The organism is Blastococcus sp. SYSU D00669 (assembly GCF_054050715.1).
The window spans coordinates 1-53,405 of sequence record NZ_JBJGZV010000021.1 but is presented as its reverse complement, the minus strand read 5'-3'; the positions used below and the strand labels follow the sequence as shown (position 1 = coordinate 53,405).

Genomic DNA, 53,405 nt, shown 5'->3' with positions numbered 1-53,405 from the left:
ATCTCCTCCGTGGCGGCGGCGCTCGCGATGTGCGCCTTCGCCAGCTCGTAGCTGTGCTGGATCGCCGCCAGCTGGGGCTCCTCGCCGTCCTGGGTGCTGCCCCACGTCTGATCCGGCATGCGTGCCCTCCCTGAGTCGGTCAGCTCTCCTCCGGTCATCCCCTCCGAGCGCCTCAGGGGTCCGCCGGTCGTCACTCCCGCACCGCTGGACCCACACGTCCCGGGGTGGAGCTGTCACCCTGGCGGGGTGACGCCTGCCGAGACCGTGCAGGACAGGGTCGGCGCCGTGGCCGCACACGGAGCCGTCCCGCACCGCCCACGCGTCGCCGTGGCGCTCGGCGGCGGTGGCGCCCGGGGGTTCGCCCACGTCGGGGTGCTCCAGGTGCTGGAGGACCGCGGCTACGACGTCGTCAGCGTCGCCGGCAGCTCCATGGGCGCCCTCGTCGGGGGCGTCTACGCCGCCGGCACCCTCGACGGGTTCGCGGCCTGGGTACGGGGCCTGACGCACCGCGACGTGCTGCGCCTCTACGACCTCGCCCCCGGGGCGCCGGGTGCCATCCGGGCCGGGCGGCTCTTCGCCAAGCTGGGCGACTTCACCGGCGACGCGCGGATCGAGGACCTGCCGGTCGCGTTCACCGCGGTCGCGACCGACCTCCGGACCGGCGAGGAGCGCTGGTTCCGGGACGGCCCGCTCGACGCCGCCCTGCGTGCCTCCGTCGCGCTCCCGGGGTTCATGACCCCGGTGGTCGTGGACGGCCGGGTGCTGGCGGACGGCGGCCTGGTGAACCCGCTGCCCATCGCGCCCACCCTCGCGGCCCGGGCGGACCTCACCGTGGCGGTCGCGGTGACCGGCGCGCACCGCACCCCCGCGGAGGTGCCGCACGCGGCCACCCGGCGCCGGAACGGCTCCCGCCGGGACGTCGTCCGCCCGTGGCGCACGCCCCCGCCCGACCGGGCCGCGAGCGAGGCGACGGGCCCCGTCGCCGACGCGCTGCCTCCCGGGCTGCGGACGCTCGACGTGATCGAGCTCTCCCTGAACGCCCTGCGGACGACGGTGCTGCGGCACACGCTCGCCGCCCACCCGCCGGACGTCCTGGTCAGCGTCCCCCGGTCCGCCTGCCGGACCCTCGACTTCCACAAGGCCGGGGAGCTGATCCGGCTCGGTGCCCACCTCGCCGCCGAGGCCCTCGACCGCCTCGAGGGCCGATCGGTCACCTACGCCGCGGGTGAGGGGTCCTGACGTTCCCGGCATCCGCTCGCACCCTGCACCTCGTCAGGCGACCAGCAGGCCGATCCCGAGGGTGATCGCCCCGACCGCGAGCACGGCACCGCCTGCGTACACGAGCGCGATCGCACCGTTCGGGCGCTGCGCATCGGGGGAGGTGACCGAGAGGAAGAAGCCGAGCGGCATCAGGATGGGGGCGGCCGCGAAGCAGATCCGCACCACCCAGGCCAGTCCTGACGCGAGGTCTGCCCGGTCGACGTAGAGCATCGCCACCAGCGCCAGCACGATCCACACCCCGGCGTGCGCGTGCCCGGCGCGGAACATCCCCTGCCGCAGCGGGTTGCCCACGAAGCCGGGATCGCGGCGCGTGAGCATGGCCAGCAGCGCCAGACCGCCGAGCTCGACGGTGGGGACGGCGATCAGGAGGACCGCAGCGAGGATCCGTGACTCGGTGGACAGCATGGGCGTCCCTCCCGGAAATCGGCCCCCGCGGTTCCGCATGATGCCGCCGCAACCGCCGGTGCGACACCCTGATGAGCCCGACCCGACTGGACGGCGTGCGATGGCTGATGCGGCCGCGGCAGCGACCCGGGCCGTGGCGCGTGTCCGGGACGAGCCGGCCGGCCGGTACGAGGTCGCCGCGCGGTTCTACCGGGACGCCTCCGGGCCGCGGAGACGGTACGCCGCGGCCGAGCTCGGTTTCCTGCGGTGGGAGCTGAGCAGGGGCGTGCTCGCGCCGGTTGCCGGCCGGCGGCCCGGCAGCCCCTGGTGGCGGGCGGTCAACGACCGGTTGCTGCGGGACAAGGTGGAGGCCGACCTGCTGACCGCCGGCGCGCCCGGGACACCGAGCGCGGGCAGCGTCGAGCTGTGGGGACGGTTCCTCCGTGCCCCTGGTCCCGCCGCCTGGTACCGCGCCCACAACGCCAGCATCGTGGGCGCCTACCTGGCGCACGAGGACCTCGCGGCGGCCGAGCTCCCGGCGGAACGCTTCATGATGAACGTGGCCCTCCTGCGCGTCCTCTTCACCCACGCGCTCGTGGCCCGACCACGTCTCGCCCTGGGGCCCCTGGCTGCGCTGGGTCCGGTGCTGGCCGACCCGCGCGGGCCCACCGTGTGCCTGTTCCTCGACCTGCGCCGCTCCTTCCCGAGCTCCTACCCGCTGCAGGTGCCGCTGACGGAGGCGATCGCCCGCGAGCAGCCCCTGGCCCGGGCGCTGGACTACGGGGCGATCGCGCCCCGGCTCCCGGACCTCTACGAGTTCTCGGCCGCCGCGTTGGGGGAACCGGGACTGACCGACCTGCTGGACGACGGGGCGCCGGCATACGCCTGGCCGCACGCCGAGCGGGGGATCTGGAACGAGGGCGTCACCGGGCGGCACCTCCGGGTGGTCGCCGCTGTGACCGGGGTCCGCGAGGCGTTCGACCGGCAGTTCGGCTGAGGCCGAGCGGTTCACGACGCGACGGAGAACAGCTCCCACTCCTGCGGCACGCCCTTCAGCGCATGCCGGCCCCGTTCGTCGAGGGGGATGCCGGATCCGACGAGCACGTCGCGCACGGTCCGCGAGACCAGGATCTCGCCGGCCCCGGCCGCCTGCATGACACGTGCCGCGATGTGCACGGCGATCCCGCCGATGCCGGGACCCCGCAGCTCCACCTCGCCCGTGTGCACGCCGATGCGGACGTCCAGGCGCAACCTGCGCCAGGCGTCCCGGAGGGCGAGGGCGGCCTCGATCGCCCGACCGGGACCCGGGAAGGTGGCCAGCACACCGTCGCCGGCGGTCTCGACGAGCCGGCCGCCGAACGCCGTCACCACCTGCCGGGCGGTGTCGTCGTGCCGGTCGAGCAGCTCGCGCCACCTCTGGTCCCCGAGGCGGTCCGCGATCCCCGTCGAGCCGACGACGTCGGTGAACACGATGGTCAGGAGGGCCCTCTCCGCCGAGGTGCTGCTGCGTGCGCCGGTGAGGAACTCCTCGATCGCGTCCACCGCCGCCTCGGGGTGCTCCCAGGCCAGGGGACCGTCGCGGCCCGGGAGCTCGACGAAGGTCGCACCGGCGATGGCGTCGGCCAGGTACCGGCCATGCTCGATCCGGTACATCGCGTAGTCCCTGCGGTGCATCACGAGGGTCGGCACGCGGACGCTGCCCAGCGCGGGGCGCGCGTCCACCTCCAGCATCGCGGTCAGGTACGCGCGGACGGCGCCGGGGCTGGCGATGCTGCGGGTGTAGCGGGCGAACCACCGGCGGAACCGCTCGTCGGAGGACCGGCTGGGCACCTGGAGGTGCACCTGCTCCTCGGACCCCCACGTGGCGGCCATCTGGTCGACCACGGCGGCGGCGCGCTGCGGATCGGTGCCGATGGGGTAGTCGTCGGAACGCAGGATCCGTGCGGCGGTGTTCACGAGCACGAGCGCGACCGTCCGGCCGGGATGCGTGGCGGCGAACAGGGCCGCCATCGGGCCGGCGTCGAACACGCCCATCACGGCCGCCCGGCGTGCGCCGACGGCGTCCATGACCGCGAGGACCTCCTCCGTGTACGACTCCCAGGGCGGCAGGGAACGCAGCGGCAGCGGGTCCGAGGCACCCGAGCCGCGGCGGTCGAACCGGATCAGCCGGCAGAACCGGCTCATCCGGTGGTACATGGCGGCCAGCGCCGCGTCCTCCCAGTCCAGGTCGATGCTGGTGAAGGTCCCTGCCGACAGGACCAGGTCGGGCGGTCCGCTGCCCACCACCTGGTACGCGATGCGTTCGGCGCCGAGGCGCGCGTACCGCGTGTCGGGTTCCTCGGGGACGCTCACGGGTGGACGACCGACGGCCGGTCGGTCAGCTCTGCTCGAGGACGTGCAGGTGGCGCACCCTCAGGTCGTCGATCTCAAGCGAGCCCACCCTCATCCGCTCGATCGCGAGCCTGCGGATCGCCAGGTGCCAGATCGCCACGGCGCCGAAGGCCGAGGCCCCCGAGGCGAGGGCGAGCACGGAGGCGAAGGCGATGCTCCGTGCTCCTGTCGCCGATGCCCCGGTCGCGGTGGCTCCCGTGGCTGCCGGCCGGACGGCTCGAGACCTCATGGCGTCCCTCCTGGAGAGGTGCCCGCGCCCCTGCCGGATCGGGGGCCGAGGGAGGTCCATGATGCCTCCGCAGCGGTTGCTCGGGCACTCCCTCCGACGCCGGCGCGGCGGTCCACGCCCCGTGGTGTGGCTGGACCGCCGGGCGGCCCCTGCTCAGCCGTCGCCCTCCCCGCCGTCGGTGCCCTCCTCGACCTCCCGCTCGGCGTCCTCGACCGTGTCCTCGACGTTCTGCTCGACGCCGTCGTCGACGACGTCCGATCCGCAGGCGACCGTCGTGAGCGACGCGGCGGCGATGGCGAAGGCGGCCGCGGTGGCGCGCAGCGGGCGGACGCGGGTGGACCGGGTCATGGCATCTCCTGGATCGACGAGCTGGGTCGCCAGGAGTTCTGCCCGCAGAGCGCGCCGGCCAACCGGGACAGGGCCTTAGCGCCCTGCCCCGGGGTGCGCCGGCTGCGCTTGGGTGGCCGTGCAGGGAGAGGCGGGAGGGGGGCCGCAGCCGCGACGACCGGGAAGGGACGGACCCATGGCCACCACACTGCCGGCGTTCACGCCGCTCGAGGACAGCTTGTTCGTGACGCTCTGCTGCCGGGCGCTGGACAACCGCTCGCCGAACCCGGTGCTCGGCGACGCGATGGCCGACGAGATCGTCCGCACGCTCGGCTACGACTACGAGCGGCTGCACATCGACACCAACCTGCGGCTCAACGCCGCCCTCCGGGCGAAGAAGATGGACGAGGTCGTCTCGGCGTTCCTCGCCCGGCACCCGGACGCCGTGGGCCTCGACCTCGGCGCGGGCTTCGACACCCGTGCCGTCCGGCTCGACCCGCCGTCCACCGTGGACTGGTACGACGTCGACCTCCCTGCGGTGGTCGAGGCCCGGGCGGGCCTGGTATCGGACCGCCCGAACGCCCACGCGATCAGCGCCGACGTCACCACGGCGGGGTGGCTGGACGCCGTCCCGACCGGCCGCCCGGCCGTGGTCGTCGCCGACGGCCTGATCGGGTTCCTGGACCGGGAGCAGGTCGTCACCCTGCTCGACCGGCTGATCGACCACTTCCCCAGCGGGGAGGTCGTCTTCAACAGCTACCCGAAGTTCGCCATCTGGGCGACCAGGCACACCCCCGGCACCAAGGGGGTCTCCGGTCTGCTCCGGTTCCCCGGCCTCGACGACCCCAGCGAGCTCGAGGGCTGGAACCCCCGGCTGCGGCTGGTCAGGGAGATCCTGCTCAGCCGCGAACCCGAGATCGCGCAGTTCCCGCCCGTGCTGCGCCTGTACTACCGGCTGTCGGCGCACAGCACGGCCTGGTCGCGCAAGGGCACCATCGTCCTGCACTACCGCTTCTAGCGTGCGAGGAAGTGCACGCCGAGCCAGAGCCAGCCGGCCAGCACCGCCAGCCGCCCGGGAGCCGTCCGCATGGCGGCGCCCACAGCCTGACCGGCCGTCGCCGTCCGCCCGGGCCGGCGACGGCCCGCGACCTCCAGCGCGACGGCTGCCGCCAGCAGCACGGCGAACCCCGTGAGGCTGACGGCGGATCCGCTCACGGCCGGTCCTCGTGGCCCGGCCGGAGGAGCAGCCACGAGCCGAGCACCAGCCAGCCGACCGTGGCCGGTCCCCGGACGACGGGGTGCGCGAGGACCGGGTCCAGCAGGTCGCTCAGCGTCGGGACCCCGTCGACCCCCAGCAGCACGAGTTCCCAGCCGACCGCCGCCACGAGCAGGACCAGCCACGGGACGCCGCGCCGACCGACCGGCGGGGCAGCCCGGCCGGCCCGCTGCGCCAGCCCGACGGCCGCCAGCGCGAGGCCGGCACCGGCCACCGCGATCAGCGCGCCCGCCGACAGCTCGCCGTGGACGGCGACCGCCGCCGTGCACGGCACGCCGAGCAGCGCGGTGAGCCGACGCGTGCCGCGGGAAGACACCACCGGTGCATGCTCGCGCACGAGGCCGACGCCGGGTCCTCGGTCTGGCCGGCGGGCTCGCCGTCGTCCTGACCGCGTGGAACAACCTGGTCGTCCCGCGGCTGCCCGGGTCGTACGTGGTCGCCAACGTGGCGGCGGCGACCGCGGCGGGAACGGCGGCCCGGGCGGCCGGGCTGACCTGGCCCGAGCTGGGGTTGTCCCGGCGACGGCTGCGCGCCGGGCTCCGCGGAGGTGGACCCCCCGCCGCCGCCGTCGCGGCGGGGTACGCGACCGCGCTGGCCGTGCCGGCGCTGCGCCCGCTGCTCACCGACGCGCGGGTCGGCGCGCTCGACGGCGCGCAGGTGGCCCACCAGACGCTCGTCCGCGTCCCGCTCGGCACCGTCCTGTGGGAGGAGGTGGCCTTCCGCGGGGTGCTGCTGGCCGCGCTCGAGCGCCTGCTGCCGCAGCGCGCGGCCGTCGCCGCGGACTCCGCGCTCTTCGGGGTCTGGCACGTCCGCCCGACGTACGAGGCGCTGGCCGCCAACGACGTCGTCCGCGGGCCGGTCCGCACGACCGGCGCGGTGCTGCTGGGCTGCTCCGGGACGGCGGCCGCCGGCCTCCTCTTCTGCCGGCTGCGGCTGCGCACCGGCAGCCTGCTCGCCCCCGTGCTGCTGCACCTGGCCACCAACTCGCTGGGCACGCTGGCGGCCGCGGCGGCCGTCCGCCTCAGCCGACGCCGTCGAGGAACCGGGCCAGCACGGCGGCCCAGCGCTCCCGGGCCTCGTCGTCGAGCTCGAGCGTCTGCAGCCCGGTCTGGGTGGCGATGATCGAGGCGGTGCCGTGCTTCTTCGGCTCGCTGGTGACCGTGACCGCCGAGCCGTCCGCGGCCTTGGCCCGCCAGGTGATCCGCCGGTCGGTGCCGCTCACCCGCAGCGTCCCGTCGACGATCACGCCCTGCACGGTGTCGTCGGCCGCCGCGAAGGCCGTCCAGCGGTCCATCAGCTCGTCCATCCCGAGCGGGGTCGCCCTGCTCACGCTCATCTGGAACGTGCCGTCCGGGCGCTGGCCCGGGATCCGCCGGCCGATGTGCTGCTCGTACGCCACCGTGACGGCCTGGGTCCACCAGCCGAGCTGCTCGATGGTGCCCTCGAGCTCCGCGTAGACCTTCAGCGCGATCTCGTGGTGGTCGAGGTCCCGGGCGCCGATGCCGTCCATGAACGCCAGCCAGTCGTCCCACGACCGGTTCGTCGCCCGCTCGACCGGCCCGATCCGCGCGTTCGCCGCCATGCGTCCTGGCACCCCTCCGTCGACACGGTCGCGGCGCCGGACGTTACCCGCAGCTCAGCTGCCCGGGGGAGTTCCGGGAGGTCCGTCGAGGGGGTCGGGCGGCAGCAGGGGCTCGACCGGGGTGACCACGGCGATGCCGTCGTCGGCCAGCGGTGGCCCGCCGACGACGTCGACGGTGGTGGCGCCGGCTGCCGGCCGCGGCCCCCTCCCGACCCTGCCCAGCACCTGCTGGACCTCCGGGCGTTCCGCGAGGCCGACGGCGGCCTGCTTGATCTGCTCGAACCGTTCCCGACCGGCGCGGGCGCCGAGCACGTACCCCGTGCCGAGGCCCAGCCCCAGCGAGACCTGGCGGGTCAGCTTGCGGCCCCCCTTCTGCAGCCGCTCACCCGTCTCGGCCACCGCCTCGGGGACCACGTCAACGGTGCGGCCCAGCCGCTGGACGGCGTCCACGCCCGCGTGGCCCACCGCGGCCGCGCGCGCGGCCACCACGGGCGCGACCGCCCCGGCGAGCCGGGTGGTCGCACCGGCGGCCTGCGCCACGCCGGCCGCCCCGGCGCCGGCGCCCCGGGCGAGGAGCCGGCCGGTGGCCGACAGCAGCGGCAGGGTCGCCGTCCCGAGCACCTGGCCCAGCGCCACGGCCGACGCCGCGGCGGTGACGGCCCCCCGGCCGGTCGCCCCGGCGGCACGGCCGAGGGCCGTCGCCACCGGCAGCGCGAGGGCCCGCACGTCCGGCCGGCCGGCCGACGGCCGGGGCCGCCGGCGCAGCCGGAGCACGACGGCGACCAGGGCGGCGAGGCCGGCGAGGCCCGCGAGGCCGGCCAGCGCGGCCGCCACCGCCCCGCCGCGCCGGGCGCCGCCGGGACCGGCGGGCCCGCCGGCGGGTTCGCCGGTGGGTTCGTCAGCGGGCTCGTCGGCGGGCAGCAGGGTCTCGGAGACCTCTTCGGAGTACTCGATGCCGTAGTGCCGGTAGAGCGCCGCTTCCTCGCCGGCGGAGAGGTGCTCGGTGTCGCCGGTGGGCGGCGGCGCCTCGCGGACGACGTTCCCGCTGAACGCCACCCGGACCCGGTCGCCGTCCTCGGTCGCGTCCACCAGCGGGACCACCACGGTGGCCTCGCCGACCTCGGCGTAGAGCCACTCCGGCAGGCCGGTGGCGTCGTCGGTCAGCAGCGCCCGGCACACGCCGAGCTCGGCGCCGTCCTGGTCGACCACCGTCCTGCCGACCCACTTCGGGACCACGTCGGGTCCGGGCAGTGCCATCGTCGTCCCCCTCGGCATAGGGCGTGCCGGGCCGCCGGTGGGCGGTCCGTCCCCGTGCCAGGCCCCGTACCCCGCGACCCGGCTGCCAACCGAGGAGTCGCGCGTGGTCAGCGGATGCCGCGGGCCCGCTGCTCGCGCAGCTCGGCGAAGACGCGGCGGCGGATGACGTCCTCCCGCCGCTCGTCCAGCTCGGCGAACCGGACGGAGAGCTCGAGGCGCTCGCCCTCGCCCTCGCGCCGCCGGATGACCACGCCCTCGCACTCGACGGCGGACTCGCCCAGCCGCAGCGTCATCGCGATCGCGGCCCGCTCGGCCGGCACGGGCCCGGTCTGCCCGGGCTCGCCCGCGTCGGCGGGGCGGGTGGGAAGCGACGCCAGCGGCAGCCAGCAGCGCACGCCGGCCTCGCTGAGGTCCACCCCGGTCGCCTCGACGAACGCGCCGTCGAACCGCAGGGTCAGCGGGAAGGTGAACGGGGCCCGGACGGCCGACCGGCGCTGCCCGCTCGCGGCCGGGCCGGTCGGGCGGACCTCCCAGGTGGGCCGGGTGCCCATGCGCACCGCGACCAGCTCGGCGGGGACGACGCGCATCCCGCTCGGCCCCCGCCAGAGCAGTTCCAGCGACTCGCCGGGCTCCAGCCGGACGCGCAGGCGGTCGCGGTCCTCGCCGACGGTGAGGACGAGGCTGTCGTCGCCCACCTGGTCGACGAAGCTCTGCACGAGGTCGTCGCGGCTGCCTGCAGCCACGTCGACGCTCTCGCGCTCGGCGGGGTAGTCGACCCCCGGGTTCCCCTTCACGTCCTTCCCCTCGGCCGGCAGCCGCCCCCGCTGATCGTCGAAGCGCCCTGCCACCACCCGAACGGGTGACGGGGACCGGTGACCGGGTCAGCGCAGCTCGCGGGCCCGGGACTCGCGCAGCTCGGCGAACACCCGGCGGCGGACGGCGTCCGCGAGGCGGTCGTCGAGGTCGACGAACTTTAGGGACAGCTCCAGGCGGTCGCCCTCACCGGTGCGCTGTCGGACGACGGCGGCGTCGGCGGGGACCTCGTGCGAGCCCAGGTGCACGGTGGCAACGACGGCGGTCCCCTCGGCGGGTCCGGCTGCGGCGGTGCTCCCGCCGTCCTCGCCCGAGGCGCCCGCGAGCGACGCGAGGGGCAGCCAGCAGCGCAGACCGGTCTCGCTCAGGTCCACGCCGGTGGCCTCGACCTCCACCTGCCCGATGCGCAGGGCCACCGCGAAGGTGAACGCGGCACGGACGGCGGACCGGCGTTGGCCGGTGCCGGCCGGCCCGGTCGGCCGCACCTCCCAGGTGGGGCGGCTCCCCGACGGCTGCACGCCGACCAGCTCGGTCGGCAGGACCCGCATCTCGCCCGGGCCGCGCCAGATCAGCTCCAGCTGCTCGCCGGGCTCCAGACGGACGCGCCGCCGCGTGCGGTCCTCGCCGACGGTCAGCACGAGCACCCGCTCGTCCACCCGCTCCACGAAGCTCTGCACGAGGTCGTCGCGGCCCGCTGCCTGGACGTCGACCGCCTCCCGCTCCTCCGGGTAGTCGATCCCTGCTTGGCCCTTCACGTCCCACCTCCGCCGTCAGCTGGTCTCGCTGCGGGGCCAGAGAGTGGGCCACGGGGGCCGCGGCGTCGAGCACTTCGCGCGGGAGCGTCGCCACCGGTGTCACGGGAGCACCACCGGTCCGAGGGGCGAGCACCCGTTCGGGACCTAGGTCCCGCAGAAGGTCCGGTAGGTGGCGGCGAAGTTCTCCGGCCCGGGGACGGCGTAGCGCTCGAGGCCGGGGCGCTCGTCGAACGGCCGGGTGACCGCCTCCAGCAGCTCCCGCAGCGGCGTCAGGTCGCCGTCGGTCGCCGCGGTCAGCGCCTCCTCGACCAGGTGGTTGCGCGGGATGTAGACGGGGTTGACCCGGTCCATCGCTTCCGCGTCCGGGCCGAGCGCGCGCCACCGGGCGGCCCACGCGTCGAACCCGGCCAGGTCGAGGAACAGGTTGCGCGCCGGGTCGGCGTCGCCCCGGGCGGCTGCCCCCAGCGACCGGAAGAACGACGTGTGGTCGACGTGGCCGGCCCGCAGCAGACCGGTCAGCTCGTCGACCAGCCCGTCGGCGACCTCGTCGGCCAGCCCCTCGGGCAGTCCCAGCTTCGCCCGCATGCCGGCCGACCAGGCCGCGCTGTACTGCGGCCGGAACCCGCCCAGCGCCGCCACGGCCAGCTCGATCGCCCGCGACGGGTCCTCGTCGATCAGCGGCAGCAGCGACTCGGCGAACCGCGCCAGGTTCCACTCCGCCACCACCGGCTGGTTGCCGTACGCGTACCGGCCGGTCTCGTCGATGGAGCTGTAGACCGTCGCCGGGTCGAACGCCTCCAGGAACGCGCAGGGCCCGTAGTCGATGGTCTCGCCGGAGATCGTCATGTTGTCGGTGTTCATCACGCCGTGGATGAAGCCGACGAGCATCCACCGCGCCACCAGCGACGCCTGCGCCGTCACCACGGCCTCGTACAGCGCGAGGTACGGGTTGGCGGCGGAGGCGGCGGCGGGGTGGTGCCGCGCGATCGCGTGGTCGGCCAGCCGGCGCAGCAGGTCGACGTCCCCCGTCGCCCGCGCGTACTGGAAGGAGCCCACCCGCAGGTGGCTGCTCGCCACCCGTGCCAGCACCGCGCCCGGCAGCGCCGTCTCCCGCAGCACCGGCCGGCCGGTGGCCACCACCGCGAGCGACCGTGTCGTCGGGATGCCGAGCGCGTGCATCGCCGTGCTGACCACGTGCTCGCGCAGCATCGGGCCGACGGCGGCCAGCCCGTCGCCGCCACGGGAGAACGGCGTCCGCCCCGAGCCCTTGAGGTGCAGGTCGCGGCCGCCGATCTCCCCGAGCAGCAGCGCCCGTCCGTCGCCCAGCCGCGGCGAGTAGAAGCCGAACTGGTGCCCCGCGTAGGCCTGCGCCACCGGGGTCGCGCCCTCCGGCACCTCGTTTCCGACCAGGAACCGGACGCCGGCCGGGCTGCGCAGCCAGTCGGGGGAGAGGCCCAGTTCCGCCGCCAGCTCCTCGTCGAGCACCAGCAGCTGCGGGTCGGGCGCCTCGTCGGCCTGCCACCGCAGCGCCAGTTCGGGCAGCTCCCGGGCGAAGCGGTCGTCGAGGGGCACGGTGGACGGCGGTGCGGCGGTCACGCCCTGTGTAGTGCCCGCGGAGTGGCCGCGCATTCCGTCCAGCCGTCTGCAAGACGAGTGCAAACCGGGTGGACGACGGTCTGCGCAGGTAATCCCGACGCACCGAGGAGACCGCGATGACCGCCACCACCGCCCCGATCGACACCAGCGAGATGAACACCGTCCACACGCTCTTCCGCCGCGAGTTCCGGCTCGCCGGCGGCGTCGTCCGCCGCGTGGCCGACGGCGACGTGGCGCGCGCCCGGGTCGTCGACGCGCACCTCGACCTCATCGGGCGGGGCCTGCACCAGCACCACACCAGCGAGGACGAGCTGCTCTGGCCGGTGCTGCTGGAGCGGGTGCCCGAGGAGCTGGCGCCGATCGTGCGGCTCATGGAGGCGCAGCACGAGAAGGTCGACGCCCTGCTCGCGCGGATCGACGAGCTCCGCCCCCGCTGGGTGGCCACCGCCGCGGCGGCCGACCGCGACCGGCTCGCCGCCCTGTTCGACGAGCTCTACGTGCTCCTCGCGGAGCACCTCGACGCCGAGGAGGAGCGGCTGCTGCCCATCGTCGCCCGCACCCTGACCGCGGCCGAGTGGGCCGAGATGGGTGTGCGCGCCCGCGCCAGCACGCCCCGGGCGGAGATGTCGCTGGTCATGGGCATGATCCAGTACGAGGGCGACCCCGCCGTCATCGCGCACATGCTCTCCGCGGCGCCGCCGCCGGTGCGCTGGCTGGTCCCGAAGCTGGCCCGCCGCGCGTTCCGCAGGCACGCCCTGGTCGTCCACGGCACGGCGACGCCCTGACTCATGCCAGCCGGGCCAGCAGCTTCTCCGTCCGGTCCGCCCACTCCGGGAGCCCCGCGGCGCGGTGCCGCCGCAACGCCAGCTCCCCGAACTCCCGCGCCGCGGCGACGTCGCCCTCGGCGGCGGCCAGCTCGGCCAGGGTGTGCGCGACGCTGCCGGAGAACAGCGCCGACATCCCGCCCACGGCGAACACGTCGGCGAACGGGGTCAGCGCCCGGCGCAGGTCGCGGACGGCGTCGCCGTCGCCCAGCGCCAGCCACACCCGCGCGCGCAGCACGGTGAGGCTGGTCCACAGGTAGTCGTCGAGGATCGGCGGCTGTTCCGCCCACGGGCCGAGCAGCCGCCGCACCTCGTCCTCCCGACCGGCCGCGAGCAGGGCCAGCGCGTGCAGGTCGCGCAGCGGGCTCAGCGGGTGCGCGGTCACCTGCCGGAGCGTCGGCTCCATCTCGGCGAGGCGGCCCTGGGCCTCCCGGATGGTGGCGAGCTGCCCCTCGGCGATCCCGCCGCCGGGCATGGCCAGCGTCTGCTCCAGCCGCGCCAGCCGCGCGAGGTCCTGCTCGGCACCGGCCAGGTCGCCGTGCACCTGCCGCAGCAGCGCCAGCGCCCAGCCGGCGATGAGCAGCACCTGGGGCAGGCTGTGCCGCTCGGCCAGCTGCTCGGCGCGCAGCAGGTCCGCCCGCGCCTCGGCCAGCCGGCCGCCCTCCCCGCGCGCGACCGCGCGCTGGGTCAGCGCCACGGCCAGACCCGGTCCCTCCCCGGTGCGCGTGAGCAGCTCGACGAGCTCGTCGACGACGGCGGTCCGCCGGTGCACCAGGCCGGGCCGGGACAGCGGCGCGGTCACGAGGTGCAGGACGGCGATCCGGTCCGCCGTGCCGACGTCGTCGCGGCGCGCCCGCGCGAGCGCCGCGTCGGCCAGCGCCGTCCCGGCGGCCGCGCCGTCGGGGGCGTAGAGGTGCTCCAGCGCCAGCGCCGCCTCCACCCGCGCCCGCAGCGCCGGCGGCAGGTCGCCGTCCAGCACCGCACGCCACAGCTCGATCGCCGACCGGTCCACGTCGGCCCGCATCCGCCAGCCCCACACCGCGCCGTCGGTGATCTCCAGCAGCACCTCCGCGGCGCGGCGCGGCTCGCCGCGGCGCAGCCGCAGCTCCCCGGCGGCCGCCAGCGGCGGCCACGCCTCCAGCGGCCGGCCGAGCCGGCGCAGTGCCCGCGACAACCCGAGGGTCACGGTCTCCCGCTCGGCGTCGGTGACCGCGCCGTCCTGCTCCTGCAGCTGCGCGGCCGAGGCGAACAGCCGTCGCGCCTCCTCGTGCGCCGACCGGGCCGCCGCCGCCTCGGCCGCGCGGCGGGCGAAGGTCCAGGCCGAACGGGCGTGCGCCGGACCGGCCAGCCGGTAGTGCTCGGCCAGCTCCGCGGCGTGCGCGGCGACCCGGCTGGCGTGCCGGTCCTCCAGGGCAGCCGCCACCTGGGCGTGCGCCCGGGCGCGGGCCGGCGCGCGCAGCGTCTCGTAGACCGCGTCGCGCACCAGGGCGTGGGTGAACCGGTAGCGGCCGGGGTCGGACTCCTCGACCAGGCCCAGCACGAGCGCGGTCTCCACCGCCTCGTCGACCTCGGCCCCCGACCGCCCGGTCGCCTGCTCCACCACGGTCACGTCGAAGGCGCGGCCGGCCACCGCGGCGACCGCGAGGACCTCGGCGGTGGCCGGCGGCGTCTGCGCCAGCCGCTGCCGGACGACGTCCCGCACCCCCCGCGGCACCGACCGCCAGGCCGGCGCGTCCGGTCGGGAGAGCGCGCCCTCCGCGGCCAGCAGCCGCACCACCTCGGTGACGAAGAACGGGTTGCCGCTGGTCCGCGCGACGAGCTCGGCGGCCACCTCGTCGGAGACCTCGACCCCGGTGGTCGCCCCCACGTGCGCCACGACGGCGCCGGCGTCGATGCCGGCCAGCTCCACCCGCAGCGGGTCGAGCCGGGCCAGCGAGCCGAGCAGGTCGGCGACGGCGGCGGGGGTGTCGGCGGTCGTCGTCCGCAGCGCGACCACCAGCACGGCCGGCACGGTGGCCAGCCGGGCAGCCACCCGGCGGACCAGCCGGAGGCTGTCGGAGTCGGCCCAGTGCACGTCGTCCAGGACCAGCAGCGCCGGCGGACCGGCGGCCACCGCGTCGACCAGCGACTCGGCGAGCCGGTAGCTCTCGGCGGCGGCGTCGCGCTCCGCGCCGCGGGTGGGGGAGAGGACGTCGTCGCGGCCGAAGGCGCCGCGCGCGGCCGCGGTCCAGCCCTGCAGCGGCGGGCCGCCGTCGGGCTCCCAGGTGCCCCGGCCGACGCGGAAGCCCGCGGCGGCGCCGCGGGTCAGCAGCTCCTCGGTGAAGCGCGTCTTGCCGATGCCGGGCTCACCGCTGACCAGGACGACGCGGCCGCGCCCGCGGGCCGCGCCGGCCAGCGCCTGCCCGGCGGCGGCGAGCTCGGCGTCGCGGCCGACCAGGCCGGGGCCGTCGACCGGCTCGTCCGGCACGCGCTCCGGGGCCGGCGCCGGGCGGGGCGCCAGCTGGGGGTCCTGCCGGAGGACCGCCGCCTCGAGGTCGCGCAGCGCGGGGCCGGGGTCGATGCCCAGCTCGTCGGCCAGGTGCGCCCGCGCCCGCCGCAGCGTCTCCAGCGCGTCGGCCTGCCGGGCGGCCCGGTACTGGGCGAGGGCCAGCAGGCCCCAGAGGCGTTCCCGGGAGGGGTGCAGGCGCACCAGCTGCTCGAGCTCGGCCGCGGCGGTGCGGTCGTCGCGGCCCAGGCGCAGCTCCCACAGCTCCTCGAGCGCGGTGAGGCGCAGCTCGGTGAGCCGGACCGCCTCGGCGGCCAGCGACGGGGAGCTCTCGGCGAGCCCGGCGTAAGGCTCGCCCCGCCACAGCGCGAGCGCCTCGTCGAACAGCGCCTCGGCTGCCGCGCCGGTGGCCCCGCGGGCGCGGCGCACCAGGTCGGCGAAGCGCCGCGCGTCGACGTCCTCGACCCCGAGCGCCAGCGAGTAGCCACCGGGGTGGGTGCGCAGCCGGTCGGCCGTGGCGCGGGCGCGCCGCGCGGGCTCGAGCACCCGGCGCAGCCGGGCGACGTAGGACTGCAGCGACGCCTCCACGCGGGCGGGCGGGTCCTCGCCCCAGATCTGGTCGACCAGGTGCGCCACCGAGACCGGCCGGCCCTCCGCGGCGACCAGCAGCGCCAGCATCGCCCGCGGCTTGGGCCCGCCCAGGTCGGGCGCCGACCCGTCCAGCGCGACGTCGAGCCCCCCGAGCACCCGGACCTGCACGGCGCGGATGCTAGGGGCACGACGACGGCGCCGGACCCAAGTCCGGCGCCGTCGCCCCCGGTCAGCCGACCGGCTCGAGCTCCCGCACGGGCGTCGGCGCCCGGCGCCCGGCGCCGACCAGGCCGGTCGCGATCGCCCAGACCGCCATGAGCACACCGGCAGCGGCGAAGACCGGCGTGAACTCCGTGTCGGGCAGGAGCAGGGTGAGGGGCACCGACGCCGCGTGCGCCAGTCCGGCGACGACGCCCGGGACGGCGGCGAACCGGGCCGCGCCGCCGAGGGCCCGACCCAGCGTGACGGCCAGGACGACCAGCGCGGCGCCGCTCAGCGGGTAGAGGACGGCGGCCAGGCCGATGTGCGTGAAGGCGACCGGCGCGGCGTCCCCGTGGTGCAGCGCGTGCGCGTCGGCGGCCGCGGCCAGGTGGACGACCGTCTCGACGGCGTACAGGGCGAAGGCGACGACCGCGACCACGAGCGCGCGGTCGGTCGTGCGCGGCCAGACCCGCTGCCGGTACGCCGTCCAGAGGCCGGTGAGCACCAGCACGATGCCGACCACGAGCAGCGCGTGCCCGGGCACCCACGCCGGGTCGGCGGTCATGGTCGCGAGCTCCTCGCGCAGGGAGTCGCGGGCGTCGGCGTCGGGGTGCAGGGCGCCGCCGGCCAGCAGGGCGACGCCACCGGCCACCAGGGCGAGCCGCCAGCCGAGGGTCCGGGTCGGGGGGTTCGTCGTGTTCGTCATGGCGCCACGCTGGGGCGGCGCTCTTGCAACCGGGTGGACGACGACTGGACACGGCGGGCGCCGCTAGCGTGGCCGGCGTGGAGATCCTGATCGTCGGCACGATCCAGGTGGAGCCCGCGCGGCGGGAGGAGCTGCTGGCCGCGATCCGGCCGCTGGTGCGCCGCACCCGCACGGAGGAGCCGGGCTGCCTGGCCTACGCCTTCACCGCCGACACCGTCGACGACGACGTCGTCCAGGTGGTCGAGCGGTGGCAGGACGAGGCGTCGCTCGCCGCCCACTTCGAGCACCCGAACTTCGCCGCGACCAAGGAGACGCTGCACGCGCACGGGTCGGGCGCGTCGTCGGTGGAGAAGTTCCGGGTGGACCTGCGCGAGCCGGTCCGCGACGAGCAGCGCCGCTACCGCGCCGACTTCTCCACCGGCTGATCCCCCGCGTCGCCCGGCGGGGGCTCGACCCGCCAGCGGAGCTGGCGGAGCAGGGCCGCCGCGGCCGCGGGGTTCTCGTGCACCGCCCGCCGCAGCGCCGGCGTCCCGGGACCGAGCTTCTCGCAGCGGCCGCGCCGGTCGCGCAGCTGCGCCGGCCACAGCGCCTGGACCGAGGCGTTGAGGTGCGCGCCCAGGATGATCGCGAAGGCGATGAAGAAGGTCACCAGCAGGAAGGCGATCGGGGCACCCAGCGCGCCGTACGTGTACCCGGTGGAGGCGATCCAGTCGAGGTAGAGGCGCAGCCCGGTCGTCCCGGCGAGGAACACCAGCGCGGCCAGCAGCGCGCCGGGCAGCCCGCGGTACCACGGCGGCTTGAGCGGCAGCGCGACCTTGTAGAGCGTCGTGAGCGCGAGCAGCAGGACCAGGCCGGTCAGCGGTGAGTAGAGCGCGTTGCCGACGGCCTTGACCGGGCCCTCCCAGGAGTCGGGGAGCACGGGCACCAGCCGCTCCGGGCCGAGGGTGAGCACGGGGATCGCGATGATGCCGGTCAGGAGGCTGACCAGGTACATGACCGCCGCCAGCACCCGCTGCCAGACCAGGTTGCGGATCTCGTACTGGTCCCAGGCCCGGGTGATGGCGTCGACGAACGCGGCCATCGCCGACGAGCCGAACCAGAACGAGAGCACGAAGCCGACCGAGACCACACCCGCCTGGGTCGTGTTGAGGATGTCGGCGACGGTGGGGACGACGATCTCGTCGAGCGCCTCGCGGCTGAAGAATCCGCCGGTCAGCTGGATGATCCAGCGCTGCACCGCCTCGACGGCGTCCGGCCCGAAGATCCCGCCGACGAAGCCGAGCGTGCCGAACATCCCCAGCAGGAGGGGCGGCACCGACAGCGTCTGCCAGAACGCCGCGGCCGCCGACTCGCTGAAGATGTCGTCGTTCCACGCGCCGTTCAGCGTGCGCCCGAGCAGCCGCCGCGCCGCGCCCGGCCGGGACGGCGCTGCTTCCGGGGCCGGCTCCTGCGCCGCCGTCCCCGGCGCTGCCGGCCCGGCCGCGGGCGCCGGCGCCCTGGGCGCCTCCGGGGCGGCGGTCTCGGCGCCGGTCGTCTCCCGGTCGCTGCGCATCTTCGGCACCGGCACAGCATGCGCCGCCCGGGGCCGCGGTGTTCACCGAGCACGCGCGGGCGCGGCGATCGTCAGGGTCGCCAGTCGGCCTGGTAGTCGGGGTGGGCGGCGTAGCCGAGCCCGATCAGCCGCAGGGTCGGGCAGGGCTCGGCCGGGGGACGGGCGGCAGCCGAGACGCAGCACTGCTGCGCGGCCGAACCGTGGATCTGCACGAGCTGGCGGCGGATCGAGTTCTCCAGGCGGACGCGTTCGGTGCCCCAGCGCACCGCGTGGGCGAGCCGGGCGTCGGTCGTCGAGCCGGCGAAGTTACCGAGCGGGCCGTACTCCTCCTCGACCATCGCGGCGGTGAGCGCGATGAGCTCGTCCTCCGCGATGCGCGCGAGCAGGAAGTCGGCCAGGTCCACGAGCGACGTTCCTACTGGCTTGAGGGTGTGAAGCCAAGCAGGATCCGCCCGATGCCGTTCCTCATTACCCGGTTCAGGGACGGGTGGCGATCCCGTCGAGCCAGAGGGTGTTCGTCGGGTCGCGGTGCGTGCCGGTCGTGCCGACGTGCCGGTCGCCGATCCGCGGGCCGTTCCTGATCACGTGAACCAGCGCCATCGCGTGCCCGAGGCCGAGGCCGAGGCCGTGCTCCTCCTTCAGCCAGTCGACGATCGGGGTGGCCCTGGTGGTCGAATCGGACCCGCGCTCGTGCGCCTGGGTGACGAGCTGGCGCGGGGTCGGCCCGGTCTTCACCTCGATGGTGTCGAGGTACGCCTGGAAGCTCACGGGGACTCCTCCGGTCGGTCTCGCCGGGTGGACCGGCGCCGCGCGCCGGACTCGTCGGTGTCCGGAAATCGTTCGGCCGGAAGGGGCCCGCGTCGCTACGCTCCTGCGGCTCGTGACCAGCAGCCGGGTGGCGTCGCCACTGCGGGTCCTGCGCGTCGGTCGCGAGCGCTGCCATCAGAAGGCAAGCGTCTTCGGAACGCCCGGGTTCGACTCCCGAGGTCGTCCGGCGCGTGGTCAGCCCGGTGCCGGCGGCCTGCAGCGCCTCGCGCGCTCCCCGCCGGTGCCCGACCGCGCGCCGGGCGGCCGCCGCGTTCCCCGGGCGTCGTGACGGAGCGGGAGGAGGCGGACGTGCGGATCGTCGTGCACGAGTGGGAACGGGTCCTGGTCTACAAGGACGGTCGGTTCGAGCGGGAGCTCGGTCCCGGCCGCCACCGGGTGGTGCGCCGGCACCGGCGGCACGTGCGCACCGGCGTCCGCCCGCGGCTGTCCGTCGTCCCGAGCCAGGAGGTGCTGACGGCCGACGGGCTGTCGGTCAAGGTCAGCCTCACGGTGACCTCCCGTGTCGCGGATCCGCGACGGTGGTACGAGGCCGTCGAGGACGCCGACGCCGTCGTGTACGCGGCGCTGCAGATCGCGCTGCGCGAGACCGTCGGCGCCCGGACGCTCGAGGAGCTGCTGGCGTCGCGCACGTCGCTCTCGGAGGACCTGCTCCAGCGGGTCAGGGACGCGGCCGGTGCGGTCGGCGTCGCGGTGGAGGGCGTGTCCGTCCGCGACGTCGTCGTCCCCGCCGAGCTCCGGCGGGCCGCCGCCGAGGTCGCGACGGCGCGGGCGCTCGGGCAGGCGGCGCTCGAGCGGGCGCGGTCGGAGGTGGCGGCGACCCGTGCGCTGGCCAACGCCGCGCGGATGGTCACCGAGCAGCCCGGGCTGCTGCAGCTGCGCACCCTGCAGGCGGTGGAGGCCGGCGGCGCCACCGTCGTGCTGAAGGCCGAGGGCTGACGCTGCCGTGATCATGGCGCCGCGACCACGCCGGGAACCGATCCGGTGGTGGCGGCGCCATGATCACGGGTGGGGGGTCAGTCGACGAGCGGGTTGTCGCGGGCCGGCAGGGCGGAGGCCGAGGCGACCACCCGGTCGATCAGCCCGTACGCCAGCGCCTCCTCGGGCGTGAACCAGCGGTCGCGGTCGGAGTCCTGCTCGATCCGCTCGACCGGCTGGCCCGAGTGCCGGCTCTGCAGCTCGTTGACCTCGCGCTTGAGCCGCCCGAACAGCTCCGCCTGGATCGCGATGTCGGACTGCGTGCCGCCGACCCCGGCCGAGGGCTGGTGCATCATCACGCGGGTGTGCGGCAGGGCGTAGCGCTTGCCCGGCGTGCCGGCGGTCAGCAGGAACTGGCCCATCGAGGCGGCCATGCCCATCCCGTACGTCGCGACGTCGCAGTCGACGAACCGCATCGTGTCGTAGAGGGCCATGCCGGCGCTGACCGAGCCGCCGGGCGAGTTGATGTACAGGTGGATGTCGCGCTTCGGGTCCTCCGCCGACAGCAGCAGCATCTGCGCGGCCAGCTGGTTGGCGATGTCGTCGTCGACCTGCCTGCCGAGGAAGATGATCCGTTCCTGCAGCAATCGGTCGTAGATCGCGTCCGACAGGCTCGAGCGCCCACCCCCCTCCAGCATGCGCGCGGGAACGGTGCTGCTCAGGACGGTGCTGTGCATCTTCCGGAACCTCCGGTCGATCGGGTTGCCGATGCCCCGGAGTCTGGCGGAAATGGCTGCGGAAAACGCGCCGGAATGGCACTTTCAGCCGACTGCTGAAATGTTGCGCTCTCCGTGAAAGGGGATTGACGAAATGGCTCCCGTCACCCGCCGAAGGTGACCTCCTGCGTGCCGGTGACGGCGGCCGTGCGACCGGGTGCCGACTGGAACCGCCAGTAGAGGTTCGTGTGCGCGATGACCAGGTCGGGCGCGGGCGCGCCGTAGGCGCTGAGGTCCTCGGTGGTGTGCGCGTCGGCGACGAGGGTGACGTCGTAGCCGCGCGTGAAGGCGCCGTGGATCGTCGACCGGATGCACGCGTCGGACTGCGCGCCGCTGACCACCAGGTGCCCGACACCCGCCGCGGCCAGGACCTCCTCGAGGTCGGTGCCCTCGAACGAGTCCCCGAACGTCTTGTGCACCAGCGGCTCGGACTCCCGGCGCGGCAGCTCGCGCACGTACTCCCACGCCTCGCTGCCCTGCGGCAGGTCGTCGGCGGAGTGCTGCACCCAGACGACCGGGACGTCGGCCTCCCGCGCCCGCTCGACGAGCGTGCCGATGTTCGCCACGACGGCGTCGCGGTCGTGGGCGCCGCCCACCACCCCGTTCTGCACGTCGATGACCACCAGCGCGGTGCGGGGACGGTCCGGCAGCGTCGTCACGCGGGTCTCCTCGGTCGGTGGACGTCGGCCCACGGTAGGGCCGACCACCGACAGGAACCGCAGGTCGCCGGCGCTATCGGTCGCCGCGCGCCGCCTGCGCTGCATCGGCCGCCTGCTCGGGGAGGGGCGGGGCGGTCTCCTCGGGTGCAGCGGCCCGCTCGGGCAGCTCGTGGACGACCGGAGCGGTGACCTCCTCGGCCACCTCGGCCGCCTGCTCGGGCAGGTCGGGCACCACCCGCGGGGACACCTCGCCCGCCTCCGGCGCGGCCGGCTCGGGGGCCGGCTCCGGGTCGGGAACCGGTGCCGGCTCGGGGACGACCTCCGGTTCGGGCACCGCCTCCGGGGCGGACGGCGCCGGCGCGAGGGTGGGCTCGGCGGCCGGCTCCGGCAGGGTCGCGACGGCCGGGGCGGCGCGCCGGTCGACGCTTGGCGCCTCCTGCGCCGCGGACGCGACGACGGGCACCTCCACCTCCGGCCGGGTCCCCGCGGTGGCCGGCGCGGCGGCCGCGACGACCGGTGGGGGAGCGGGGGCGACCGCCGCCGGCGACGCGGCGACCACGGGCGCGGCGGCCACGGGCGCGGCGCTGGGCACCGGCGTGGTCGCCGGCGCGCTCACCGGCGCGCTCACCGTCGCCGTCGCCGGCGGGATCCCCGGCAGCTGCACCCGGAACACCGCCGGCAGCTGCGCCACCTCCACCGGCTCCTCGACCACCGACGCCACCGGGGCGGGCAGCAGCGCGGTGACCGCGGGGGAGGAGGGGGACGGGCCACCGCCGGAGGAGCAGCCGGTGCACGCCGTCCCGCCGTCCTGGGGGAGCAGCAGGTCCAGCAGCGGCGGCGCCTCGGACGGCGCCGGGAGGTCGCCCGGCGCGGTCACCCCCGGGCGCGCGGCGAGCGCACCGTCGTCGTCCGGTGCGTCCGACGGGGCGTCGGTCCCGGCCAGGACGGCGGCGGTGAGCGCGGCGGCCGCGAGCGTCCCGCCCGCACCGAGCACGACCGGTGCGACCACGCGCGACCGATGTCGTCCGGTGCCCGCCCGGTGGCGCCCCTGGTTCTGCCGCATCTGTGCTCCCGAGTCGCTGAGCCGTCACTCCCCCGTGACGTGCGGCGTGGTGGTGTCGCCGGTGCGGGGTTACCGGCCTGCGCGTTCCCGGAACACCCCCAGGTCAGGGCGCGTGTCCGCAGGTCACCAGTACCCCTTGGTGCCGTCGAGCTGCTCGCGCAGCAGGTCCAGGTGGCCGACGTGCCGGCCGGTCTCCTCCAGCATGTGGTGCAGGATCCACCGCAGCGTCTCCCCGCCGTGCTCACCGTGAGCCGCCACGTCGTCGAACGACGCCGCGGCCACGATCTCGTCCGACCGCGCGCACTCCCGCGCGTACGCGTCGAGCAGCTGCGCCAGCGGCACGCCGGCCGCCCCCGCGAAGTCGGCGCCGGGTACCTCGCCGAACTGCGGGTTCACGTCCGACGGGCCGCCGGCGAAGATCACCTCGAACCAGCAGTGCTCGGTCCACCGCAGGTGCGCCACCAGCCCCGCCACCGTCATCAGCGGCGACGTCGGCAGCAGGGCGCGGTGCGCGGCGTCGTCCGACAGCCCCTCGCACTTGTAGTGGACGATCGCCCGCTGCAGGTCCAGCCAGCCGAGCAGCTGGGTGCGCTCGTCGGCGACGACCGGTGGGCGGCGGCGGGGCGGCGTCATGCCGGCGGACGCTAGCCACCGACCGCCGGATCGTCCGCCGTTTCCGGCCCGAACCGCTACCGGCGCCCGGCGCGCGGGTCTACCTTCGACCGCCTATCTATCGGAAAGCCCCGGTGCCGGTGAGGGGGCAGGGGTCATGGACGAGGCCGCGGTGCGCGCCACCCTGCAGCACTACATCGACTGCAGCCGCGTCGGCGACGAGGACCGGGCGCACGAGATCTACGTCGAGGACGCCGTCCTGGAGTTCCCGCAGTCCGGCGAGCGCTTCGACGGCGTCCCCAACTTCCTGGAGTGGCGGCGCGCCTACCCGGCGGAGAGCGTCGACATCGTCCCGCGCCGGCTGCGGGGCCGGGACGACGTCTGGGCCGCCGAGCTCGGCATCCGCTACGACGACGGTCCCTGGGACTTCGGCATCGACATCGTGGAGTTCCGCGGCGGGCTGGTCTCCCGCGAGACCATCTACTGGGCCGAGGCGTGGGAGGCCCCCGACTGGCGGATCCACTGGCGCGCGCCCGACGGCATGCCCGTCCCGACCTCCGCGCCGGCCGGCGAGCTGGACGCCGCGACCGTCCGGGCCACCCTGCAGCGCTACGCCGACCTCGCCGCCACCGATCCCGCCGCCGCGCACGCGGTCTACACCGAGGACGCCGTGCTGGAGTTCCCGCAGTCCGGCGAGCGGTTCGTGGGCCTCGAGAACTTCCGCGAGTGGCGGCGCCAGCACGCCGCGCGGGTCGACGTCGCGATCGACCGGGTCCGCGGCGGCGGCGCGGTGTGGTTCGTCGAGCTCCGGCGGCGCTCGGCCGGCGGGCCGTGGCGGTTCGCCGTCGACATCGCGGAGTTCCGCGACGGCCGGGTCTGCCGCGAGACCGACTACTCGATGGCGCCGTGGGACGCCCCCGGGTGGCGCGCCCGGTGGCGGACCCCCGACCCGACGGCGGAGATCGCCGACCTCAGGCGGCCGGGCTGAGCGCCGGCGGGTCCACCACCAGCCGCAGGCCGGTGCAGCGCCCGCCGTTGCACGGGCCCATGTCGGCCGCGCAGGCCGAGACGCCGACGACCAGGTCGGTCAGCGCCCGGAGCTCCACGAAATCGCCGGCCGCGGTGAGCGGCGCGGCGATCACCGGCCGGCCGTCGCCGCCGACCACGGTGTTCATGAACAGGTTGAACGGGTCGGTGACGACGTCGAAGGGCACGCCGAGGGGCTCGAGCGCCGCGGCCAGGTGCTCCCGGCACCCGGTCTTGCCGGCCAGCCCGTGCACCTCGCGGTAGTACAGCTCGTTGCACGGCGGGTAGAGCAGGTCGTGCACGCCGAGGGGGTCGGTCACGATCTCCAGCAGCGGCCGGCCGAGGTCGGAGTACAGCCGGGCGCCCGGGCCGCCGACCCGCGTCGACCCGTGCAGCATGCGGGTGAAACCCTGCGAGAGCCGCTCACCGAGACCGGGGCCGGCGTAGGCGACGAGGTCGGCCACCTGCTGCCCCTCGACGTCCACCACGCGCAGCACGTCGCCCTCGGCGAGCCGGACGGCGCGACCGGACATGGCGGGGACGTCGACGACCTGCGGCTCGCTCACCCGGGGCACGGTAGGGCCGGCAGGTTGCGGGCGCGTGAACGCTCCCGGATGCCCGGCGGGACGCCCCGGTCGGCACTACGCTCGCCGCCACCGGAAGCCCCGAGGGGAGCCCGCCATGGACGCCGGCGTCGACACGCTGCAGAAGGCGCTGCAGATCAACCTCGACCCCCGCTGGTACGGGACGATCGCCGAGATCGGGGCCGGCCAGGAGGTCGCCCGCTGGTTCTTCCGGGCCGGCGGCGCCGCCGGCACCGTGGCGAAGACGATGTCGGCCTACGACATGGCGGTGAGCGACGCCATCTACGGCAAGTCCGACCGGTACGTCTCCAAGGGCCGGCTGCAGGCCATGCTCGACCGCGAGTTCGAGCTCGACGTCGACCGCCTCGGCGACGAGCGCGGGGACGACACGGCGTTCTTCGCCTTCGCCGACACGGTGGTGGCCCGCAGCTACCGCGGCGGCAACGAGTGCCACGGCTGGATGGGCGTGAAGTTCCAGTCCCACCCGCGGGACGAGCCGAGCCAGATCGTCCTGCACGTGCGCATGCTCGACGCCGAGGCGGCCATGCAGCAGGAGGCGCTGGGCATCGTCGGCGTGAACCTCCTGCACGCCGCCTTCTTCCACCACCACGAGCCCGACCGGCTGGTCGAGAGCCTGCTGGACCGGCTCACCACCGGGCGCATCGAGATCGACATGATCGAGATGAGCGGCATCGAGTTCCGCGCCGTCGACAACCGGCTCATGGCCCTCAAGCTCGTCCAGCTCGGTCTGTCCGGCGCGGCCATGTTCGGGCCCGACCGGCGGGTCCTGCAGCCCAGCGAGGTGCTGCGCAAGAAGGCCATCCTGGTCGAGCGCGGCAGCTTCCGGCCGCCGACCGTCGTCAACATCGACATGCTCGAGTCCGCCCGGACCGCCTTCGCGGCCGACCCCGCCGTCGCCGGCCGCGAGATCCTCACCCTCACCGAGCTGACCATGGCCAACCTGCGGGCCGGCGGGGACGTCGTGGACCGCAAGGACTTCCTGGCCCGCGCCGACCTGCTCGCCGCCTGCGGCATGACGGTGCTCATCTCCGACTTCCTGGCCTACCACCGGCTCGCGGCCTACCTGGCGTGGCGCACCGACGGGCGGATCGGGATGGTCATGGGCGTCCCGAGCCTCGTCGACCTGTTCGACGAGAGCCACTACGTGGAGCTGCCGGGCGGCATCCTCGAGAGCTTCGGGCGGCTGTTCAAGAACGACCTGCGGCTGTTCGTCTACCCGATGCTCGCCGACGGCGAGGTGGTCACGGTCGACACCGTCCGGGTGGCCGAGGAGCTGCGGCCGCTCTACGAGTACCTCAACGCCCGCGGCAGCTTCGTGGCGCTGCAGGACTACAAGCCCGACTACCTGCCGATCCTCAGCCGCGACGTCCTCCGGCGGATCCCCACCGAGGACACGACCTGGGAGTCGCAGGTCCCCGTCGAGGTGGCCGAGCTGATCAAGAAGCGCGGCTTCTTCGGCTTCCCGCGCGAGCGGGGGCTGCCCTGACGCCTCAGCGGGCCTCGGGTGGGTCGTCCGACGCGTCGGTGCGGTCCACGGTCGCCTGCCGGAACGGGTGCACCCAGCGCGGCAGCCCCCGGCCCGCCGGCCGGCGCCGCGCCGACGGGAGGCAGACGACCGGACGCCGCGTGCAGGCACGGATGTGCACCGTCGTCCTCCTTGACGTCGTCCTCGTCGCCGCAGCCTGCGGCGACGAACGATGATGCGGTCGGGGTCCCCGGACGGCGGCGGAGCCACACGTCCACGATCTGACGAACTGGCCGCGACGCCTTCTCGCGGCGTTCGGGTTGAGTCCGGGAGCCGCCTGCCGAGTCGCCCGGACAGGTGGTGACCGAGGGACCTCGGGTAGTGATATCGGAACCGTTCTGACAAGGTGGTGGATCAGCCGACATCACGGGGGAGAAGGCGAGAGGGTGATGTCGATATACGAGCGACTGGGCGAGGAGCAGGGCATCCGCGCGGCCGTCGACGACTTCTACGAACGGGTCGTCGGGGACCCGCAGCTGGCGCCGTACTTCGACGGCGTCGACCTGCGCAAGCTCCGCGGGCACCAGACGGCGCTGCTCGTCCAGGTCACCGGTGGGCCGGCCGCCTACTCCGGGCGCGACCTCGCCTCCGCGCACGCCCGTCTCGGCATCACGCCCGAGGACTTCGACAAGGTCGTCGAGCACCTGGTCGCCACGCTGACCTCCTTCGGCGTATCGGCCGAGGACATCGGCACGGTCGGCGAGGTCCTGGGCGCCCACCGGGACGAGATCGTCACCGCACCCGCGCCGGCCTGAGCCCGGAGGAACCAGCAGCGTGGACATCCCCGCCATGCGGGCCAACTTCGCCAAGGCGGCCGCCGCCGGCGACGAGGCCCCGCTGTACTTCTACTCGCACCTGTTCCTGAGCCACCCCGAGACGCGGCGGCTGTTCCCCGTCTCCATGGCCCACCAGCGCGACCGGCTCTTCCAGGCGCTCGGGGACGTCGTCAACTACGTCGACGACCTGGACACGCTCGTGCCGATCCTGCAGGCGCTCGGCCGCGACCACCGGAAGTTCGGCACGGTCGCCGAGCACTACCCGGCGGTCGGCGCCAGCCTGCTGGCCACCCTCGAGCACTTCGACGACCAGTGGAACGCCGACCTCGCCCGCGACTGGACGGCGGCCTACCAGCTGGTCGCCAAGGTCATGGTCGACGCCGCCGAGGAGGCCGTCGACCAGCCGGCCTGGTGGGACGCCGACGTGGTGGGCCACGACCGCCGCACCTTCGACGTCGCCGTCCTGCAGATCAAGCCGCAGGCCCCGTTCGGGTACCAGCCCGGCCAGTCGATCTCCCTCGAGACCGAGCTGCGGCCGCGGCTGTGGCGCTACTACTCGCCGGCCAACGCCCCGCGCCCGGACGGCGTCATGGAGCTGCACGTCAAGGCCCGCGACGGCGGCCCGGTCAGCTCCGCGCTGGTGCGCCAGGTGACCGTGGGCGACGTGATCCGGCTCGGGCCGCCGCTGGGCCACCTCGGCCTCGACCGGGAGTCCGACCGCGACCTGCTGCTCGTCGCCGGAGGCATGGGGCTGGCCCCGCTCAAGGCCCTGGTCGACCAGGTCGCCCGGTTCGGCCCGAAGCGGCGGGTCGACCTCTACGTCGGCGCCCGGATCGAGGACCAGCTCTACGACCGGCACGACCTCGACCGGCTGGCCGCCGAGCACGGCTGGCTGACGGTGACCTACGCGGTGTCCGACGACAAGGAGTCCCCCCTCGAGCACGGCGACGTCGGCGACGTCGTGGCCCGGCACGGGCCCTGGCGCAGCCGCGACGTCTACATCGCCGGGCCGGGTGCGATGGTGGAGGACACCGAAGCGAGGCTCGCGGCGGACGGCGTGCCGCCCGAGCGGATCCGGTCGGAGGTCTTCGCCCCCAGCCGGCCGAGCCCCAACGTCGACGGAGAGGTGACCGAATGACCAGCGACGCCCAGGGGGCCGAGGACCGGAGGAGAAGGATCACCCCGGCCGACGTGCAGAGCGTGCGGTTCAACCGCGGCACGATGCTGCGCCCCGGTTACAACGAGGAGGAGGTCGACCGCTTCCTCAACCGCACGGCGCAGGAGCTCGCCCGCCTCTACGCCGAGAAGGCCGAGCTGCGCGACCAGGTCCACCACATGCAGCAGCAGGTGGAGGACGCCTCGACGCCGGTGCCGCCGAGCGACCAGGCCGTGCGGCTGCTGGCCACCGCCCAGCAGACGGCCGACGCCTACGTCGCCGAGGCCGAGGACTTCAGCCGGCAGATGACCGCCGACGCCCGGGCGCGCTACGAGGAGCAGCTCAAGCACGCCCGCGAGACCGCCGGCGGCATCATCCAGGCCGCCCACGAGGCGGCGTCGCGCATGGTCGGCGGCGAGCCGGCGGGCGTGGCCGAGGCGGCTCCGCAGCGCAGTGCCACCACCGAGGAGCTCGAGGAGCAGGTCGCCTACCTCAAGGCGTTCGCGCAGGCCTGCCGCACGCAGCTGCGCGCCTACCTCGAGGCGCTGCTCACCGACGTCGAGACCGAGTGGGGCCGGGCCGAGCCGTCGGCCCTCCCGCAGGCGCCGCTGCGCGCGCCCGCCCAGCGCACCGCCCCGATCTCGGAGGCGCGGCCGGCGCCGGGCAACGTCGCCCGCGAGATGCCGCTGTCCGACAGCACCTCGGAGCACCCCGTCGTGACCGCCGAGGTCATCGAGCACCGGCACTGACGCCGGGTCACTCCGGGTCGTTGGCCGCGTCCCCGCCGACGACGTAGGGCGTGTCGACGCCGGAGTAGGCCAGGTGGGCGACCAGCCCGTCGCTGGCGTGCTCCAGGTTGTGGCAGTGGTCCGCCCAGATGCCCGGGTTGTCGGCGACGAACGCGATCTCGCAGGTCTCGCCGTCCTCGACGTTGAGCGAGTCGACCTCCCACGGGCTGCCGGTGACCGGCTCGCCGTCGCGCGAGAGCACGTGACGGCGCCCGGCACCGGCGGGTGTCGTACACCAGGGGCTGCAGGCGCCGACAGGGACTTGCGCGCGGTGCTCCGCGGTGGGCGACGTGCCCGGCTCAGCCCTCCGGCTGGTCGATGCACATGGTGTTGCCCTCGCTGTCCTTGAACCAGGCCGCGCGGCCCATGCCGGGCAGCGAGGCGATCTCGCCGTCCCAGGTGACGCCGGGCATGTCCTCGTAGACCTCGAAGGCGACGCCCTTGGCCTTGAGGTCGTGCACCTCCGACTCGATGTCGGCCACGTGCCACTGCGCGATCGTGTGGCCGGCCTGCCCGGCGTAGGCGGTCTCGTAGACGTTGAACCGCGTGCCGCCCGCGGTCTCGTAGGCCAGCTGGACGCCCTCGATCTCGTGGACCGGCGTCAGGCCCAGCTTCCCGGCGTAGAAGTCCTTCGCCCGCGCGAGGTCCGCCGCGGGGATGTTGGCCTCGACTCTGCTGTCGGTGAGCATCGCTGCCTCCCGGAGGGGTGGGGTGGGATCGCGTCGTCCCCCGCACCGGTGCGGCGGCCGAACCTAGTCCGGCGCGGCGGCACGGACAACGGAGACGGGCGCGTCCGCCAGGATGGGCACGAGCACCGTCGTCAACCCTGGAGGAGCCCGTGTCCGTCCCCGCCGCTGGGCAGCCGTCCGCCCCCATGGTCGTGCCGCACTTCTTCATCAGCCAGCGCATCACCGTGATGGTCAACCGCTACGAGATCCGCGCGGCCAACCCCGACGGCAGCGAGGGGCAGCTGCTGGCGTTCGCCGAGCAGAAGCGGATGAAGCTCAGGGAGGAGGTCGACTTCTTCACCGACGAGACGCGCACCCGGCGGGTCTTCTCGTTCAAGGCCCGCCAGCGGCTCGACGTCCACGCCGAGCACGACGTGTTCGACGAGAACGGGGTGCCCCTCGGCAGCTTCAGCAAGCAGTTCGGGGCCAGCCTGCTGCGCTCGACCTGGAACCTGTCGGCGCCGGGGCTGACCGCGGTCGGGCGCGAGCGGCGACCGGTGATCGCGATCCTGCGCCGCATCTGGGAGTTGATCCCCTACCTCGGCGACATCTGGGTGCCGTTCGTCTTCCACTTCGACTTCGTCGACACCGCCACGGGCCAGACGGTGCTGGTCAGCGAGCGGATCAAGGCCATCCGCGACCGGTACACGGTGACGGTGCCCGACCCGCGGCTGGACTTCCGCGTCGCCGCGTCGATGGCCGTGGCCCTGGACGCGCTGCAGAGCCGCTGACAGCCACTTCCATCCCGGCACCCAGCCGGCCCCCGGGCGCGGGGCGGACGGTCGGCGGCATGACGATCTCCGCCCCGCACCTGGACACCACCGACCTCGACCGCAGCGCGGCGCGCCTGCTCGTGGTCGACGACGAACCGGCCATCCGCGAGCTGCTGTCGCTGGCCCTGCGCTACGAGGGCTGGGCGGTCTCCACCGCGGCGTCGGGCGCCGAGGCGGTGGCGGTCGCGTGCGACGTCCGCCCGGACGCCGTCCTGCTCGACGTGATGCTGCCCGACCTCGACGGCTTCACGGTCCTGCAGCACCTGCGCGCCGAGCAGCCGCTGCTGCCGGTCGTGTTCGTGACCGCCCGCGACGACGACGCCGACCGCCGGGCCGGGCTGGCCGCCGGCGCCGACGACTACCTGACCAAGCCTTTCCGGCTCGACGACGTCACCGCGCGGCTGCGCCGCCTGCTCGAGCGCGGGTAGCGCGGGAAGCCTCCGGCCGCGCGCGGGGTTGCCCCCGGTGCACCCTCGCGAAAGGCACCCCATGAGCATCCCGCTGTCCGTCCTCGACCTCGCCCCGATCGCCCGCGGCAGCACCGTGGGCGAGAGCATCGCCGCCAGCGTCGCGCTGGCGCAGCGCGCCGAGGAGACGGGCTGGGACCGGGTCTGGTACGCCGAGCACCACAACATGCCGAGCATCGCCTCGTCGGCCACCAGCGTGCTGATCGCCCACGTGGGCGCGCAGACCCGCAGCATCCGGCTCGGCGCCGGCGGCGTCATGCTGCCCAACCACGCGCCGCTGACCATCGCCGAGCAGTTCGGCACGCTCGAGGCCGTGTACCCCGGCCGGATCGACCTCGGCCTCGGCCGGGCCCCCGGCTCCGACCAGAACACCATGTACGCCCTGCGGCGCGACGAGCGCTCGGCCGACCGCTTCCCGCAGGACGTGCTCGAGCTGCAGGCCTACCTGGCCGGCGAGTCGCGGGTCCCCGGCGTCGACGCCATCCCCGGCAAGGGGTCGCACGTGCCGCTGTACATCCTGGGCTCGTCGATGTTCGGCGCGACGCTGGCGGCCGCGCTCGGCCTGCCCTACGCCTTCGCCTCCCACTTCGCGCCGCAGATGCTGGAGCCGGCGGTGGCCGCCTACCGCTCGGAGTTCCGGCCCTCGGCGCAGCTGGACCGGCCGTACGTGATCGCCGGGGTCAACGTGCTCGCCGCCGACACCACCGAGGACGCGCAGCGGCAGCTGGCCGAGACCCGGCGGGTCCGCGCGGTCGGCCTGTTCGGCCGCCGCGACCGGTCCTACACCGACGAGGAGGCCGACCTGCTGCTGCAGTCGCCGGCCGGCCGGCACGTCGAGCAGATGCTCACCCACAGCGCCGTCGGCACGCGCGACGAGGTGCGCGACTTCCTGGAGGGGTTCGCCAAGCAGGCCGACGCCGACGAGCTGATCGTGGCCCACCAGTCGCCGACGGTGGAGCAGCGCCTGCGGTCGGTCACCCTCACCGCCGAGGCCATGGACCTGTCCTGACCCTCCGTGCTTCGTCGCGATCGAGCACCCGTGCTGGGTCGCGACGAAGCACGCGAGGATGCGGGCGTGACCGATGACGACGTCGCCCCGCTGCCGACCGCCGAGCTGCACGTGCACGTCGAGGGCACGCTCGAACCGGAGCTGGCCCTCGAGCTGGCCGCCCGCAACCGGACGCCGCTGCGGTTCGCCGACCTCGACGAGCTCCGGCGGGCCTACGCGTTCACCGACCTGCAGTCGTTCCTCGACCTCTACTACGAGCTGTCGGCGGTGCTGCAGCGCCCGCAGGACTTCACCGACCTCGCCGAGGCCTACCTGGCCGGGGCGGCGGCGCAGGGGGTGCGGCACGCCGAGGTGTTCGTCGACCCGCAGGCCCACCTGGCCCGCGGGGTGCCGCTGGAGGTCGTGCTCGACGGGCTGGGCGAGGCGTTCGCCGCTGCCGAGGAGCGGCACGGCCTGTCCGCCCGGCTGATCGCCTGCTTCCTCCGCGACCGAGACCCCGCCGAGGCGGAGGAGCTGCTGCCGCGGCTGCTGCCCTACCGCGACCTGGTCATCGGCGTCGGCCTCGACAGCGCCGAGGCCGGCCGCCCGCCCGAGCTGTTCGAGCGGGTCTTCGCCCGGGCCGCCGACGAGGGGCTGCACCGGGTGGCGCACGCGGGGGAGGAGGGGCCGCCCGCCTACGTGGCGGCGGCCCTCGACCGCCTCGGCGCCGAGCGGGTCGACCACGGCATCCGCAGCGTGGAGGACCCGTCGCTGGTGGCCCGGCTGCGGGAGGAGCAGGTTCCCCTCACCGTCTGCCCGCTGTCGAACGTGGCGCTGCGCTGCGTCGACCGGCTGGCCGACCACCCGCTGCGCGCCATGCTCGACGCCGGCCTGGTCGCCACCGTCAACTCCGACGACCCGGCCTACTTCGGCGGGTACCTCCACGACAACGTCGCGGCGGTGACCCGTGCCCTCGGCCTCACGCCGGCGCAGCGCCGGTTGCTGGCCGAGAACAGCTTCCGTGCCAGCTTCCTCCCCGACGAGGAGAAGGAACGGCACCTGGCGGCGGTGGCCGCCGTCCGTCACGGCTGACGGACGGCGACCTCCGCACCGGCCGGCCCACGGACGGCGGCCGTGTACTCGAACCAGTCGCGGCCGAGCCGGTCGGTCACCGCCACCGGGCCGCTGAGCACGAGGCTGTCCCAGTCGGCGTCCCCGCCTCCGACGGCCGCGACGCGGTGCCGCAGCTCGGAGCGCAGCCCCCGCGCTGCACTCCGCACGTCGTGGTACGGCAGGACGACGGTCGCGAGGTAGGTCACCTCGGCGCGCTCAGCGGTTGCTGCCCCCACGCTGCACCCCCTCGAAGGTCAGGCTCAGGGTGCTCTCCTGGCCCTGGAAGGACGAGCTGTTCGCCGTCGCCGGCAGGCTGGCGGTCAGCAGCAGGTGGTCGGTGCCGCCGGGCGCGAGGCTGGCCGCACCGGACAGCGCACGGGTGACCACCACCGGGCCGTCGTAGAGCGTCGACTCGTCGGCGGTGCACCGGGCCGACGCGCCGGGCCCGGTCCACGGGACGCTGCACGAGCGCACCTCGAGCTGCAGCCCGTTGGCGGTGTCGGTGTCGAGGATGCTCGACGAGGTCGCCGACATCCGCATCGTCACCGAGCCGAAGGCCGTCGTCCCGTCGTTGACCAGGTCGAGCGCCTGGCTGACCGAGTCACCGGCCAGCAGGGCACCGCCGGCGAAGGGCTGGGTGGCCACCGCGCCGCCGCTGTCCAGCGACAGCGAGAGCACGCCGGTGGCGACCTGCGTGCCGACCGGGCTCGTGCTGTCGGTGAAGGTGCTGTAGGTGCCGAGGCCGGCGACGGCCGCGGCGACGCCGAGGACGGCGACCGAACCGGCCACCCTCTTCGTCGTGCGCGCCCGGCCGGGAGTGAGGACCCGCATCCCGAGATCTCCTTGTCGTTCCGCTCCGCCCGGGCGGTACGCCGGCCGGCAGGACGGACTCTGCGCGGCGCACCGCAGTGCACCCGCGAGGACGGCGCAAGAGATCCGCAAGACCGCGAGGGTGCTCAGGCCTCCCGGTGCTCGGCCAGCAGCCGCTTCGGGGCCCGGCAGGCCCAGGCCTCGCCGACCAGCTCGGTCAGCGTCGCGGCGGGGAGGGCGTCGAGGCGGCAGAGCACGGCCGCGTAGCCGTCGAAGTGGTGGGTGGTGAAGAAGACGGCGGGCTCGTCGGCGACCAGCGCGAACTTCGCGCCCTCGTCGGGCACCGACGCGGCGAGCACCGGGCCCTCCGGGGCGGCCCCGGCGAGCTCTTCCACGTCCCGGCGGCGCAGCGGGCGCTCCCACGCGAAGGCCTTGCCGCGCACCCGCCACTGCCGGTGGCCCTCCCGTGAGACCACCTCCTCCGCCTCGGGCAGCGCCAGGCACGCCCGGCTCACGTCGTCCCACGTGGCCATCTCGTCCCTCCAGGTCGGGGGAGGGATTCTCGCACCGGCCCACCCCATGGGGTGGGCCGGTGCTGCAGCGCGGGAAGCGAGCGGTCGATGGCATCGCATGGTCTCGATGCGGAGCGGCGTCCTGGAGCGCCTCCACGACCGGCGCCAGGCCGACCGGCCGCTGGCCCCCGTGCGCGCGATCGCCGCCGCGTTCGGCGGGACCTACCTGCTCTCGCTGGTCGCCACGGCGCTCGGCGCCACCGGCGTCTGGGGCCTGCTCGCCGGCGGCGGCCACGTGCTGTTCCTGGTCGGGCTGGTCGTCACCCTCGTGCTGCGCTCGCGCGCGGCGTGGGAGGACCGCACCGCGTGGCTGTTCCTGGCCGCCGGTGCCGCCTCCTACCTGGCCGGCGCCGTCGTGCACCAGCTGCTCTACCGCGACGCCGCGGTCGTCCCCCGGCCCTCGTGGGCCGACCTCGGCTTCATCGGCTTCTACCCGCTGACCTACGTCGCGCTCGTGCTCATGCTGCGCTCGCGGGTGCGCCGGCTGACCACCAGCATGCTGCTCGACGGCGTGGTCACCGGCCTCACCGCGGCGGCCTTCGCCGCCATGCTCGCCCTCGGCGCGGCGCTGCGGCTCACCGGCGGGAGCGTCGCCGTCGTCCTCGCCGGGGCGGCCTACCCGATCGCCGACCTGCTGCTGCTCGTGCTGGTCGGCGCCGCCCTGGTCATCATCGGGCGGGGCGCCGGCGGCTCGTGGTGGTGGCTGGCCGGGGGCGTCGCCGTCTTCGCGGTCACCGACACGCTGTTCCTGTACGGCATCGTGCACGGCGGCTACGAGTCCGGCTCGCTCGACGGCGGCTACGGGCTGGCGCTGGTCTGCTTCGGCGTCGCCGCCTGCCTGCCGCGGGCCCAGGGGGAGGCCTACCGCCCCGAAGGCATGACCGCGCTCGTCGTCCCGGCCGCGTGCGCGTTCGCCGCGCTGGGGCTGCTCTTCCACGGCTACCAGAACGGCGGCGACCCGCTGGCCGGCGTGCTCGCGCTGGGCGCGGTGCTGGCCGCGCTCGCCCGGACCGCGCTGACCTTCCGCGACGTCCGCGCCCTGGCCGACAGCCGGCGGCAGGCGCGCACCGACGACCTGACCGGCCTGGCCAACCGGCGCACCGTGTACGAGGCCCTGCGCGCGGCCGACGCCCGCCTGGCCACCGGCGCCACCATGGCCGTCGTCGTCATCGACCTCGACCGGTTCAAGGAGATCAACGACTCGCTCGGGCACGCGGCGGGCGACGCCGTGCTGCGCCAGGTCGGGCCGCGGCTGGCCGGCCACCTGCGCTCCGGCGACCTGCTCGCCCGCCTCGGCGGCGACGAGTTCGTCGTCCTGGCCGAGGACCTCGACGGCGACGGCGCCCTGGCGCTGTCCGAGCGGCTGCGCCGCGAGCTGCAGCGCCCGTTCCGGCACGGCGGCATGGGCCTGACCGTCGACGCCAGCTTCGGCATCGCGGTCGGCCCGGGCCACGCCGCGTCCGCGGAGGAGCTCCTGCAGCTGGCCGACCTCGCCATGTACTCGGCCAAGGGCAGCCGCACCGGCGCCGCGGTCTACGACGAGGAGCGCGACGGCTCCGGCCGGCACCGCCTCGAGGACGTCGCCATGCTGCGCCGCGCCATCGAGGACGACCAGCTCGTCCTGCACTACCAGCCCAAGCTCACGCTCTCGACCGGCGAGGTCGACGGCGTGGAGGCGCTGGTGCGCTGGCAGCACCCGACCAAGGGCCTGGTCTACCCCGACCAGTTCATCGAGCTCGCCGAGTCGGCCGGCCTGATGGCGCAGCTGACCACCCGGGTCATCGACCTGGGGCTGGGGCAGTGCCGCCGGTGGGCCGACGCGGGCCGCTGGCTGACCGTGGCGGTCAACGTGAGCCCGTCCAACCTGATCGACGAGCAGTTCCCCTCGGACGTCGCCCGGCTGCTGACCGAGCACGACCTGCCGTCGGGCGTGCTCGTGCTCGAGGTGACCGAGAGCCTGCTCATGGCCGACCGCGAGCGCGCGGCCGGTGTGCTCAGCCGGCTGCAGGCCTACGGCGTGGGCGTCGCGATCGACGACTACGGCACCGGCTACTCCAGCCTCGAGTACCTGGCCACGCTGCCGGTGAGCGAGCTCAAGCTCGACCGCGCGTTCGTCGGCGGCATGGCGGGCAGCCCGCGCGCCGAGGCGATCGTCACCTCGACGCTGCAGCTGGCGCACGCGCTCGGCCTGGTCTTCGTCGCCGAGGGCGTGGAGGACCAGGAGACGGTGGACGTGCTCACCTTCCTCGGCTGCGACGTGGTGCAGGGGTACCACCTCAGCCGGCCGCAGCCCCCGGACGCGCTCTGGGCGTGGCTGGAGGAGCACCACCCCGCCGACACCGCCGTCCCGTCGCCGTAGGCGGCTACGTCGGGATCGGGAACACCAGCAGCGAGCTCGACGCCGTCGCGACGGTGCGGCCCGCGTCGTCCAGGACCTCGCCCTCCGCGAAGGCCACCCGCCGCCCCGGCTTGACGACGCGGCCGATCGCGGTGAGCGGGCCGCTGGTCGCGTGCACCGCCCGCAGGTAGTTCACCTTCAGCTCGATCGAGGTGTAGGCGGTGCCCTGCGGCAGGGTCGTGTGGACGGCGCAGCCGAGGACGCTGTCCAGCAGCGTGCAGACGACGCCGCCGTGCACGACGCCGATCGGGTTGTAGACCGACTCGTCGAGCGAGCAGCGGAACTCGACGCGACCCTCCGCCACGTCGGCGAACTCCATCTGCAGCAGGCGGGCGATGGGCGGGGGCGGCAGGACGCCGTCGCGGATCGCCTGCATCGTCTCCAGGCCCGAGCGCTCCAGGGCGCCGGCGGCGGTGAGCATCGGGTCGTGCCAGCTCACCGTCCGGGAGCGCGGCTCGCCCCAGGCGTCGGGTTCCCCGGCGGCGAGCTCAGCGGTCACGGACGTCGTCCTCCTCGGTGGGCACTCCGGACAGCGCCCGCCCGGCCGGGGTGAGCACGCGCTCGGCGCGCGAGCCGCGCACGGGTTCGCCGCACGTGCGGCAGACCCACTCGGCGTCGATCACGTGCTCCTCGTGGCCGGCGGGTGCGTGGTGCAGCTCCACCGGCGGCTCCTCGGTCAGCCAGCGGTTGCCCCACTGCAGCAGGGTTTGCAGCACCGGCAGCAGGTCGCGGCCGGCGGCGGTGAGGTGGTAGCCCGAGCGCGGGGGAGCGGTGCTGTACGGGCGCCGCTCCAGCACGCCGGCGTCGACCAGCGCCGACAGGCGGGCGGAGAGCCGGTCGCGCGGCGCCCCGGTGCCGCGGGCGATCTCGCTGAAGCGGTGGTTGCCGAGCGAGACCTCGCGGATCACCAGCAGCGACCAGCGCTCACCGACCAGCTCGAGCGAGGCCGCGATCGGGCACGGCCGGCCCGGCAGCGTGTCGAAGGCGAAGGACTGCAGCACGCCGTCCAGGTTTGCACATCAAACCGACAAGTGCGACCACCGGCCCGTCACCGCTCCCGGCCGCGCAGCCGCAGCACCAGCCGGTGCAGCCCGTAGCGGGCGAGCAGCACCACCGCGGCACCCGACAGCACGACCAGGACCGCGAGGACGAGCAGCCGGACCGTCAGGGCCGGGCGGGGGAGCGGCATGAGGCGGTTCCTACCCCGTGGTCCCGGTGGATCACGGCCCGGCCCGGATGTGGCGTCCGCCGCCGGACGCCGCGGGGGCGGGGACCCCGGTGGGGGTCCCCGCCCCCGTCAGGCGGTCAGGACGTCGTCAGCTCTTGGGACGGGCGCCGGCGCGCAGGGCGCCGAGCAGGTCGTGGTTGAGCCGGGAGATGGTCTCCATGGAGATGCCCTTCGGGCAGGCCGCCGAGCACTCGCCGATGTTCGTGCAGCCGCCGAAGCCCTCGAGGTCCTGCTGGGCGACCATGTTGACCACCCGGTCGTTGCGCTCGGGCTGGCCCTGCGGCATGAGGCCGAGGTGGGTCACCTTGGCCGCGGTGAACAGCATCGACGAGCCGTTCGGGCAGGCCGCGACGCAGGCGCCGCAGCCGATGCAGGTGGCGGCGTCGAAGGCCGCGTCGGCGGACTTCTTGTCGACCAGGATCGAGTGCGCCTCGGGCGCGGTCCCGGTCGGCGCGCTGATGTAGCCGCCGGCCTGGATGATCCGGTCGAACGCCCGCCGGTCGACGGCGAGGTCCTTGATCACCGGGAACGCCCGCGACCGCCACGGCTCGATGACGATCTCGTCGCCGTCGCGGAACGAGCGCATGTGCAGCTGGCAGGTGGTCGTCTGCTCGGGACCGTGCGCCTGGCCGTTGATCATGACGCCGCACATGCCGCAGATGCCCTCGCGGCAGTCGTGGTCGAAGGCGACGGGGTCGTCGCCGTCCATGATCAGCTTCTCGTTGAGGACGTCGAGCATCTCGAGGAACGACATGTCCGGGGAGATGTCGCTGACCCGGTAGGTCACCAGCTGCCCCTTGACCGACGGGCCCTTCTGCCGCCAGATCTTCAGGGTCAGGCTCATGGTCCGCCGCTCGGTGTGCGGGCCGGGGGCCGTCATCGTCACTTGTAGCTCCGCTGCGCGAGGTGGACGTACTCGTACTCGAGGTTCTCCCGGTGCAGGACCGGGGGCTGGCCGTCCGGCGTCCACTCCCAGGCGGCGACGTAGGCGAAGTTCTCGTCGTCGCGCAGCGCCTCGCCCTCGGGGGTCTGGCTCTCCGCGCGGAAGTGGCCGCCGCAGCTCTCGTTGCGGTGCAGGGCGTCGATGCACATGAGCTCGGCGAGCTCGATGAAGTCGGCGACCCGGCCGGCCTGCTCGAGGTTCTGGTTGAACGAGCTCCAGTCGCCGACGACCTTGACGTTGGTCCAGAACTCCTGCTTGAGCTCGGGGATCCGGTCCAGCGCCTTGCGCAGGCTCTCCTCGGAGCGCTCCATGCCGCACAGGTCCCACATCAGCCGGCCGAGCTCGCGGTGGAAGGAGGCCACGCTGCGGTTGCCGTCGATGGTGAGCAGCTTGTGGATCTGCGCCTTGACGCCGTCCACGGCCTCGACGGCGGCCGGGTGGCTCTCGTCGACCTTCGGGAAGGGACCGTCGGCGAGGTACTCGCTGATCGTGGCCGGCAGCACGAAGTAGCCGTCGGCCAGGCCCTGCATGAGGGCGCTGGCGCCCAGCCGGTTGGCGCCGTGGTCGGAGAAGTTGGCCTCGCCGATCACGAACATGCCGGGGATCGTCGACTGCAGGTCGTAGTCGACCCACAGCCCGCCCATCGTGTAGTGCACGGCCGGGTAGATCCGCATCGGGACCTCGTACGGGTCCTCGCCCGTGATCCGGGCGTACATGTCGAAGAGGTTGCCGTACTTGGCCTCGATCGCCTTGCGGCCCAGCCGCTGCATCGCCTCGCCGAAGTCGAGGTAGACGCCCAGGCCGTTCGGGCCGACGCCGCGGCCCTCGTCGCAGACGTTCTTCGCCTGGCGGGAGGCGATGTCGCGCGGCACCAGGTTGCCGAACGCGGGGTAGATGCGCTCGAGGTAGTAGTCGCGCTCGTCCTCGGGGATCTGCCGCGGGTCGCGGGTGTCGCCGCGCTCCTTGGGCACCCACACGCGGCCGTCGTTGCGCAGCGACTCGCTCATCAGCGTCAGCTTCGACTGGTAGTCGCCGCTGACCGGGATGCAGGTCGGGTGGATCTGCGTGTAGCAGGGGTTGGCGAAGTACGCGCCCCGCTTGTGCGCCCGCCAGATCGCCGTGGCGTTGGAGCCCTTGGCGTTGGTCGACAGGTAGAAGACGTTGCCGTAGCCACCGGTGGCCAGGACGACGGCGTCGCCGAAGTGCGTGCTGATCTCGCCGGTGACCAGGTCACGGGCGACGATGCCGCGGGCCCGGCCGTCGACGATGACCAGGTCGAGCATCTCGGTGCGGGCGTACTGCTCGACGTTGCCGAGCGACATCTGCCGCTCCAGCGCCTGGTAGGCGCCGTAGAGCAGCTGCTGGCCCGTCTGGCCGCGGGCGTAGAAGGTGCGCGACACCTGCGCGCCACCGAAGGAGCGGTTGTCGAGCAGGCCGCCGTACTCGCGGGCGAACGGCACGCCCTGGGCGACGCACTGGTCGATGATGTTGACGCTGACCTCGGCCAGCCGGTGCACGTTGTTCTCGCGGGAGCGGAAGTCGCCGCCCTTGACCGTGTCGTAGAACAGCCGGTGCACGCTGTCGCCGTCGTTGCGGTAGTTCTTCGCGGCGTTGATACCGCCCTGCGCGGCGACGCTGTGCGCCCGGCGGGGGCTGTCCTGGTACCAGAACGACTTGACCTTGTAGCCGGCCTCGCCGAGCGTCGCGGCCGCGGAGCCACCGGCCAGGCCGGTGCCGACGACGATGATCGTCATCTTGCGGCGGTTGGCCGGGTTGACCAGCCGGCCGCGGAAGCGCCGCTCGCTCCAGCGCTCGTTGATCGGGACATCGGTGGGTGCCTTGGTGTCGGCGATCGGGTCGCCGACGGTGAAGAGCTCGAGAGGCATGACGTTCCTTACTCGATGATCCCGAAGAGGATGGCGAAGGGGACCAGCAGGTAGCCGCCGATGAGCAGCACCGAGAAGCCGAGCGCGAAGAGGTTGACCGTCTTCTCGCGGCGCCGGTTGCTCTGGCCGAGGGTCTGCGTGGCACTCCAGATGCCGTGCCGCAGGTGCATGCCGACCAGGATCAGCGTGATCGTGTAGACGGCCACGATGATCGGGTTCTGGAAGCCCTCCACCAGCCGCTCGAACGGCGTGGACTCGCGCCCGGCGGGGTTCGCCACCCCGACCGTGAGGTCGAGGACGTGGTAGACGATGAACAGGGCGATGATCACGCCGCCCCAGCGCATCGTCCGCGATGCGTAGCTCTGCGCCGCCGCCTTCTTCACCGCGTACCGCTCGGGGCGGGCCAGGCGGGCCTGCTTCCACAGCGAGACCGCCGCGGCGATGTGCGCGACCACCGCCAGCACCAGGCCGGCCTCGATCAGGGTGAGGACGGTGCGCGGCGGCAGGGCCGGTTCGCCGAAGGTCCGCAACCAGTGCGAGTAGTGGTTGAAGGACTCACCGCCCTGGAAGGCGTGCAGGTTGCCGATCATGTGCGCGATCAGGAACAGCACCATGATGATGCCGCTGACGGCCATGATGATCTTTTTCGCGACCGAGTTCGTCTTGGCCGCCTTCGGGGTCCGTCGTTGGCCCGCGGAAGTCACCGTCACCACAAGCCACCACGCTAAGCCGCACGGAAGGTTGCGGCCATGTCAACACGAGGTGATCGCGCTCTCGTAAGGGGAGCCTTACCTGGGGTCTGCCGATAGGGTTCGGCGAACCCTGACCGCCCGGGTCGGGGTGGGGGGAGGATGCCCGCCATGACCACACCGACCCGCGGCTTCTTCGGTCGCCGGCGCGAGCGCGACCCCCGGCTCCCTCCCGGCCAGTACGACGTCGGCCGCGACTGGCCGGTGCTCACCGCCGAGCCGACGCCGCGCATCGCCCCCGAGACGTGGAGCATCACCGTCGACGGCAAGGTGGCCAACCCGACGACGTGGACCTGGGACGAGGCGCACGCCCTGCCCCGCTCCGAGTACCGCGGCGACATCCACTGCGTGACCACCTGGTCGAAGTTCGACACCTGGTTCGCCGGGGTCAGCGTGGACACGCTGCTCGAGGCCGCGCAGCCGACCGAGGACGCGCACTTCGTCATGGCGACGTCCAAGACCGGCTACACCACCAACCTGCCGCTGGAGCACGTCACCGGCGGCAAGGCCTGGGTGGTCTGGGAGTACGACGGCAAGCCGCTCCCGGTCGAGCACGGCGGCCCGGTGCGGCTGCTGGTGCCGCACCTGTACTTCTGGAAGAGCGCCAAGTGGGTCTCGAAGCTGACGCTGATGACCCGCGACCAGCCGGGGTTCTGGGAGCAGAACGGCTACCACGACCTCGGCGACCCGTGGCGTGAGCAGCGCTACCAGGGTGACTGAGCTCGCGACCCGCCCGTCGGCCCCGGCCGGGGGCTGGCGGACGGCGACGGTCGCCACGGTGCGCCACCCGATCCCGCGCACGGTGGAGCTGCGCCTCGACGTGCCCGACCGGGTGGAGCACCTCGCCGGCCAGCACTACGTCGTCCGGCTGACCGCGCCCGACGGCTACCGGGCGCAGCGCTCGTACTCGGTGGCGTCGGCGCCCGGTGACGGGCTGGTCGAGCTGTTCGTGGAGCGGCTCGACGACGGCGAGGTGTCGACCTACCTGGCCGACGCCGTCGAGCCCGGCGACCAGCTCGAGGTGCGCGGCCCGATCGGCGGCTGGTTCGTCTGGGACGGCGAGTCCCCGGCGCTGCTGGTCGGCGGCGGCACCGGCGTCGTCCCGTTCCTGGCGATGCTGCGCCACGCCCGCCGGCTGGGGCGCACCGACCTGCTGCGCGTCGCCGTCTCCAGCCGGACGCTGGTGGAGCTGCCCTACGCCGTGGAGCTCATGGACGCCGGCGCGCTGATCGTGCTGACCCGCGAGCCCTACGGCGACCGGGCCGCCGCGCGGCTGATGGCCGAGGAGCTGCGGTCGCTGTGGGAGCCGGGGCGGACGGCGTACGTCTGCGGCTCGGCCCGCTTCGCCGAGGCGGCCAGCCAGCTGCTGCTCGACGTCGGCGTGCCCGACCACGACATCCGGGTGGAGCGCTTCGGCCCCAGCGCCTGACCGATGACTTCCGGGCCGCCGCCCGGTCGGACCGGCATGCGCTTCGAGCACGTGGCACGGCTGCTGCAGGGCCAGGTGGACGACGGCCGGGTGCCCGGCTGCGTGGCGGCGGTCCGGCACGGCGACCGGATCGAGGTGATCGCCGTCGGGCGGACGGCGGTCGACGGCGGCCGCCCCATGGAGCCGGACACGCTGTTCCGGCTGGCGTCGGTGACCAAGCCGGTCGGCGGCGCGCTGGCGCTCGCGCTGGTCGAGGACGGCGTCCTGGGCCTGGACGACGGGATCGCCCGGTGGCTGCCCGAGTTCGCCGAGCCGCGGGTGACCGCGCGCCGCGGCGGGCCGCTGGACGAGACCGTGCCCGCGGAGCGACCGCCCACCGTCCGGGACCTGCTGACCTCCACCGCCGGCCTCGGCTGGGCGCCCGACATCGGCCCCCTGGCCGACGCCATGGACGAGCGCGGCGTCGGCCCGAGCGGCTTCCCGCCGGAGCTGACCCCCGACGAGTACCTCGAACGCCTCGCCGGGCTGCCGCTGTCGGCGCAGCCGGGCGCGACGTGGAACTACCACACCTGCAGCGACGTGCTCGGCGTCCTGCTGGCCCGCGCCACCGGGCGGTCGGTGGGCGAGCTGCTGGCCGAGCGGGTCACCGGGCCGCTGGGCCTGACCGACACCGCGTTCGTCGCGGTGGACCCGGCGCGGCTGGCCGTGCAGTACTGGCCCGAGGAGGGCGGGCTCAAGGAGGTCGACGGGCAGGACGGCGTCTTCGCCCGCCCGCCGCGGTTCGAGAGCCTGTCCTCCGGCCTCGTGAGCACCGCGCCCGACGTGCTGGCGTTCCTCACCGCCATCGCCTCCGGCGGCGGGCCCGCGCTGTCGGCGGCCTCCGCGGCCGCGATGACCCGCGACGCCCTGACGCCGGAGCAGCGGGCGCCCGTGCAGGACTTCCTGGGCGCGGGCCGCTCGTGGGGGCTGCACGTCGGCGTCGACGTCGAGGCGGTGCGGCCGTGGCAGACCCCCGGCCGGTGGGGCTGGGACGGCGGCACCGGCACCTCCGCCTGGGCGGACCCGTCCCGCGACCTGGTCGCCGTGCTGCTGACCCAGCGGTTCGTGCTCGGCGCCGACGACGAGCCGACCGGGTTCTGGGCCGCGGTGCACCGCAGCGTCTAGAACCTGCGCACGAACCGGGCCTGCGCCGGCGTCTCCACCGCGCGGCGGTGGTAGCGCGCCCGCACCCACGCGACCGCCTCCTCGGCGGGCACGCCGTCGAGCACGGCGAGGCAGGCCAGCGCGGTGCCGGTGCGCCCGCGCCCGCCGCCGCAGGCCAGCTCGACGCGCTGGTCGCCGCACCGCCGCAGCGCGTCGGCGAGGGCCGTCCGCAGCGCCGCCGGGTCCGCCGGCAGCCGGAAGTCCGGCCAGCGCACCCACGTCGACTCCCAGGGGACCGGCTCGGGCGGGCGGTCCAGCAGGTACACCCCGAACTCCGGCGCGGGCCCCGCCACCGGCGGCCGGCGGACACCTCGGCCGCGCACCAGCCGGCCGGAGGGCAGCCGGACCACGCCCGGCCCGTCCGGGTCCCAGCCGCTCACGTCAGCGGGTCGCGGCCGCCGACCGTGCCGGCGGCGTCGAGCAGCGCGAAGCGGGCGAACAGCTCCTCGGCGTACCAGCCCTCCCGGGCGGTCGCGGCGACCGCCGCCGCGTGCGCCGGCCGGTCGTAGGCGAAGGCGTTGAGCGCGGCGGCCGAGTCCCAGACGCTGAACGTGCCCTGCAGGCCCAGCGGCGCCTCGCCGATGCCGAGGGCGAAGCGCAGACCCGGCCCGGCGTGCAGGTCGGTGGCGACCGGGGGCACGGCCCGCCAGAACGTCACGGCCTTGCGCGGGGCGAGCCGGGCGCGGGTGACGGCGGCGACCGGACCGTCCCAGCGCCGGGGCCGCGGGCTGCCGAACGGCTCGCGGCGCGACCAGCGGCCGCGCGCGGTCAGGGGGCGCAGCCGCGCTCGCCACTCCTCGTCGGCCAGCCGCCGCCAGCCGGCGACGGTGCGCCCGCGGTCGAAGGCGTCGGCCGCGGCGTCGTCGTCCCACACGGCGAGCACCGCCCACCGGCGCGGGTCGGCGTCGCGCACCGTGAAGGTGCGGCCGCTGCCGGTGCCGAGCAGCTTGGCGAAGCGCAGGCCGGGGGAGCGGCGCAGCGGACGGCGGTCGGTCGCCATGCGCGCGACCGCCGCCGGCACCGCCCGCCCCGGCACGCCCCACACGTGCAGGGTCACCACCGGGTCGCCGCTCACCCGCCCGAGGCTAGGCGCCCGCCACCTGGGCGAGGGCCGCGCAGGCCTCGCGCTCCACCGGGACGACGGCCGCGGCGAGCTCGGCGATCGCGTCCAGCCGGGCCTGCCGGTCGGCCTGTCCGGAGTACCCGTCCGCGATCAGCTCGGCTGCCTCCGCCGCCACCGCCCGGATCTCCTCGACCCGGTCCGGCGTCGCCAGCAGCGCCGTCCGCCGGTCCCACAGCTCGCGGTACGGGGCCAGCGGCCCGGCGACCGCCTCCTCGGCGATGCGCGTCCAGAGCCGGCCTGCCTCGGCGTACCGGGCGGCGGTCTCCCGCAGCGCCGGCTCGTCCAGCACGTCGGCCGCCACCGTCAGGAACGCGGCGTACAGGGGCCGCGTCGCGCCGGGCGAGGAGTACTCGGCGGTCACGCAGTCGTGCAGCCGGTGCATCGCCGAGTGGAAGGCCGGGCGGCTGTCGAACAGCCGCGCCCAGCCGTTCCTCGAGCGGTGGTCGGCGACCGCGTCGGCCCACTTCGCCATGCCGCGCAGGCCGAAGTTGCCGGCGAAGTTGCCGGCGATCACGTCCTCCGTGAGGTCGTGCACGGTGACCGCCAGCGCCGCCCGGATCGCCGGGACGAGGTCGACGGGCTCCGACGGCTCGACGACGACCATCCGGTGCCTGCTCTGCCGGTGGGCGCTGCGCGCGGCGGCGAAGGCGTCGCCGGGCAGGCGCACCGGCTCGGCCAGGGCGTCGTCGAGCAGCACCGCCCCGCCCTCGCGGCCCAGCACGGCGACGTCGTGCGGGGACGCGCCGGGCACGTCCACCACCCACCGCCGGTGCGGCAGCGCGGCGAGGTCCACGGTGCAGACCGGGGTGCGGCCGGCGGCGAGGGCGGCGTCGAGATCGCGGGCGGCCTTGGCCGCGCTGGTCGTCCCGACGACGCGGTGCGCGATCCCCGCCCGCTCCAGCGCCCCGGCGACGAAGGGCCGCGGGTGGATCCGCGGCACGATCGTCATGGTGGGCAGCCGCCCGGCGTAGCTGAACGAGAAGTACATGAACCCGATGCCCCCGGCGAGGCCGGCGACCAGCGGCTCGGTCAGCGGTCGGCCGTCGCGGTCGGCGACCCCGGCGGCGACGAGCACGCGGGTCAGCAGCAGGCTGTCGTGCTCGGAGCCGGGGTCGGGCCCGGACGCGCCGGCCAGGTGGCGCCGGGCGGTGCTGTAGCGCTCGCCGGTGCGCTCCATGCGCGCGCGGACGAGGTCCTTGAGGTGCTTCTGGCGGGTCATCGGGGTCTCCCTCGGCGGCCCGGAGCCCGCCGGACCCCACGCGTCGAGCGGACCGGGCCGCGGCGAAGGGTGGGCGACACCGCCGGTTCCTGGTCGCCCCGAGGACATCGATCCCCTTTGCCCTCGCGGGGCCGGCGGCGTGGGCGACCGGTCAGAGGGTGCGGCGGGGGGCCCGCCGGGGTGGACCGTACCGCACCCGGACGCGCGGGGAGGCGTGCTGCTCCACGGTCCGGGTACCGCAGCGCCGTGACGACCTACGACGCCCGGGCGGAGCTCGGCGAGTCCGACGCCCCCGCCGAGGACGAGGTCTCGCAGGCGTTCGGGACGATCGTCAGCGAGGGTGCCCAGCGGCTGCACCGCACCTGGCGGGAGGTCCTCGCGACCGGGCTCGCCGGCGGTCTGGAGGTGGCCACCGGTGTCCTGGCCCTGCTGGCGGTGCTGGCCGAGACCGGCAGCCACCTCCTGGCCGGCCTGGCCTTCAGCATCGGCTTCATCGCCCTGCTCCTCGCGCGCAGCGAGCTGTTCACCGAGGGCTTCCTGGTGCCGGTGACGGCGGTGGTCGCGCGGCGCGCCTCCTGGCCGCAGCTGGGAAAGCTCTGGGGCGGCACCCTGGTCGCCAACCTCGCCGGGGGCTGGCTGGTGATGTGGCTGGTCATGACCGCGTTCCCGCAGCTGGCGCCCACGGCGGTCGAGTCGGCGGTCACCTTCGTCGACGCGCCCCTCGACCTGCGCGCCGTCTGCCTGGCCCTGCTCGCCGGCAGCACGCTGACGCTGATGACCCGCATGCAGCACGGGACGACGTCCGACCCCGCGAAGATCGTGGCCGCCGTCGCCGGCGCCTTCGTGCTCGCCGGTCTCTCGCTGTTCCACTCGATCCTCGACTCGCTGATCATCTTCGGGGCCCTGCACGCCGGGGCCCCGTTCGGCTACGCCGACTGGCTGAGCTGGTTCTGGTACACGGCGCTGCTCAACATGGCCGGTGGGCTGCTCGTGGTGACGTTCCTGCGCCTGCTGCGCAGCAAGGAGCTGATCCAGCGCGAGCGGGCGGCGGCCGCGCAGGGGCGCTGACGGCCGCGCCTCCCGCCGGTCGGGTCGGTCCCCGGCGATCCTGTCCGGCGTGATCGAGCTCGACGGGCTGACCAAGCGCTACCGGGCGCGGGTCGCCGTCGACGACCTCACCGTGCGGGTCGAGCCCGGCCGGGTCACCGGCTTCCTCGGGCCCAACGGCTCGGGCAAGACCACGACGATGCGCTGCGTCGTCGGCCTCACCCGCCCCACCGCGGGGACGGCGACGGTGCTGGGGGTGCCGTACCGCGAGCTGGACTCGCCGATGCGCCGGGTGGGCGCGCTGGTCGACCCGCGGGCCCGGCACCCCCGCCGGACGGCGTCGGCGCACCTCCGGGCGCTGGCGCAGAGCAACCGGCTGCCCCGGTCGCGGGCCGACGAGCTGCTGGAGCTGGTCGGGCTGGGCGAGGTGGCCGACGAGAAGGTGGGCGGCTTCTCGCTGGGCATGGGCCAGCGGCTGGGCATCGCGGCGGCGCTGCTCGGCGACCCCGACGTCCTGCTGCTCGACGAGCCGGTCAACGGCCTGGACCCCGAGGGGATCCGCTGGGTGCGCGAGCTGCTGCGCGACCTGGCCGCCGAGGGGCGCACGGTGCTGGTCTCCAGCCACCTGATGAGCGAGATGGAGGACACCGCCGACCACCTGGTGGTCGTCGGCCGGGGGCGGTTGCTGGCCGACCTGCCGATCGACGAGCTGCTGGGGGCCCGCGCGGTGGTGCGGGTGCGCACGCCGGGGCCGCGCGTGCTGGCCGCCGCGCTCGCCCGCTCGGGCGCGCAGGTCGAGCCCGAGGACGGCGGGGCGCTGGTGGTGACCGGCCTCGAGCCGGCCGCCGTCGGCGACATCGCCTTCGCCGCGGGCGTGCCGGTGCACGAGCTCACCCGGGTCACCGCGTCGCTGGAGCAGGCGTACCTGGCGCTGACCGGCGACGAGGTCGAGTACCGGGCGGTGCCCCGGTGAGCCTGCTGGCGTCCGAGTGGACGAAGCTGCGGTCGCTGGCGTCGACCTGGTGGTGCGCGGCGGTCCACGTGGTCGTCGTCCTCGCGCTGGGCCTGCTCGGCGCCGCGATCACCGACGACGCCCCGCGCGCCGACTTCGCCGTCGCGGTGGCGCTCACCGGGTTCGGCTTCGGCCAGCTGGTGCTCGTCGTCCTCGGGGTGCTGACCGGGGCGGGGGAGTGGACCTCGGGGTCGGCGGTGTCGTCGTTCACCGCCGTCCCGCGCCGGACGCGGCTGCTGCTGGCCAAGACGGTGGTGGTGGCGCTGTTCGCCGCCGTCCTCACCGTGCTGGCCGAGATCGGCTGCGTGTTCGCGGCGCGGACGCTGACGGCGGTGCCCGGCGGCATCCCGCTGCTCGACGCCGGCGTGCTGCGGGCGCTCGGGCTGCAGGTGGCGGCGGCGGCGCTGGTCGTCGTCCTCTCCGTCGCGCTGGGGGCGGCGCTGCGGTCGAGCGCCGGCGGGATCGGGCTGGCCACCGGGCTGGTGCTGCTGCTGCCGCCGATCCTCGCCGCGGAGGGCGGCCGGGTGACCGAGCTGCTCAGCGAGGCGCTGCCGGCGCTGCGGGTGGGGGAGGACGCCTTCCTCGCCGGCGCCGAGGGCTGGCCGCTCGGCACGGCCGTGGTCGCGGCGTGGGCGGCCGGCGGCTGGCTGGTCGCCGCGCTGCTGCTCGAGCGGCGCGACGTCTAGGCCCGCCGCACCGCCGACACGTACCGGTCCAGCGCCAGCGACTGCACCAGGCGGCCGGCCGGACCGGCCAGCCGCGCCCCGGGCGTGGCCAGGCGGGAGAACACCCGCGTGGTGAAGACGACGTCGCCGTCCGGCCGGCGGGTGACGACGAACGCCTCCTCACCGCTCTCGGGGTGACCGGGCAGCGTGCCGTAGCCGAAGCCCTGCTCGTCGCCGTCCGTGCTCGCCCAGACGACGCGGCAGGGGATGTCGTAGCCGAACCGGGGCAGCCCCGCGGTGAGGACGACGACGGTGCCGACGCGCCGCGGCGACCCGGTCGCGCGCACCCGCAGACCCAGGGACCGCTGCATGCGCCAGTCGAACACCGCGGCGACCGCCCGCTCGAACGCCGCGTCGCCGTGCCCGACGACGCCCTCCCGCCGGCCGTGCACGTAGCCGGCGGGCAGCGCGTCGCCCCGCGTGGCCCCCACCTCGGCGTACGTCAGCGGCGCCGCGGCGAGCGCGGCCGGGTCGGCGGCGCGGAACAGCCCCACGGGCCCAGCCTCCCTGCCGGTAACGTCCTGCGCACTGTGCTGCCCGCCGTCACCGCCACCCGCTACGTCACCCCGCTGCGCGAGGGTGGCTCGCTGCCGGGGCTCATGGAGGCCGACGACCTGGGCACCTACGTGGTCAAGTGGCGGGCCGCCGGCCAGGGCGTGAACGTGCTGGTCGCCGAGGTGGTCTGCGGCGAGCTGGCCCGCGCGCTCGACCTGCCGGTGCCCGCGCTGGCCACCGTCGACGTCGCCGCCGAGCTGGCGGTGGGGGAGCCCGACCCCGAGGTGCAGGAGCTCATGCAGCGCTCGGCCGGGCGCAACCTCGGCCTGGACTACCTGCCCGGGGCGCTGGACTTCGAGGCCGGCGTCGCCTCGGTCGAGCCGGAGCTCGCCGGACGGGTGCTGTGGTTCGACGCGCTGGTCGGCAACGTCGACCGCTCCTGGCGCAACCCGAACATGCTCTTCTGGCACGGTGGGCTGTACCTGATCGACCACGGCGCGGCGCTCACCTTCCACCACCACTGGCCGGGCGCCGCGGCCGCCGTCGCCCGGCCCTACGACGCGAGCGCGCACGCCCTCGTCGAGTGCGCGCCGGACGTCGGGGCGGCCGACGCCGCGCTCGCGCCGCGGGTGGCCCGCCCGCTGCTCGACGAGGTGCTCGCCCAGGTGCCCGACGAGTGGCTGGCCGGGCCGTCGCCGGAGGAGGGCCCGGACGACGTCCGCGCCCGCTACGCCGTCCATCTGCTGGACCGGCTCGCCGCCCGCGACGCGTGGCTGCCGGGGCTGGTGGCCGCGGCCGCCGCCGGGGGCGCGGGGCGCCGGAAGGCGCCGCGCGGGGAGAACCGGCCCGGCTGGCTGGGCCCGCCGCCGCCCGAGGGGGTGACGCAGCGGTGAGGGACACGTTCGAGTACGCGGTGCTGCGCGTCGTGCCGCGGGTCGAGCGGGGCGAGGTGCTCAACGCCGGCGTCCTGGTCTACTGCCGGCGGCGCGACTACCTCGGCTCGCGGGTGCACCTCGACCCCGACCGGCTGCGGGCGCTGGACCCGACGGCCGACGCCGAGGCCATCGGTCGCGCGCTGCAGGCCGCGGCCGACGTCTGCGCCGCCGACCCGGTCGCGGGCGCGGCCGGGCGCGAGGCGCTCGGGTCGCGGTTCCGCTGGCTCACCGCTCCGCGGAGCACCGTGGTCCAGCCCGGTCCGGTGCACACCGGGCTCACCGACGACCCCGACGCCGAGGCCGACCGGCTGTTCCGGTTGCTCGTGCTCCCCGTCGGCGGCTCCTAGCCGCACTCGGTGAACGGAGGGTGACGGCGGAGGACACGGAGCGTCCGATCCGCCGTCGCCTGGCGGTCACGCGGGCTTCCTAGCGTCCCGGTGACCGTCCTCCGAGACCCCTGTGGAGTCCCTGCATGACCGTCTGGGCAGACCCGGTCGTCGACGTCCCCGACCCCGACGACCACCCGTCGAACACCACCAGCAGCACACCCCTGTCGGACCTGGTGGACGCCCGCCTGTCCCGGCGCGCGGTGCTCGGCGGGGGCCTGCTGGCCGCCGCCGGCTTCCTGACCACGAGCCTGATCTCGCCCCCGGCCGCGCAGGCGGCCCCGGGCGGTGGCCCGGGCGGCGGACGGCCGCTGCTCGGCTTCCAGCCCATCGGCCCGAGCACCGACGACGTGGTCGAGGTCCCGCCCGGTTACACGGCCCGCACGCTCATCCCGTGGGGGACGCCGCTGCTGGGCTCCTACCCCGAGTTCGTCCCGGGCACCCCGGGCGAGGCGGGCCGCACGGCCGGCAACACCGCCGACCAGCAGGCCCAGCAGATCGGCATGCACCACGACGGCATGACGTACTTCCCGCTGGAGAACGGCCCCCGGGGCAGCGAGCGCGGCCTGCTCGTGCTCAACCACGAGTACACCGACGAGTTCTACCTGCACACCGCCGGCTACGCGGCCGGCTACAAGCCGACCACCGCCGAGGGCGTGAGGAAGTCGCAGAACGCCCACGGCGTGAGCGTCGTCGAGATCGAGAAGAAGCGGTCCGGGGAGTGGGTGCACACCCGCTCGTCGCGCAACCGGCGGATCACCGCCACCACCCCGATGGCCTTCTCCGGCCCGGCCGCCGGGCACCGGCTGCTCAGGACGAAGGCGGACCCGCAGGGCCGCACGCCGCTGGGCACCATCAACAACTGCGGCAACGGCGAGACGCCGTGGGGCACCTACCTCACCTGCGAGGAGAACTTCAACGGCTACTTCCGGGTCGACGGCGCGCTCGACCCCGAGAGCGCGTCGCTGGTCAGCCGCTACGGCGTCGGCGGCGACCGCAACGGCTGGGCGGCGCACGACCCGCGGTTCGTCGTCACCCGGGACGACCCCCACGAGCCCAACCGCTTCGGCTGGGTGGTCGAGATCGACCCGTTCGACCCGCGTTCGACCCCGGTGAAGCGGACCGCGCTCGGCCGGCTCAAGCACGAGGACGCCACGGTCCACGTGACCAAGGGCGGCCGCGTCGTGGTCTACATGGGCGACGACCAGGTCTTCGAGTACCTCTACAAGTTCGTCAGCGAGGACAACTGGAAGTCGATGCGGGCCCGCGGCCGCAGCCCCCTGGACGAGGGCACGCTCTACGTCGCGCGGTTCGACGCCGCCGGCCAGGGCACCTGGCTGCCGCTGGTGCACGGCCAGGGCCCGCTCACCGCGGCCAACGGCTTCGCCGACCAGGGCGCCGTCCTGGTCGACACCCGGCAAGCCGCCACCCTGCTGGGCGCGACGCCGATGGACCGGCCGGAGTGGACCGCTGTCGACCCGCGCACCGGGACCGCCTACCTGACCCTGACCAACAACGCCGACCGGAGGACGCCCGACCCGGCGAACCCCCGGGCGGCCAACCCGTGGGGCCACATCATCCGGTGGGACGAGCAGGACGGGGACCACGCCGCCACGTCGTTCGCCTGGGACATCTTCCTGCTCGCCGGGCCCGGCGGCGGTGTCGACGGCTCGGACATCGCGGCCGAGGACGCCTTCGGCTCGCCCGACGGGCTGTGGCTGGACCCCGACAGCCGCGCGTGGATCCAGACCGACGGCACCCAGCCCGGCGCGGCCAACAACCAGATGCTGGCCGCCGACCCGTACCGGGTCGACGCCCAGGGCCGCCCGGAGGTCCGCCGGTTCCTCACCGGGCCGAAGCAGTGCGAGATCACCGGGATCGCGATGACCCCCGACCAGCGCACGCTGTTCGTCAACGTGCAGCACCCGGGGGAGAACGGGCAGGGCGTGTGGCCGGCCGAGGACGGTCTCGCCACGCCGCGCTCGGCGACCGTCGTCGTCACCAAGGACGACGGCGGCGTCATCGGCACCTGACCCCCGCTCCCGGGGGGGGGGGGGGGGGCGGGGGGGCGGGGGGGCGGGGGGGGGGGGGGGGGGGGGGGGGCGCCCCGGCCCCAGGGGGAGGTGCTCAGCCCTTCTGCAGGGCCTTGAGGTCGAAGCCGATGTACTCGGCGGCGTCCTCGGGGTTGGCGAACATG

The 53,405-nt window shown here is 75.2% G+C and carries 64 protein-coding genes (1 of these 64 running past the window's edge); 26 read left to right on the top strand and 38 right to left on the bottom strand.

Features of this window, described 5'->3' with window-relative positions:
• Positions 1-119, bottom strand: partial view of a hypothetical protein gene (locus tag ACI8AF_RS15915; RefSeq protein ID WP_456540701.1) — the 5' end (the start) only. The gene continues 193 nt to the left of window position 1, outside the view; 119 of the gene's 312 nt are visible here — the first part of the coding sequence; its start codon is at positions 117-119; its stop codon lies beyond the left edge, outside the window.
• A 166-nt stretch (positions 120-285) separates the two neighbouring features.
• Here ACI8AF_RS15915 and ACI8AF_RS15910 point away from each other — a divergent pair, with 166 nt between their 5' ends.
• Complete coding sequence (locus tag ACI8AF_RS15910) at positions 286-1,239, top strand: patatin-like phospholipase family protein (RefSeq protein WP_456540700.1); 954 nt, start codon at positions 286-288, stop codon at positions 1,237-1,239.
• A gap of 33 nt (positions 1,240-1,272) precedes the next feature.
• Here ACI8AF_RS15910 and ACI8AF_RS15905 read toward each other — a convergent pair whose 3' ends face one another.
• Positions 1,273-1,686, bottom strand: a complete 414-nt coding sequence (locus ACI8AF_RS15905; RefSeq protein ID WP_456540699.1) for a hypothetical protein — start codon at positions 1,684-1,686, stop codon at positions 1,273-1,275.
• A 133-nt stretch (positions 1,687-1,819) separates the two neighbouring features.
• On the opposite strand from ACI8AF_RS15905, the gene ACI8AF_RS15900 reads away from it, so the two are divergent.
• A complete protein-coding gene (locus ACI8AF_RS15900) occupies positions 1,820-2,662 on the top strand; it encodes a hypothetical protein (RefSeq protein ID WP_456540698.1) in 843 nt (280 codons plus the stop codon).
• An 11-nt stretch (positions 2,663-2,673) separates the two neighbouring features.
• Here ACI8AF_RS15900 and ACI8AF_RS15895 read toward each other — a convergent pair whose 3' ends face one another.
• From ACI8AF_RS15895 to ACI8AF_RS15885, 3 genes are all read right to left on the bottom strand, one after another.
• Positions 2,674-4,017, bottom strand: a complete 1,344-nt coding sequence (locus ACI8AF_RS15895) for an adenylate/guanylate cyclase domain-containing protein (protein WP_456540697.1) — start codon at positions 4,015-4,017, stop codon at positions 2,674-2,676.
• Between the two features lie 25 nt (positions 4,018-4,042).
• Positions 4,043-4,195 carry a hypothetical protein gene (locus ACI8AF_RS15890; RefSeq protein WP_456540696.1) on the bottom strand — a complete coding sequence of 51 codons (153 nt, stop codon included), beginning with the start codon at positions 4,193-4,195 and terminating at the stop codon, positions 4,043-4,045.
• A gap of 243 nt (positions 4,196-4,438) precedes the next feature.
• The gene (locus tag ACI8AF_RS15885; protein WP_456540695.1) at positions 4,439-4,633 is read right to left on the bottom strand and encodes a hypothetical protein; all 195 of its coding nucleotides are present in this window, start codon (positions 4,631-4,633) and stop codon (positions 4,439-4,441) included.
• Between the two features lie 175 nt (positions 4,634-4,808).
• On the opposite strand from ACI8AF_RS15885, the gene ACI8AF_RS15880 reads away from it, so the two are divergent.
• Entirely contained in the window at positions 4,809-5,630 is an 822-nt protein-coding gene (locus ACI8AF_RS15880) for a class I SAM-dependent methyltransferase (protein ID WP_456540694.1), read from the top strand.
• On the opposite strand, the gene ACI8AF_RS15875 is transcribed toward ACI8AF_RS15880, so the two are convergent.
• A complete protein-coding gene (locus ACI8AF_RS15875; protein WP_456540693.1) occupies positions 5,627-5,827 on the bottom strand; it encodes a DUF6186 family protein in 201 nt (66 codons plus the stop codon). The genes ACI8AF_RS15880 and ACI8AF_RS15875 overlap by 4 nt on opposite strands.
• Complete coding sequence (locus tag ACI8AF_RS15870; RefSeq protein ID WP_456540692.1) at positions 5,824-6,207, bottom strand: hypothetical protein; 384 nt, start codon at positions 6,205-6,207, stop codon at positions 5,824-5,826. Before ACI8AF_RS15870 ends, ACI8AF_RS15875 begins: the two co-directional genes overlap by 4 nt.
• 2 nt (positions 6,208-6,209) lie before the next feature.
• Here ACI8AF_RS15870 and ACI8AF_RS15865 point away from each other — a divergent pair, with 2 nt between their 5' ends.
• On the top strand, positions 6,210-7,010 hold the full coding sequence (locus ACI8AF_RS15865) for a CPBP family intramembrane glutamic endopeptidase (RefSeq protein WP_456540691.1): 801 nt from the start codon (positions 6,210-6,212) through the stop codon (positions 7,008-7,010).
• Here ACI8AF_RS15865 and ACI8AF_RS15860 read toward each other — a convergent pair.
• The 5 genes from ACI8AF_RS15860 to ACI8AF_RS15840 all read right to left on the bottom strand — a co-directional run bounded on the left by ACI8AF_RS15860 (position 6,910) and on the right by ACI8AF_RS15840 (position 11,891).
• A complete protein-coding gene (locus ACI8AF_RS15860; RefSeq protein WP_456540690.1) occupies positions 6,910-7,470 on the bottom strand; it encodes a hypothetical protein in 561 nt (186 codons plus the stop codon). The two genes, ACI8AF_RS15865 and ACI8AF_RS15860, sit on opposite strands and share 101 nt — an antisense overlap.
• Before the next feature lie 54 nt (positions 7,471-7,524).
• Positions 7,525-8,727: a hypothetical protein gene (locus ACI8AF_RS15855; protein ID WP_456540689.1), complete on the bottom strand. Its 1,203-nt coding sequence runs from the start codon at positions 8,725-8,727 to the stop codon at positions 7,525-7,527.
• 107 nt (positions 8,728-8,834) lie between these two features.
• Positions 8,835-9,521 carry a PilZ domain-containing protein gene (locus ACI8AF_RS15850; RefSeq protein WP_456540688.1) on the bottom strand — a complete coding sequence of 229 codons (687 nt, stop codon included), beginning with the start codon at positions 9,519-9,521 and terminating at the stop codon, positions 8,835-8,837.
• A gap of 87 nt (positions 9,522-9,608) precedes the next feature.
• Positions 9,609-10,295 (bottom strand): PilZ domain-containing protein, encoded by a 687-nt coding sequence (locus ACI8AF_RS15845; RefSeq protein WP_456540687.1) that lies wholly within the window; start codon positions 10,293-10,295, stop codon positions 9,609-9,611.
• A gap of 144 nt (positions 10,296-10,439) precedes the next feature.
• Positions 10,440-11,891: a protein adenylyltransferase SelO gene (locus ACI8AF_RS15840; RefSeq protein ID WP_456540686.1), complete on the bottom strand. Its 1,452-nt coding sequence runs from the start codon at positions 11,889-11,891 to the stop codon at positions 10,440-10,442.
• Positions 11,892-12,007: 116 nt separating this feature from the next.
• Between ACI8AF_RS15840 and ACI8AF_RS15835 the strand changes: the two genes are divergently transcribed.
• Positions 12,008-12,676 (top strand): hemerythrin domain-containing protein, encoded by a 669-nt coding sequence (locus ACI8AF_RS15835; RefSeq protein ID WP_456540685.1) that lies wholly within the window; start codon positions 12,008-12,010, stop codon positions 12,674-12,676.
• Position 12,677: 1 nt separating this feature from the next.
• Here ACI8AF_RS15835 and ACI8AF_RS15830 read toward each other — a convergent pair whose 3' ends face one another.
• Positions 12,678-15,959: a BTAD domain-containing putative transcriptional regulator gene (locus ACI8AF_RS15830; RefSeq protein ID WP_456540684.1), complete on the bottom strand. Its 3,282-nt coding sequence runs from the start codon at positions 15,957-15,959 to the stop codon at positions 12,678-12,680.
• Positions 15,960-16,020: 61 nt separating this feature from the next.
• Positions 16,021-16,698: a hypothetical protein gene (locus tag ACI8AF_RS15825; protein WP_456540683.1), complete on the bottom strand. Its 678-nt coding sequence runs from the start codon at positions 16,696-16,698 to the stop codon at positions 16,021-16,023.
• A gap of 77 nt (positions 16,699-16,775) precedes the next feature.
• Here ACI8AF_RS15825 and ACI8AF_RS15820 point away from each other — a divergent pair, with 77 nt between their 5' ends.
• Entirely contained in the window at positions 16,776-17,123 is a 348-nt protein-coding gene (locus ACI8AF_RS15820; RefSeq protein ID WP_456540682.1) for a putative quinol monooxygenase, read from the top strand.
• Here ACI8AF_RS15820 and ACI8AF_RS15815 read toward each other — a convergent pair.
• The 3 genes from ACI8AF_RS15815 to ACI8AF_RS15805 form a co-directional block, all read right to left on the bottom strand.
• Positions 17,096-18,250 (bottom strand): YihY/virulence factor BrkB family protein, encoded by a 1,155-nt coding sequence (locus ACI8AF_RS15815; protein ID WP_456540745.1) that lies wholly within the window; start codon positions 18,248-18,250, stop codon positions 17,096-17,098. The genes ACI8AF_RS15820 and ACI8AF_RS15815 overlap by 28 nt on opposite strands.
• A 71-nt stretch (positions 18,251-18,321) precedes the next feature.
• Entirely contained in the window at positions 18,322-18,654 is a 333-nt protein-coding gene (locus ACI8AF_RS15810) for a DUF6221 family protein (RefSeq protein ID WP_456540681.1), read from the bottom strand.
• Positions 18,655-18,727: 73 nt separating this feature from the next.
• On the bottom strand, positions 18,728-19,018 hold the full coding sequence (locus ACI8AF_RS15805; RefSeq protein ID WP_456540680.1) for a DUF4287 domain-containing protein: 291 nt from the start codon (positions 19,016-19,018) through the stop codon (positions 18,728-18,730).
• Positions 19,019-19,366: 348 nt separating this feature from the next.
• Between ACI8AF_RS15805 and ACI8AF_RS15800 the strand changes: the two genes are divergently transcribed.
• A complete protein-coding gene (locus ACI8AF_RS15800) occupies positions 19,367-20,014 on the top strand; it encodes an SPFH domain-containing protein (protein WP_456540679.1) in 648 nt (215 codons plus the stop codon).
• 77 nt (positions 20,015-20,091) lie between these two features.
• On the opposite strand, the gene ACI8AF_RS15795 is transcribed toward ACI8AF_RS15800, so the two are convergent.
• The 4 genes from ACI8AF_RS15795 to ACI8AF_RS15780 all read right to left on the bottom strand — a co-directional run bounded on the left by ACI8AF_RS15795 (position 20,092) and on the right by ACI8AF_RS15780 (position 23,124).
• Positions 20,092-20,730, bottom strand: coding sequence for an ATP-dependent Clp protease proteolytic subunit (locus ACI8AF_RS15795; protein WP_456540678.1), 639 nt, complete (start codon positions 20,728-20,730; stop codon positions 20,092-20,094).
• Between the two features lie 143 nt (positions 20,731-20,873).
• Positions 20,874-21,428 carry a cysteine hydrolase family protein gene (locus tag ACI8AF_RS15790; RefSeq protein ID WP_456540677.1) on the bottom strand — a complete coding sequence of 185 codons (555 nt, stop codon included), beginning with the start codon at positions 21,426-21,428 and terminating at the stop codon, positions 20,874-20,876.
• A 73-nt stretch (positions 21,429-21,501) separates the two neighbouring features.
• On the bottom strand, positions 21,502-22,437 hold the full coding sequence (locus ACI8AF_RS15785) for a hypothetical protein (RefSeq protein ID WP_456540676.1): 936 nt from the start codon (positions 22,435-22,437) through the stop codon (positions 21,502-21,504).
• 177 nt (positions 22,438-22,614) lie between these two features.
• Positions 22,615-23,124 carry a DinB family protein gene (locus ACI8AF_RS15780; RefSeq protein ID WP_456540675.1) on the bottom strand — a complete coding sequence of 170 codons (510 nt, stop codon included), beginning with the start codon at positions 23,122-23,124 and terminating at the stop codon, positions 22,615-22,617.
• A gap of 136 nt (positions 23,125-23,260) precedes the next feature.
• Between ACI8AF_RS15780 and ACI8AF_RS15775 the strand changes: the two genes are divergently transcribed.
• Positions 23,261-24,091: a nuclear transport factor 2 family protein gene (locus tag ACI8AF_RS15775; protein WP_456540674.1), complete on the top strand. Its 831-nt coding sequence runs from the start codon at positions 23,261-23,263 to the stop codon at positions 24,089-24,091.
• Here ACI8AF_RS15775 and ACI8AF_RS15770 read toward each other — a convergent pair.
• Positions 24,075-24,695 carry a DUF1989 domain-containing protein gene (locus tag ACI8AF_RS15770; RefSeq protein WP_456540673.1) on the bottom strand — a complete coding sequence of 207 codons (621 nt, stop codon included), beginning with the start codon at positions 24,693-24,695 and terminating at the stop codon, positions 24,075-24,077. The genes ACI8AF_RS15775 and ACI8AF_RS15770 overlap by 17 nt on opposite strands.
• A gap of 115 nt (positions 24,696-24,810) precedes the next feature.
• Here ACI8AF_RS15770 and ACI8AF_RS15765 point away from each other — a divergent pair, with 115 nt between their 5' ends.
• Positions 24,811-26,220: a TonB-dependent receptor gene (locus ACI8AF_RS15765; RefSeq protein ID WP_456540672.1), complete on the top strand. Its 1,410-nt coding sequence runs from the start codon at positions 24,811-24,813 to the stop codon at positions 26,218-26,220.
• A 4-nt stretch (positions 26,221-26,224) separates the two neighbouring features.
• Here ACI8AF_RS15765 and ACI8AF_RS15760 read toward each other — a convergent pair whose 3' ends face one another.
• Positions 26,225-26,380 (bottom strand): hypothetical protein, encoded by a 156-nt coding sequence (locus ACI8AF_RS15760; RefSeq protein ID WP_456540671.1) that lies wholly within the window; start codon positions 26,378-26,380, stop codon positions 26,225-26,227.
• 268 nt (positions 26,381-26,648) lie between these two features.
• On the opposite strand from ACI8AF_RS15760, the gene ACI8AF_RS15755 reads away from it, so the two are divergent.
• The 3 genes from ACI8AF_RS15755 to ACI8AF_RS15745 are packed head-to-tail and all read left to right on the top strand — an operon-like array spanning position 26,649 to position 28,940.
• Positions 26,649-27,014 carry a group I truncated hemoglobin gene (locus ACI8AF_RS15755; RefSeq protein WP_456540670.1) on the top strand — a complete coding sequence of 122 codons (366 nt, stop codon included), beginning with the start codon at positions 26,649-26,651 and terminating at the stop codon, positions 27,012-27,014.
• A gap of 19 nt (positions 27,015-27,033) precedes the next feature.
• Entirely contained in the window at positions 27,034-28,173 is a 1,140-nt protein-coding gene (locus tag ACI8AF_RS15750) for a globin domain-containing protein (RefSeq protein ID WP_456540669.1), read from the top strand.
• Positions 28,170-28,940: a DivIVA domain-containing protein gene (locus ACI8AF_RS15745; protein ID WP_456540668.1), complete on the top strand. Its 771-nt coding sequence runs from the start codon at positions 28,170-28,172 to the stop codon at positions 28,938-28,940. The genes ACI8AF_RS15750 and ACI8AF_RS15745 overlap by 4 nt, the downstream gene beginning before the upstream one ends.
• Positions 28,941-28,947: 7 nt before the next feature.
• On the opposite strand, the gene ACI8AF_RS15740 is transcribed toward ACI8AF_RS15745, so the two are convergent.
• Positions 28,948-29,181, bottom strand: a complete 234-nt coding sequence (locus ACI8AF_RS15740; RefSeq protein ID WP_456540667.1) for a multicopper oxidase domain-containing protein — start codon at positions 29,179-29,181, stop codon at positions 28,948-28,950.
• A gap of 97 nt (positions 29,182-29,278) precedes the next feature.
• Complete coding sequence (locus ACI8AF_RS15735) at positions 29,279-29,668, bottom strand: VOC family protein (RefSeq protein ID WP_456540666.1); 390 nt, start codon at positions 29,666-29,668, stop codon at positions 29,279-29,281.
• A 149-nt stretch (positions 29,669-29,817) separates the two neighbouring features.
• Between ACI8AF_RS15735 and ACI8AF_RS15730 the strand changes: the two genes are divergently transcribed.
• From ACI8AF_RS15730 to ACI8AF_RS15715, 4 genes are all read left to right on the top strand, one after another.
• A complete protein-coding gene (locus tag ACI8AF_RS15730) occupies positions 29,818-30,438 on the top strand; it encodes a hypothetical protein (RefSeq protein ID WP_456540665.1) in 621 nt (206 codons plus the stop codon).
• Positions 30,439-30,497: 59 nt separating this feature from the next.
• Positions 30,498-30,908, top strand: coding sequence for a response regulator (locus ACI8AF_RS15725; protein ID WP_456540664.1), 411 nt, complete (start codon positions 30,498-30,500; stop codon positions 30,906-30,908).
• A gap of 61 nt (positions 30,909-30,969) precedes the next feature.
• On the top strand, positions 30,970-31,956 hold the full coding sequence (locus tag ACI8AF_RS15720) for an LLM class flavin-dependent oxidoreductase (RefSeq protein ID WP_456540663.1): 987 nt from the start codon (positions 30,970-30,972) through the stop codon (positions 31,954-31,956).
• A gap of 66 nt (positions 31,957-32,022) precedes the next feature.
• Positions 32,023-33,027, top strand: a complete 1,005-nt coding sequence (locus ACI8AF_RS15715) for an adenosine deaminase (RefSeq protein WP_456540662.1) — start codon at positions 32,023-32,025, stop codon at positions 33,025-33,027.
• Here ACI8AF_RS15715 and ACI8AF_RS15710 read toward each other — a convergent pair.
• The 3 genes from ACI8AF_RS15710 to ACI8AF_RS15700 form a co-directional block, all read right to left on the bottom strand.
• The gene (locus ACI8AF_RS15710; protein WP_456540661.1) at positions 33,018-33,284 is read right to left on the bottom strand and encodes a hypothetical protein; all 267 of its coding nucleotides are present in this window, start codon (positions 33,282-33,284) and stop codon (positions 33,018-33,020) included. The genes ACI8AF_RS15715 and ACI8AF_RS15710 overlap by 10 nt on opposite strands.
• The gene (locus tag ACI8AF_RS15705; protein ID WP_456540660.1) at positions 33,265-33,879 is read right to left on the bottom strand and encodes a hypothetical protein; all 615 of its coding nucleotides are present in this window, start codon (positions 33,877-33,879) and stop codon (positions 33,265-33,267) included. Before ACI8AF_RS15705 ends, ACI8AF_RS15710 begins: the two co-directional genes overlap by 20 nt.
• Positions 33,880-34,004: 125 nt before the next feature.
• Positions 34,005-34,391, bottom strand: coding sequence for an MmcQ/YjbR family DNA-binding protein (locus ACI8AF_RS15700; RefSeq protein ID WP_456540659.1), 387 nt, complete (start codon positions 34,389-34,391; stop codon positions 34,005-34,007).
• A 106-nt stretch (positions 34,392-34,497) separates the two neighbouring features.
• Between ACI8AF_RS15700 and ACI8AF_RS15695 the strand changes: the two genes are divergently transcribed.
• On the top strand, positions 34,498-36,789 hold the full coding sequence (locus ACI8AF_RS15695) for a putative bifunctional diguanylate cyclase/phosphodiesterase (protein ID WP_456540658.1): 2,292 nt from the start codon (positions 34,498-34,500) through the stop codon (positions 36,787-36,789).
• Between the two features lie 4 nt (positions 36,790-36,793).
• On the opposite strand, the gene ACI8AF_RS15690 is transcribed toward ACI8AF_RS15695, so the two are convergent.
• The 6 genes from ACI8AF_RS15690 to ACI8AF_RS15665 form a co-directional block, all read right to left on the bottom strand.
• The gene (locus tag ACI8AF_RS15690) at positions 36,794-37,327 is read right to left on the bottom strand and encodes a PaaI family thioesterase (protein ID WP_456540657.1); all 534 of its coding nucleotides are present in this window, start codon (positions 37,325-37,327) and stop codon (positions 36,794-36,796) included.
• Positions 37,317-37,829 carry a winged helix-turn-helix transcriptional regulator gene (locus ACI8AF_RS15685; RefSeq protein ID WP_456540656.1) on the bottom strand — a complete coding sequence of 171 codons (513 nt, stop codon included), beginning with the start codon at positions 37,827-37,829 and terminating at the stop codon, positions 37,317-37,319. The genes ACI8AF_RS15690 and ACI8AF_RS15685 overlap by 11 nt, the downstream gene beginning before the upstream one ends.
• Positions 37,830-37,876: 47 nt before the next feature.
• The gene (locus ACI8AF_RS15680; protein WP_456540655.1) at positions 37,877-38,017 is read right to left on the bottom strand and encodes a hypothetical protein; all 141 of its coding nucleotides are present in this window, start codon (positions 38,015-38,017) and stop codon (positions 37,877-37,879) included.
• Between the two features lie 127 nt (positions 38,018-38,144).
• Entirely contained in the window at positions 38,145-38,936 is a 792-nt protein-coding gene (locus tag ACI8AF_RS15675; protein WP_456540744.1) for a succinate dehydrogenase/fumarate reductase iron-sulfur subunit, read from the bottom strand.
• A 2-nt stretch (positions 38,937-38,938) separates the two neighbouring features.
• A complete protein-coding gene (locus tag ACI8AF_RS15670) occupies positions 38,939-40,885 on the bottom strand; it encodes a fumarate reductase/succinate dehydrogenase flavoprotein subunit (protein ID WP_456540654.1) in 1,947 nt (648 codons plus the stop codon).
• An 8-nt stretch (positions 40,886-40,893) separates the two neighbouring features.
• A complete protein-coding gene (locus ACI8AF_RS15665; RefSeq protein ID WP_456540743.1) occupies positions 40,894-41,589 on the bottom strand; it encodes a succinate dehydrogenase cytochrome b subunit in 696 nt (231 codons plus the stop codon).
• Positions 41,590-41,745: 156 nt separating this feature from the next.
• On the opposite strand from ACI8AF_RS15665, the gene ACI8AF_RS15660 reads away from it, so the two are divergent.
• The 3 genes from ACI8AF_RS15660 to ACI8AF_RS15650 are packed head-to-tail and all read left to right on the top strand — an operon-like array spanning position 41,746 to position 44,227.
• Positions 41,746-42,354: a sulfite oxidase-like oxidoreductase gene (locus ACI8AF_RS15660; protein WP_456540653.1), complete on the top strand. Its 609-nt coding sequence runs from the start codon at positions 41,746-41,748 to the stop codon at positions 42,352-42,354.
• A complete protein-coding gene (locus tag ACI8AF_RS15655; RefSeq protein ID WP_456540652.1) occupies positions 42,347-43,063 on the top strand; it encodes an FAD-binding oxidoreductase in 717 nt (238 codons plus the stop codon). The genes ACI8AF_RS15660 and ACI8AF_RS15655 overlap by 8 nt, the downstream gene beginning before the upstream one ends.
• 36 nt (positions 43,064-43,099) lie before the next feature.
• Entirely contained in the window at positions 43,100-44,227 is a 1,128-nt protein-coding gene (locus ACI8AF_RS15650; RefSeq protein ID WP_456540651.1) for a serine hydrolase domain-containing protein, read from the top strand.
• Here the strand turns inward: ACI8AF_RS15650 and ACI8AF_RS15645 are convergent.
• Genes ACI8AF_RS15645 through ACI8AF_RS15635 form a run of 3 tightly spaced genes read right to left on the bottom strand, consistent with a single transcriptional unit; the run spans position 44,224 to position 46,608 of the window.
• Entirely contained in the window at positions 44,224-44,646 is a 423-nt protein-coding gene (locus tag ACI8AF_RS15645) for a protein-tyrosine phosphatase family protein (RefSeq protein ID WP_456540650.1), read from the bottom strand. The genes ACI8AF_RS15650 and ACI8AF_RS15645 overlap by 4 nt on opposite strands.
• A complete protein-coding gene (locus tag ACI8AF_RS15640; protein WP_456540649.1) occupies positions 44,643-45,341 on the bottom strand; it encodes a monooxygenase in 699 nt (232 codons plus the stop codon). The genes ACI8AF_RS15645 and ACI8AF_RS15640 overlap by 4 nt, the downstream gene beginning before the upstream one ends.
• A 10-nt stretch (positions 45,342-45,351) precedes the next feature.
• A complete protein-coding gene (locus ACI8AF_RS15635; RefSeq protein WP_456540648.1) occupies positions 45,352-46,608 on the bottom strand; it encodes a BtrH N-terminal domain-containing protein in 1,257 nt (418 codons plus the stop codon).
• A 246-nt stretch (positions 46,609-46,854) separates the two neighbouring features.
• On the opposite strand from ACI8AF_RS15635, the gene ACI8AF_RS15630 reads away from it, so the two are divergent.
• Genes ACI8AF_RS15630 through ACI8AF_RS15620 form a run of 3 tightly spaced genes read left to right on the top strand, consistent with a single transcriptional unit; the run spans position 46,855 to position 49,353 of the window.
• A complete protein-coding gene (locus tag ACI8AF_RS15630; RefSeq protein ID WP_456540647.1) occupies positions 46,855-47,676 on the top strand; it encodes a formate/nitrite transporter family protein in 822 nt (273 codons plus the stop codon).
• A 49-nt stretch (positions 47,677-47,725) separates the two neighbouring features.
• Entirely contained in the window at positions 47,726-48,628 is a 903-nt protein-coding gene (locus tag ACI8AF_RS15625) for an ABC transporter ATP-binding protein (RefSeq protein WP_456540646.1), read from the top strand.
• Entirely contained in the window at positions 48,625-49,353 is a 729-nt protein-coding gene (locus ACI8AF_RS15620) for an ABC transporter permease (protein ID WP_456540645.1), read from the top strand. The genes ACI8AF_RS15625 and ACI8AF_RS15620 overlap by 4 nt, the downstream gene beginning before the upstream one ends.
• Here the strand turns inward: ACI8AF_RS15620 and ACI8AF_RS15615 are convergent.
• A complete protein-coding gene (locus tag ACI8AF_RS15615) occupies positions 49,350-49,886 on the bottom strand; it encodes a DUF1990 family protein (RefSeq protein WP_456540644.1) in 537 nt (178 codons plus the stop codon). The genes ACI8AF_RS15620 and ACI8AF_RS15615 overlap by 4 nt on opposite strands.
• Positions 49,887-49,922: 36 nt before the next feature.
• Here ACI8AF_RS15615 and ACI8AF_RS15610 point away from each other — a divergent pair, with 36 nt between their 5' ends.
• The 3 genes from ACI8AF_RS15610 to ACI8AF_RS15600 all read left to right on the top strand — a co-directional run bounded on the left by ACI8AF_RS15610 (position 49,923) and on the right by ACI8AF_RS15600 (position 53,241).
• Positions 49,923-50,780 (top strand): HipA family kinase, encoded by an 858-nt coding sequence (locus ACI8AF_RS15610; RefSeq protein WP_456540643.1) that lies wholly within the window; start codon positions 49,923-49,925, stop codon positions 50,778-50,780.
• Positions 50,777-51,169 carry a DUF3037 domain-containing protein gene (locus ACI8AF_RS15605; protein ID WP_456540642.1) on the top strand — a complete coding sequence of 131 codons (393 nt, stop codon included), beginning with the start codon at positions 50,777-50,779 and terminating at the stop codon, positions 51,167-51,169. The genes ACI8AF_RS15610 and ACI8AF_RS15605 overlap by 4 nt, the downstream gene beginning before the upstream one ends.
• Positions 51,170-51,294: 125 nt before the next feature.
• Positions 51,295-53,241, top strand: coding sequence for a PhoX family protein (locus tag ACI8AF_RS15600; RefSeq protein WP_456540641.1), 1,947 nt, complete (start codon positions 51,295-51,297; stop codon positions 53,239-53,241).
• The last annotated feature ends 164 nt before the right edge of the window (positions 53,242-53,405 follow it).

Bases quoted from the DNA above. Each gene is read 5' to 3' on its own strand.
- ACI8AF_RS15905 (WP_456540699.1), bottom strand. From the start codon at position 1,686: ATGCTGTCCACCGAGTCACGGATCCTCGCTGCGGTCCTCCTGATCGCC.
- ACI8AF_RS15885 (WP_456540695.1), bottom strand. From the start codon at position 4,633: ATGACCCGGTCCACCCGCGTCCGCCCGCTGCGCGCCACCGCGGCCGCC.
- ACI8AF_RS15880 (WP_456540694.1), top strand. From the start codon at position 4,809: ATGGCCACCACACTGCCGGCGTTCACGCCGCTCGAGGACAGCTTGTTC.
- ACI8AF_RS15860 (WP_456540690.1), bottom strand. From the start codon at position 7,470: ATGGCGGCGAACGCGCGGATCGGGCCGGTCGAGCGGGCGACGAACCGG.
- ACI8AF_RS15855 (WP_456540689.1), bottom strand. From the start codon at position 8,727: ATGGCACTGCCCGGACCCGACGTGGTCCCGAAGTGGGTCGGCAGGACG.
- ACI8AF_RS15835 (WP_456540685.1), top strand. From the start codon at position 12,008: ATGACCGCCACCACCGCCCCGATCGACACCAGCGAGATGAACACCGTC.
- ACI8AF_RS15825 (WP_456540683.1), bottom strand. From the start codon at position 16,698: ATGACGAACACGACGAACCCCCCGACCCGGACCCTCGGCTGGCGGCTC.
- ACI8AF_RS15815 (WP_456540745.1), bottom strand. From the start codon at position 18,250: ATGCGCAGCGACCGGGAGACGACCGGCGCCGAGACCGCCGCCCCGGAG.
- ACI8AF_RS15795 (WP_456540678.1), bottom strand. From the start codon at position 20,730: ATGCACAGCACCGTCCTGAGCAGCACCGTTCCCGCGCGCATGCTGGAG.
- ACI8AF_RS15780 (WP_456540675.1), bottom strand. From the start codon at position 23,124: ATGACGCCGCCCCGCCGCCGCCCACCGGTCGTCGCCGACGAGCGCACC.
- ACI8AF_RS15775 (WP_456540674.1), top strand. From the start codon at position 23,261: ATGGACGAGGCCGCGGTGCGCGCCACCCTGCAGCACTACATCGACTGC.
- ACI8AF_RS15765 (WP_456540672.1), top strand. From the start codon at position 24,811: ATGGACGCCGGCGTCGACACGCTGCAGAAGGCGCTGCAGATCAACCTC.
- ACI8AF_RS15755 (WP_456540670.1), top strand. From the start codon at position 26,649: ATGTCGATATACGAGCGACTGGGCGAGGAGCAGGGCATCCGCGCGGCC.
- ACI8AF_RS15745 (WP_456540668.1), top strand. From the start codon at position 28,170: ATGACCAGCGACGCCCAGGGGGCCGAGGACCGGAGGAGAAGGATCACC.
- ACI8AF_RS15735 (WP_456540666.1), bottom strand. From the start codon at position 29,668: ATGCTCACCGACAGCAGAGTCGAGGCCAACATCCCCGCGGCGGACCTC.
- ACI8AF_RS15725 (WP_456540664.1), top strand. From the start codon at position 30,498: ATGACGATCTCCGCCCCGCACCTGGACACCACCGACCTCGACCGCAGC.
- ACI8AF_RS15720 (WP_456540663.1), top strand. From the start codon at position 30,970: ATGAGCATCCCGCTGTCCGTCCTCGACCTCGCCCCGATCGCCCGCGGC.
- ACI8AF_RS15705 (WP_456540660.1), bottom strand. From the start codon at position 33,879: ATGCGGGTCCTCACTCCCGGCCGGGCGCGCACGACGAAGAGGGTGGCC.
- ACI8AF_RS15700 (WP_456540659.1), bottom strand. From the start codon at position 34,391: ATGGCCACGTGGGACGACGTGAGCCGGGCGTGCCTGGCGCTGCCCGAG.
- ACI8AF_RS15695 (WP_456540658.1), top strand. From the start codon at position 34,498: ATGCGGAGCGGCGTCCTGGAGCGCCTCCACGACCGGCGCCAGGCCGAC.
- ACI8AF_RS15680 (WP_456540655.1), bottom strand. From the start codon at position 38,017: ATGCCGCTCCCCCGCCCGGCCCTGACGGTCCGGCTGCTCGTCCTCGCG.
- ACI8AF_RS15675 (WP_456540744.1), bottom strand. From the start codon at position 38,936: ATGACGGCCCCCGGCCCGCACACCGAGCGGCGGACCATGAGCCTGACC.
- ACI8AF_RS15670 (WP_456540654.1), bottom strand. From the start codon at position 40,885: ATGCCTCTCGAGCTCTTCACCGTCGGCGACCCGATCGCCGACACCAAG.
- ACI8AF_RS15660 (WP_456540653.1), top strand. From the start codon at position 41,746: ATGACCACACCGACCCGCGGCTTCTTCGGTCGCCGGCGCGAGCGCGAC.
- ACI8AF_RS15650 (WP_456540651.1), top strand. From the start codon at position 43,100: ATGCGCTTCGAGCACGTGGCACGGCTGCTGCAGGGCCAGGTGGACGAC.
- ACI8AF_RS15635 (WP_456540648.1), bottom strand. From the start codon at position 46,608: ATGACCCGCCAGAAGCACCTCAAGGACCTCGTCCGCGCGCGCATGGAG.
- ACI8AF_RS15600 (WP_456540641.1), top strand. From the start codon at position 51,295: ATGACCGTCTGGGCAGACCCGGTCGTCGACGTCCCCGACCCCGACGAC.